Below are 55,701 nucleotides of genomic sequence, written 5' to 3' on the forward strand. Positions count from 1 at the left end.
GCCCTTGGCCTCTCGCACCCGAACGCTGCCGCGTCCACCGCAAGCCCGGCTCGCGAACATGACGACCACAAGATCGCCCCTCAAGGATGAGCCGGGATGCGCGACACATACGCCATTTCCGAATTTCGGTAAAGTGGAATATTTTTGCGGCGGCGGATTGACGGGGGCGACACAGAGGAGGTCCGGTAGCCCGGATGAGCGAAGCTATATCCGGGGTTTTCGCTAGCTAGCCGCACTAGCGGTCCCGGATGTCGCTTCGCTCATCCGGGCTACAGGCTGCGAGAGGCGCTCGCTACAGGCTCACCCCGTCGGGGTACCCTGCTTCCATTGGCCGCCGGCGATTTTCGCGGCGGCGATCACGGCTTGGGTCCGACTTTCGACGCCGAGCTTTTGCAGGATCGCCGAGACATGCGCCTTGATGGTGGCCTCGGAGACGCCGAGCTCATAGGCGATCTGCTTGTTGAGCAATCCCTCCGACAGCATCATCAGAACCCGGACCTGCTGCGGCGTCAGCGTCACCAGCCGGTCGCGCAGGCGCGTCATGTCGGGGTCGGCGACTGCCGACAGATCAGTGTCGGCGGGAACCCAGACGTCGCCCTCCATTACCTTGAGGATCGCGTCGCGCAAGGTGTCGACGCCGAAGCGCTTCGGGATGAACCCGGAGGCGCCGAAGTCGAGCGAGCGGCGGATGGTGGCGCTGTCGTCGGACGCCGAGACGATCACCACCGGAATAGCCGGATATTGCGCGCGCAGATAGATCAGGCCGGAAAAGCCGGAGATCCCGGGCATCGACAGGTCGAGCAGGATCAGGTCGACGTCGGAGGTCTGTTCCAAAAGCTTGGTCAGATCCTCGAACGATCCAGCCTCGTCGATCCTGGCCGAGCTCAGGACGCCCGTCACCGCCTGCCGCAACGCGTCGCGGAACAATGGGTGGTCATCGGCAATGATGAGATGGGTCGAGGGAGCGTTCATCGTTCTCTTGCTGGCAATCGCACCGGGCCAGTAAGCCGGCGCGGGGCCCTGGTCAATTCTTTCCCGACCAGCCGTGGCATGCAAGTGGACATTATCCCTTTGCGGCAACGGGGTTAATCCACAGGCCGGCACTATGTTGCCGGATGGAAGGCTCGCAGTGTCAGGCGAGCGTCAGTGTGAAAGGCCGAAAGTCGTATTGGGGCGGGTTTCACGCCAATGTTACCTTGGGGGCAAGGCTTGGGTTGATCCGGCATGACCGGACATCCAGGGCGCGAGGAAACGATTTTTCGGGGAGCGACTCAACATGTCGACAATGGCTGTGTCTCAAGCAGGCGCGGGAGGGATGACGAAGGACGAACGGTTCGTCATTCTCGCCTCCTCGCTCGGTACCGTCTTCGAGTGGTACGACTTCTATCTCTACGGTTCGCTGGCCGGCATCATCGGCGCGCAGTTCTTCTCGGCCTATCCGCCGGCAACCCGCGACATCTTCGCGCTGCTGGCCTTCGCGGCCGGCTTCCTGGTGCGCCCGTTCGGCGCGATCGTGTTCGGCCGTGTCGGCGACATCGTCGGCCGCAAATACACCTTCCTCGTCACCATCCTGATCATGGGTCTGTCGACTTTCATCGTCGGCCTGCTGCCCAACGCTGCCACCATCGGCATCGCGGCCCCGATCATCCTGATCGCGCTGCGTCTCGCCCAGGGCCTCGCGCTCGGCGGTGAATATGGCGGTGCGGCCACCTACGTCGCGGAGCATGCTCCGAACGGCAAGCGCGGTTACTACACCTCCTTCATCCAGACCACGGCGACGCTCGGCCTGTTCCTGTCGCTGCTGGTGATCCTGTTCACGCGCTCCGCGCTCGGCGAACCCGACTTCGCGGCATGGGGCTGGCGCATTCCGTTCCTGGTCTCCGTGCTGCTGCTCGGCGTTTCGGTCTGGATCCGGCTTCGCCTCAACGAATCCCCGATCTTCCAGAAGATGAAGGACGAGGGGAAGAGCTCGAAGGCCCCGCTGACGGAAGCCTTCGGCAACTGGCAGAACGGCAAGCTCGTGCTGCTGGCGCTGTTTGGCGGCGTGATGGGCCAAGGCGTGGTCTGGTACACTGGCCAATTCTACGCGCTGTTCTTCCTGCAATCGATCCTCAAGGTCGACGGCTACACCGCCAACCTGCTGATCGCCTGGTCGCTCCTGCTCGGGACCGGCTTCTTCATCGTGTTCGGCGTGCTCTCCGACAAGATCGGCCGCAAGCCGATCATCCTCGGCGGCTGCCTGATCGCGGCGCTGACCTTCTTCCCGATCTTCAAGATGATCACCACCAATGCCAACCCGGCGCTGGAAAAGGCGATCGAGTCGGTCAAGGTCGACGTGGTGGCAGATCCCGCAGGTTGCGGCGACTTGTTCAATCCGGTCGGCACCCGCGTCTTCACCTCGCCTTGCGACACGGCACGTGCCTACCTGTCGCAGTCGTCGGTCAAGTACTCGACCACGCCAGGTGCGGCAGGCTCCGGCGTGAAGGTGATGGTCAACGGCAAGGAAGTTCCCTACGCCAACGCCAAGGACGGCAATCCGGCAGTGCTCGCCGCCGTGCAGGGAGCCGGCTATCCGAAGGCCGGAGATGCGGGCATCGTGAAGATGGCGCATCCGTTCGACATCTTCCGTCCGCAGGTGGCCGCGGTCGTCGGATTGCTGTTCGTCCTGGTGCTCTTCGTCACCATGGTGTACGGCCCGATTGCCGCGATGCTGGTCGAACTGTTCCCGACCCGCATCCGCTACACCTCGATGTCGCTGCCCTACCACATCGGTAACGGCTGGTTCGGCGGCCTGCTGCCGGCGACCGCCTTCGCGATCGTGGCCTCGACGGGCGATATCTATGCGGGCCTCTGGTATCCGGTCATCTTCGCGTCGATTACCGTCGTGATCGGCTTGTTCTTCCTGCCGGAGACCAAGGACGTCGATATCAAGTCGACCTGATCGACGCAGATCGAGATCAACACCAACCGGCCGCGGTCTCCGCGGCCGGTTTTGTTTTGGCCTACTGATTGCTACCGAGGAATTGCAGCACCACCTCGCGCCGGTGCGGGCGGGCGCGATGCTCGATCAGATAGATCGCCTGCCAGGTGCCAAGCGCGAGCTTGCCGCTCAGGACCGGCACATGAAGCGAAGTCTGGGTCAGCATTGTCTTGACGTGCGCCGGCATGTCGTCCGGTCCCTCGGCATCATGCGTCCAGCCGGCGTTCTCGGGCGCGAGCCGGGACAGAGCCGTGGTGAGATCCACGAGCACGGAAGGGTCGGCGTTCTCCTGGATCGTCAGCGATGCGGAGGTGTGACGAACGAACAGCGTCAACGCGCCGTCTCGCGCGCCTGCCTCCGCCACGAACTTCGCAGCTTCAGCGGTGAGATCGGTGAAGCCGCGGCCGGGCGTCTGCACGGTCAGCAGCGACGATGCGATGGTGGTGGCTTGCACCGACGATGGCGCCGAGCGCGTGATGGATTTGGCTGATGTCATCATCACTCTCTCAATTCGGAAAGCTGCCATAGGTGGGCAAAGCGAAGCGTGCCCACCGACTCACGCAACGAAAACAAAAATGGTGGGCACGGCGCGTCGCGGCCTTGCCCACCCTACCGCATCTCGCCACGTGCTAAATCTTCCCCGACACGTCCTTCTGCACGCGGTTGGCCATGTCGATCAGCCGGCGCCAGGCCCTTTCCAGGAATGACATCACGCGATCGACGTCCTGGTCGCTCGGCAGCGGGATCTCGATCCTGCGCTCGCCCTCGGCGGCCTTTGGTGCTTGCGGCTCCGCCCTCTTGAGCGGATCCGTTTTCGGCAGCGCCTCGTCGATCTTGCCTGACACGGTCGGCCCCGCCGCAAGCCGTCCCTTCAGCGTCTCGACTTCGGCCTGGAGCCTGCCGATCTCGGCGTCGAGCGCGGTACGTTCATCGGGCACCGCGTAGCAGGCCCAGCCGGCGCCGCTGCGGGTGCAGGTCGACACCGTGCCGGTGCGGCTGTCGAGCCGCAGCACCCCCTCGGGGATGGGCGTCATGCTGTAGCGGCCGTTTTCGCTGTCGGGCGCGGATTGCGCGACGAGGCAGCCGCCGCTGATGGTCAACACCGCGGCGAACGCCGCCGCCGCCAGCCATGATGCTGTGGATGAATTCGCTGCTCTCATCGCGTTCTCCGCCACGACGCGCAGGTAGCACGTCCAAAGATGGCGCTCATAAAGGTGGCACGTCTCGCAATTCTACACCCCGGCGAGGCGATCCGCCGCCCAAAACGCGCCTTTGACATGAACGATCACGGCGCCCCCTTTGATCCCGGCAGCCGGGCGAAATGGCGACGGCATCCGCCGATCCAGCGGAGACCTGCTGCGGTGCGGCGTCACGCTGTGTGCAGCGCTGCCGCCCGCGCCGATATTGTAAGATAAATCAAATACATAACAGGAATGGACACAATCGTGACTTGGCTTGACTTGATTATGGGCCATCAGTATGGTCCGCGCGGCTTTTGAGGGTGGCGGGCGTAATTTCCATTCAACCGCGGCGTTTCGGGTCTTCGTTGCATGACACAGGGCACGGGACACGGCGAGAATGGAGATCGCGATAGATCGCCCGAGGAAGCTGCGCTTTCCGAACGGCTCGGAAATCTTGATCAGCGGTTGTCCGAATTTCGCGGCCGCCACGTCAAGACCGAGCAACCCGCAGGTGACGGTGAGGACAGAGCGGCCAGAGCCTCGGCGATGGCGCTTGGTTTTCGGTTATCCTCCGAGTTGGTCGCCGGGGTCGTTGTCGGAGCGGGGATTGGCTGGGGTTTCGACCGCTTGCTGTCGACGTCGCCTTTCGGATTCATCGTGTTCCTGCTGCTGGGCTTCGTCGCCGGCGTGGTGAATGTGGTGAGAACGGCAGGCGCGGGTCAAAACAGGCGCGGTGGTTCTTAGGCGGTCCACACCAGGAGAGGAATGATCGTGCCGGCTCGTGCCGGTACGGGCCGGGCCCGACCGGCAGACCGAGACCCGCCGGCATCGCCCGGCAGACCAAGAGATGCCGCGCTGATGAAAATCGATCCGATCCACCAGTTCAACATCGAGCCTCTCTTCACCCTGGGCCATATCGGCAACCACACGATCGCCTTCACCAACTCGTCGCTCTACATGCTGGTGGCGGTCGCGATCATCTCGATCCTGATGCTCGCCAGCGGCACGCAGCTGGTTCCCGGCCGGCTGCAGTCGGTCGCCGAGATCTCCTACGAGTTCGTCGCCTCCACCATCCGCTCGACCGCCGGCGCGGAAGGCATGAAGTTCTTCCCGCTGATCTTCTCGCTGTTCATGTTCATCTGCGTTTCGAACCTGGTCGGCATTATCCCCTACACCTTCACGATCTCGAGCCATCTGATCGTCACCGCGGCGCTCGCGCTGCTGGTCTTCTTCACGGTCCTGATCTACGGCATTGCCAAGAACGGCCTTAAATTCTTCTCGATCTTCGTGCCCCACGGGGTCCCCGGCTACATCCTGCCGCTGGTGATGTTCATCGAGATCCTGTCGTTCTTCCTGCGGCCGGTTTCCCACAGCGTCCGTCTGTTCGCCAACATGCTGGCCGGCCACATCGCGCTGAAGGTGTTCGCGGGCTTCGTCGCCATGCTCGGCTTCTCGCTCGGCGCCCTTGGCTGGGTCGGCGGCGTGCTGCCGCTGGCGCTCACGGTCGCGCTGTACGCTCTCGAGATTCTGGTCGCGTTCCTGCAAGCCTATGTGTTTGCGATCCTGACCTGCATCTACCTCAACGACGCCATTCATCCGGGACACTGAGCGGTCCGGGGAATTTCCACCCAAAACCCAATCTTTCTTCCAAGGAGTCTAAAATGGATCCGGCAGCAGCAAAACTTATCGGCGCGGGCATCGCATGCATCGGCATGGGCGGCGCGGGCGTCGGCGTCGGCGTGATCTTCGGCAACTACCTCGCCGCGGCCGTTCGCAACCCCTCGGCCGCTCAGGGCCAGTTCGGCAATCTGATCTTCGGCTTCGCCGTGACCGAAGCGCTCGGCATTTTCTCGCTGCTGATCGCGCTGCTGCTGCTGTTCGTTCCGCTCTGAGAACGATTTTTCGCGCCGCTTCAACCGAGGCGACGCGCATGACTGCAACAGGAGTACTCCATGGCTGAAAGTCATGGCGGGGCGAAAAGTCCGGCGGCGGGCGCCCACACCGGGTCCGAAGGCGGTCACGGTGGCGGTTTTCCGCCGTTCGAGAGCGGCACTTATGCTTCACAGCTGGTGTCGCTCGCGATCTTCTTCGTCGCGCTTTACGTGATCGTGTCCAAGCTCGCTCTGCCGCGCGTCGGCGGTGCGATCGAGGCGCGTCAGAACAAGATCGAGGGCGACCTCGCCGAAGCGCAGAAGCTGAAGGACCAGTCCGAAGCGGCGCTGAAGGCCTATGAAAACGAGCTTGCTTCGGCACGCTCGCGCGCGCAGGCCATCGGCAACGAATCCCGCGACAAGGCGAATGCGCAGGCGGACGCCGAGCGCAAGGCCTTGGAAGAGCAACTGGCGGCCAAGCTCGCCGAGGCAGAGAAGACCATCGCCTCGACCCGTGCGACCGCCATGAGCAACGTCCGCGGCATCGCGGCCGATGCGGCAGGCACCATCGTGCAGCAGCTCACGGGCGTGGTTCCGGACGCGGCATTGGTCAATGCCGCCGTTGATGCGTCCTTGAAGGGTTAATCGATATGTTCTTCGATCCTGAAACCTGGGTCGCCATCGCCTTCGTGATCCTGATGGTCGTGTTCGGCTATCTCGGGGTCTTCAAGAAGGCCATGACTGCGCTCGACCATCGCGCCGATCGCATCAAGGCCGAGCTCGACGACGCGACGCGCCTCAAGCAGGAAGCCGCCAAGGTGCTCGCCGACTACAAGGCGCGCACCGCCTCGGCCGAACGCGAGGCCGCCGACATCATCGCCAACGCGAAGAGCGAAGCCGAGCGCATCGCAACCGAGGCCAAGGCCAAGGTGGAAGATTTCGTCGCTCGCCGCACCAAGACCGCGGAGGGCAAGATCGCGCTCGCCGAGGCTCAGGCGGTGGCCGATGTTCGCGCCGCAGCGGCCGAAGCCGCCGTCCAGGCCGCCTCCACGATCCTGTCGAAGTCGGTCAGGGGCCAGGTCGCCGACGATCTGCTCGCCAAGGGCATCACCGAAGTCAGGCAGAAGCTGAACTGAGAGATCTTGCCTTCACCAATCAAAAAGCCGGCGCGATCAGCGCCGGCTTTTTTGTTTGTCGGGCACTGCATCGGCAAATCTGATGTCATCGCCCGCGAAGGCGGGCGATCCAGTATTCCAGAGACAGCCCTGATAGATCGAGAAGCCGCGGCGTACTGGATGCCCCGCCTTCGCGGGGCATGACGACTATCTTGACGTGGTTACTTCTTCTTCGCCCGCGCCTTCGGCTCGGGCGACAGCGCCTGCGGATCGAAGCCGACATAGAAGATGTAGCTATCGGCGTCCTTGGCCGAAGGCATCGGGTAGACCAGATCCTCGGCCACGAAGGTGAACGGCACGCTGCCGCCCTCCGACATTCCGACCGTGGTCCGGTAGGCCTTGGAAGCGATCACCTTCTCGCCGACGCCGCCCTGCACCACGGCGACGCGCAGCGGCACCTCGACGCTCGCAGGCGCGCCGGCGGGTCCGGCAATGACGCGGCCCTGGATGCCGATCCGGGCCGTGATATCGCCGCCATTGCGGGCGCATTCGCGCGCCATCTTGGTGATGGTGGCCTGGAAGCGGATCTCGTTGCCGACGGCCGGCTTCCCGGTGGCACCGACCGCGTAGGTGGAGGCTCCGGCACGCACCGTGACCTGCGGGCAATCAAGATCGTCATCAGCCGCCGGCTGGCCCGGCGCAGGCGCCGGCTTGGGTTGGGCCGGCTCGTCCGACTTGCCGCCGAACAGGCCCTTGAATCGATCGGTCAGCGACTGCGCCGCGACCGGCGAGATGGAGACGAGCGCAACTGACAACGCCAGCGCGACCGCCGCCCCCCGCCGCAACGCATTCCGCGATGACCGAAGCTCCTGCACCATCAACACCCATACTCCTGACGACATCCCGACCGATCACCGGCCGGGTTGCGCCGTTATATCGTCAAAACCGGCGAACCCAAGGCAGCAAACAAGGAGACTTTGGCCGCATCAATCAACGGGCTCAGCCGCGGAAATCCTCGTGCAGCAGGCCGAACAGCAAATGGTCCTGCCAGACCCCGTTGATGCAGAGATACCGGCGCGCCAGCCCCTCGCGGGAGAAACCGCACTTCTCCAGCACCCGGATCGAGGGCGCATTGGTCGGGATGCAAGCGGCCTCGACCCGGTGCAGATTGAGCTCCCCGAACAGCGTCGGCAGCAGCACCCGCAGCGCGGCCGTCATGTAGCCGCGCTGGGCGTGGGGCTTGCCGACCCAATAGCCGATGGTGCCGGCCTGGACGATGCCGCGGCGGACATTGGCGAGCGTGATGCCGCCGACCATGGCGCCGTCGAGCTCCCGGAAGATCAGAAAGGGATAGGACCGGTCCGCGGCGATGTCCTCGGAATAGCGGCGCAGGCGGCGGCGGAAACCGGAGCGGGTGAGATCATCCGACGGCCAGATCGGCTCCCAGGGGGTCAGGTAATCGCGGCTGGACTCGCGCAGATGGGCCCATTGCAGGAAGTCCGACATCTGAGGCGCGCGTAGCAACAGGCCGTTGCCGCGCGGCGCGAGAGCGGCGGGTCCACTGGATGGCAGGCGAAAGAGGGCCATGGTGATGCTTCCCGGGGCGGATCAACCCGTGCGCGGCTCCTAATGCAGCCGCGCCTTGGCGCGTGCCCGGGTCAATCCTTCCGCAAAAGACACCGCCGTGTCCAGACCCCTGCCACTGCCCAATGCGACAACCGCAGGGCGGCTGCGCGAAAGCAGCGCACGCGCCGCATCCCGGGTCGATTCGACGCTGACGGCGTCGATCCGGGCCACCAGCTCCTCGGCGGTCTGGGGCCGGCCATAGGCCAGCACATGCCGGGCGAGTTGCTCGGCGCGGGACGAGCAGCTCTCCAGCGCCATCAGCAGCCCCGCCTTCATTTGCGCCTTGGCCCGCGCGATCTCGACCTCGGTCAGGGTCTCGACCGAATCATTCATGATGTCGACCACGACCTCCATCATCTCGGGCGCATCGGCCGGATCGGTGCCGGTGTAGAGGCCGAAGAAGCCGGTGTCGGTATAGGGGGCATGGAACGAGTAGATTGAGTAACAGAGGCCGCGCTTCTCGCGCACCTCCTGGAACAGCCGCGACGACATCCCGCCGCCGAGGATGTTGGTAAAGACCTGGAGCGAGAACAGCGACAGATCGGTCTGCGGCACGCCCTCCAGGGCCAAGGTCAGATGCGCCTGCTCGAGCTCGCGATGCACCACCTTGGTGCCGCCCTTGCCGAATTGTGCGGGTTGCGGCTTGGGACCCGCTGTCCCCTCAAAACTGGCAAAGCGCTGCTCGACCTCGGCGACCACCTGCTTGTGATCGACCGCGCCGGCGGCCGCCACCACCATGTCAGGGCCGCGGTAGTGCGTCGACAGATAGTCGCGCAGCGAGTCGCGGCTGAAGGCACGCAAGGTCTTCGCAGTGCCGAGCAGCGAGCGGCCCATCGGCTGGTCGGGATAGCAGAGCTCGTTGAGATGCTCGAACACGACGTCGTCAGGCGTGTCCTGCGCCGCGCCGATCTCCTGCACGATGACGTTCTTCTCGCGCTCGAGTTCGTCGGGCTCGAAGGCGGGATTGGCCAGGATGTCGGCGAGCACGTCGAGTGCGAGCGGCACGTCGGCCTTCAGCACCCGCGCATAATAGGACGTGGTCTCGGTCGAGGTGCCGGCATTGAGGTCGCCGCCGACCGCCTCGATCTCCTCGACGATCTCGCGCGAGGAGCGCTTCGTCGTGCCCTTGAATGCCATATGTTCCAGAAGATGCGAGATGCCGTGCTCGTTGGGCTTCTCGTCGCGCCCGCCGACGCCGGCCCAGACGCCGAGCGCCGCGGTCTCGAGATGAGGCATCTTGTCGGTGACGACAGTGAGGCCGGACGCAAGCTTGGAAATCTCGACGCTCATCCGGCAACTCCCTGTTTCGCGGCGCGGCTGACCGACAGCACGAACCGCTCGACCTCGGTCTGGTCGTTCTTCATCACCTTCATGTGTTCGGATTTGGTCATCAGACCATCGAGCCAGGCCGGCAGTTGCGGCCGCTGGCCGCAGGCCGCTTCGACCGCATCGGGGAATTTGGCCGGATGGGCGGTGGACAGCACGATGCTGGGAACCGTCCTGTCCGTGGTGTCGCGGTCGGCGACCGCAAGCGCGACCGCGGTGTGGGGATCGACCAGCTCGCCGGCCTCGCGCCAGGCGGCGCGGATCGCGGCCGCGGTCTCGGTCTCGTCGGCCCGGCCTGCGTCGAACCCCTCGCGGATCGCGGCCAGCGTCGCATCGGGCAGCACGAAGCGTCCCGATTGCTTCAGTGAATCCATCAGACGGCGCACGCCGGCGGCATCGCGCCCGCCAGCCTCGAACAGCAGCCGCTCGAAATTCGAGGAGATCTGAATGTCCATCGACGGCGAAGCCGTCGCGTGGACCTCGCGCACCTCGTAGATCCCGGTCTTCAGCGTGCGCGCCAGGATGTCGTTGACGTTGGCGGCGATGCCCAGGGTCCGCACCGGAAGACCCATGCGCTTGGCGACATAGCCGGCGAAGATGTCGCCGAAATTGCCGGTCGGCACGACGAAGTCCACCGCGCGCGCGGGTGCACCGGCGGCAACGGCGGAGGTGAAATAGTAGACCACTTGGGCGACGATGCGCGCCCAATTGATGGAATTGACGCCGGACAGCGACGTCGCATCGCGGAAGCGATGGTTGTTGAACATCGCCTTCACGAGGGCCTGGCAATCGTCGAAATTGCCCTCGACGGCAAGCGCATGGACGTTGGCCGCGCCCGTCGTCGTCATCATTCGCCGCTGCACCTCGGAGATGCGGCCATGCGGGAACAGCACGATGAGATCGACATTTTCGAGTCCTGCGAACGCGTCGACCGCAGCACCGCCGGTGTCGCCCGAGGTCGCGACCACGATGGTGGTGCGCTGGCCGCGCTGGGCGAGCACGTGGTCCATCAGCCGCGAGATCAGCTGCATCGCCACGTCCTTAAAGGCGAGCGTCGGGCCGTGGAACAGCTCCAGCACGAACTGGTGCGGCGCCATCTGGCGCAGCGGCACCACCGCCGGATGGCGGAAGGTGGCGTAGGCCTCGTTCGCCATACGGCCGAGCTCGGCGTCCGAGATCTCGCCGGCGACGAAAGGGCGGATCACCTCGACCGCGACCTCCCAATAGGGACGCCCGAAAAAGCCGGCGATGGCGTCAGGCGAGAGTTGCGGCCAGGTGGCCGGCACATACAGGCCGCCGTCGCGAGCGAGCCCGGTCAGCATCACGTCGCAGAAGCCGAGTTCGGGGGCCTCGCCCCGGGTCGAGATATAACGAGTCAAACTGCCCTCCAAAGGCCGGCCGAGCCTGGACTCGGTCCGCAAGCCTTTGATTTTACGAAATTACTTGTTAACAGCCAGAGGCTTTGGGCCACCATAAAGTGTTTTGCGGCATCAGGAAACCGCTTCGCGCCTGGGGCCGTCCAAGGAAAAAGGCTGCCAACGAAAAGCGCTGCCAACGAAAAGGGCTGCGGCAATGCCGCAGCCCTCTCTTGGAAGGTCTGTCGTTGTGTGCAGACCGGTTTGGCGTCTTGGGGTCACCGACCCGCAAAAACTGTTCGCGCAAGCTTTCGTCGGCTGTCACGATATCGTCAAGGGACAAAACGGAATGTGTGAGAAAATGTTCCTGTTTTTCCCGACACGTTTCGGCGCGGGCAAACGTTCGCCAGCAGCTTGGCGTCACGCATTACCATTATATCCCGAACGACAGCACAGTTCGGGAACGAACGACGGCTGCGCTCATTGTGTCGGCGGATGGTGTCGGCGCTATCCATGCATTGCCCGGCTGAGCGCCGAGACCGGTCCGCCCGCCGAACCGGCAGCATCCTGGTGCAGCCGGTTCGGTGCCCTGAGGCGTCAGTTCATCCCGATTTCCACCGCGATCCGGATCAGGTCGGAATGGTTCTTGGCACCGAGCTTCTGCTTGAGCAGAGAGGTGGTGTTGGCGACGGTCTTGTAGGAGATGCCGAGCGCCTCGGCGACCTCGACGATCTTGTCGCCTCGCCCCAACAGGCGAAGAATCTCGAGCTCCCGCGGCGTCATCTGCGAGGCTGGATTGGCCTTGATCGCCGCGCCGGAAAACGTCACGGCTTCCGCGAGCTGCGGTGAGATGAAATTGTCGCCCGCAACCACCTTGCGCACCGCCTTGAGCAGGATCCGGGGATCGTCGCCCTTGGAGACGTAGCCCTGGGCCCCGAGCTCGACCGCCCGCACCACGAAGGCTGGATCATCGTTCATGCTGAACATGATGATCTTGGCGTCGGGATCGTCCTTGCGAATGCGCCGCATCAGTTCAAAGCCGGAGACGTCGGGCAGGCTGATGTCGATCACAGTGACGTCGGGCCGCCTGCTGACATAGGCGCGATGCCCGGATTTGGCGTCGGTCGCCTCGTCGATCCGGATCGAATGGTCGGAGGAGAACAGGGTGCGGCAACCGGACAACACCACGGGATGGTCGTCGACAATCAGGACGCGGGTCGCCGGCTTGGCAGTATCTTGCATTGTAACTCTCTAGTTTTTCGATTCATAAACCGACGGGAACAAATGGAAAGAGCAAAATCCCCTGATGCGCGTTAGAATTGACCTAATGTGGCAACGGCTGTCCTTCAGTACACAATTGTTTCTGCCGCTCGGCCTGCTGTTCATGGCGGCGCTGATCATGGGCGGCGTCCTGCTGCACGTCTTCACGACCGGTCAGCTCGCCGAGGAGAACCAGCCGGCCCAACGATCGACCAAAGCCGTGGCCGAGGCCCTCAACAACGCTCTGCGTTCATCCGACCATCCGCGAAGGACCCTGGATGACTTCGTGCGGATGCTGGACGAGTCCTCAGATATTCAATTCCTTCCTGCAGGAGCGGTTGCTCCTCCCTTTGCGTCGAGGGGCCTGCAAGGTTCGCATGGCCCACCAAAATGGTTCGTCAGTCTCCTTTCCATTCCGGACTTGCACATCGCATTTCCGGTATCCCTCAACGGCGAGCATTTCGGCGACATCGTGTTTGTGCCGGACCTGTCCGCAGCGCTGTTCGAGACCTGGGTGGGCTTCCTCGCCTTGGCCGGCTTCGTCGTCGCGCTGACCGGGCTGACAGGGGTCGTCGCCTATGTGTTTGCGGGATCAGCCCTGCGACCACTGCAGGATCTTGGCGCAGGCCTCACGCGGCTACGACGCGGCGACTACGCAACACCGATCTCGGTCGGGGGACCGCCGGAAATCCGGCAAAGCTGCGAGGAGGCCAATGCGCTGGCCGAAACGCTGGTGCAGTTGAGCCAGGACAATCGCGACCTGCTGCACCGCCTGGTCTCGCTGCAGGACGACGAGCGGCGCGATCTCGCGCGCGAACTGCACGACGAACTCGGTCCGCTGCTGTTCGGCATCCGCGTCGGCACCATCGCATTGGTCGATGCCTCGCCCCCGGCGGGAAATCTCAGCAGTTCGGCGCAGGAGGTGTTGCAATCGGTCGAGGCGCTCCAGCAGACCAACCGCCGCATCCTCGACCGGTTGCGACCGCTCTACATCGAGGAATTGGGTCTGGAGACCAGTGTGCAGACGCTGCTCCGAAATTTTCGCAAGCAGGCGCCGTCTATCGACCTGACGGACGCGGTCGATCCGAATCTCAACGCGATCGACGGGCCGCTGGCTCAAACCGTCTATCGCGTGATTCAGGAGGCGCTGACCAACGTGCTGCGTCATGCCGGCGCCAGCCATGCCCATGTGCAGGCGACCTTCGCCGGCGAGACGGTCGTCATCGAGATTTCCGACGACGGCGGCGGCTTTCCCGAAGGGAATCTGTTCGGCCGCGGCCTGACCGGCATGCATGAGCGCGTGCGCGCACTCAGCGGATCGCTGTCACTGCTGCGCGTGGACGACAGAACCTATGTGCGCTGCCGCCTTCCCGCCGAACCGGCACGCGAGGCGCCGGTCAGCGATTGAAGCGCTTTCGAGCGAAGTGGATACCGGTTCGCGTGAAGAAAACGCCAAAACAGAATCTGGTGTTCGGCTCTGATTAATCAGAACGGAAACTCTAGCACGCACAGCCAAGCTGCGCGTTCTGTCGCGCCGGCTCGCACAGCGTGGTGCGGATCTTGCCGTCGGGGCTGAAACAAAACGAGGCGCGAATGCGCAGCGCGCCGGCGACGGAATATTCGAGATCGACGCCGTGGGGTGCAGGATGGATTTCCTCCAACCCGAAACCGGCCGACGAGAAAGCGCTGAGCCGCGGCTGCCAATAGGCTTCGAGCTCGCTCCGGCCGCGATAGCGCTGCGTGCCGTTGCACGTGCATTCGACCTGGGCGTCATCCGCATAGAGGTCGAGGAGCGTCGCGAGGTCGCCCTTCCTGCAGGCATCCACCCAATCGACGACAATTCCCATCTGGTCGAAATCACTCACGCTGCAATCCTGTCTGCCGCGGAAAATTACTGGCGGCTTAGGACCACACTCGTGAATGTGCGCTGAATGGTAAACCCCGGGCGATACCGGGTTCCCTAAGTGGATCTACGGAGCTCAGCCCCGCCGCCGCCCTCTTGCCCACACGGCGAAGGCGATGAGCACGGCGCCTGCAAGGGTGAACCAGGTGATGGCGTATTGCAGGTGATCGTCCTTGAGATGGACGTCGAGCGGCCCCGGCCGCGGAATGCCATTCTCGGGCGCCGGCTGCTCGAGGTCGACATAGAACGGCGCAACCGCGCCCCAGCCCAGCGCGCTCGCGATCGCCACGTGATCGCGCACGAACCACAGCCGCTTGCCGCGGTTCTCCGCCGGGGTCAGCCAGCCCGGTGCCTCGGGGAAGCGCAGATAGCCGGTGAACGAGACCGCCTGCCCGGTGACGAGCTTCCTGACCGCGCGATCCTCGACGCTGCGATCCTGCATGGTGTTTTCGACGAAGCCCGCATCGATCACCACCGTCTCGCCGCTCGGCAGCCGCGCCGGCAGGAAGGCCCAGGTGCCGGGGCCCGACGCGTCCTTACGCACGGCGGATCCGGAGGAATAGACCATCGCATCGGGCAACGGCGCGTAGGTCGCGGTAAAGCTGACACGGCGGAATTCATCGCGCGCGGGACTTAGCGCGGCCCATCGTGCCGGCGGCGGCAGAGTGACCGGTGCCTCCGCGAGGCGCTCGGTCAGTGCGGCGATCAGCTCGTGCTTGGCGATGCGGCGCTGCAATTGCCAGACGCCGAGCGTGACGCAGACCGCGGTCAGGAAAAGCGTAAACAGCGCGAAGCCGGCCACGCGGGGCTTGCGCGCGGTCTCGTTCATTTCGCGCGGTCGACCAGCCGGCCCGGCGCCGCCTTATGGTGGAATTGCAGTGCGATCAGCAGCGACTTCATCGCGCGCAACGGCAGCAGGGTAGTCGCAAGGATCAGCGGCAGCCACAGCACCGCGTGCAGCCAGTACGGCGGCTGGTACTTGACCTCGATGACGAGCGCGCAGCCGACGACGATCGCGCCGGCCAGCATGATGATGAAGATCGCCGGACCGTCACCGGAATCGATGAAGGCGTAGTCGAGGCCGCAACGCTCGCAGCAAGGCGCAAGCGTCAGGAAGCCTGCATAGAGCTTGCCCTGGCCGCAGCGCGGGCATTTGCAGGCAAGCCCGCGCAGCGCGCTTTGCAGGACGGTGGCTTGCGGCTCGGACGTATCGGCGGCTTCGTTCATGGCAAAAGGTCTATCACAGTTTCTGCCGAAACCCCTGCGCGCAAAAAAGCAAAAGGGCGGCCCGGGGCCGCCCTTTCTCGATCCGAAGCCAGCCCGCTCAGTGCGCGCCGTGAGCCATGGTCTCGGCGCCGTGTCCCCAGACATAGATGCAGAGGAACAGGAACAGCCAGACCACGTCGACGAAATGCCAGTACCAGGCGGCGAACTCGAAACCGAGATGCTGGGTCGGCGTGAAGTGGCCGGCATAGGCGCGGAACAGGCACACCAGCAGGAAGATGGTGCCGACCAGCACATGGAAACCGTGGAAGCCGGTCGCCATGAAGAAGGTCGCGCCGTAGACGTTGCCGCCGAAGGAGAATGCCGCGTGGCTGTACTCATAGGCCTGCACGCAGGTGAAGAGCGCGCCGAGCACGACGGTGAGGATCAGGCCATATTTCAGGCCCTGGCGATCGTTCTCGAGCAGCGCATGGTGGGCCCAGGTCACCGTGGTGCCGGAGGTGAGCAGGATCAGCGTGTTCAGGAGCGGCAGATGCCAGGGATCGAAGGTCTCGATGCCGTGCGGCGGCCAGGTGCCCGGCACGGTGCAGGCGCCGGCCGCGGTCCCGAGACCACAGCCGAACACCGCATCGCGGGTAGCGTGGACGGCGTCGGCCGGGAATAGCGCCGCGTTGAAATAGGCCCAGAACCAGGCGACGAAGAACATCACCTCCGAGGCGATGAACAGGATCATGCCGTAGCGGTGATGCAGCTGCACGACGCGGGTGTGGTCGCCCTTGTACTGGGCTTCCCTGATCACGTCGCCCCACCAGCTCGCCATGGTGTAGAGCACACCGACGGTGCCGACACCGAAGATGATCGGCGCAGCCGAGAACATGTGGTGCATCCAGGTGATCGCGCCGACCGCCATGATGAAGGCGGAGATGGAGCCGACGACGGGCCATGGCGAGGGATCGACCAGATGGTAGTCGTGATGCTTGGTGTGCGCCGTTGCCATTTGCGGTCTCGCTCCTCAATCCCGTGCCTGTCAGGCACTTATCCCCTTATTCCAACCCCGGCGCGTGAGTCCGGAGATCAGAGATTTCCCTTGCGTTTGTCGTCTTCGCTGGCCGCGAGCGGCTTCACCACCGGATCCTTCACCGGATAGAACGTGTAGGACAGCGTGATCGTGTTGAGACCGTCGTTCTCGTGGTCGTCGGCAATCGACGGATCGACATAGAATACGACCGGCATCTCGCGCTTCTCGCCCGGCGCCATGGTCTGCTCGGTGAAGCAGAAGCAGTTGATCTTCTGGAAATAGGATCCGACCGTCAGCGGCGCGACATTGTAGGCGGCCTGGCCTGCGGTGGTCCGCGCGGCCTGGTTGGTCACCGTGTAGAAGACGGTCACGACCTGGCCGATATTGACCTCGATCTCGCTCTGCTCGGGCTCGAACTTCCAGGGCAGGCCGGGCGCGACGTTGGAATCGAAGCGCACCGCGATCTTGCGTGCGATCGGGCCGCTGGCCGGCGCCGAGGTCGCGACCTGGGTCGTGCCGTTGAAGCCGGTGGCGCGGCAGAACCAATTGTAGAACGGCACCGCCGCGTAGGAGGCGCCGACCATCAGCGCGACCACGCCGCCGCAGATCGAGGCGACCACCACGTCGCGGCCAAGCCCCCTGGCAGGCCTGCGCCCCTTGGTGGCCGTCCGGCTCTGATCCCGCGATATGGTCGGCTTCTGATCCATGTTTCCTACATCGGCCGGACGAGCACGGCCGGCCCCTTGACCATGGTCACGGCGAAGAACAGCACTACGAGCACGCCGAGCGCGAGTGCGATCGCGATCGAGCGCTGACGACGGCTCTTCTTCTGCGCCTCGGTGAGGACGATTCCGTCTATCTCGGGTTTGTCGGCCATCCCTGTGATCATGCGCCCCCTACCATCGGCGCAAGCGCCCGGAACACGACCTCGGCCAGCAAGGTCGCAAACAGCGCGAACAGATAAAGGATGGAGAACGCGAACAGCTTGCGGGTCGCCCGCAGCGATTGGCTGCGCTCGCGACGGACATAGACGTTGATGGCGAACCCCAGCATGCCGGCGCCGAGGATCAGCGAGACGATGCCGTAGATGGCGTCGAAGTAGCCGAGCGCCCAGGGCGCGGCCGCGACCGCGATCAGCACGATGGTGTAGAGCAGGATCTGAAGCCGGGTCGCGTCGGGGCCGGCGACGTTGGGCAGCATCGGAATGCCGGCGCGCGCGTAATCGTCGGAGCGGAACAGCGCCAGCGCCCAGAAGTGCGGCGGCGTCCAGAAGAAGATGATGGCGAACAGCAGTAGCGGCTCGACGTCGACCGTGCCTGTGACCGCGGCCCAGGCCACCACCGGCGGCAGTGCGCCGGCGGCACCGCCGATCACGATGTTCTGCGCGGTCCAGCGCTTCAGGCCGATTGTGTAGATCACGACGTAGAAGAAGATGGTGAAGGCGAGCAGCGCGCCCGCGATCCAGTTGACCAGGATGCCGAGCGTCATCACCGAGAAGAAGGCGAGCGTCATGCCGAAGGTCATCGCCTCGGGACGGGTGATGCGGCCGCGCGGAATCGGCCGGTTCGCCGTGCGCGACATCTTGGCATCGATGTCGCCTTCGAGCGCCATGTTGAGCGCGCCGGACGCGCCGGCGCCGACCGCGATGCAGAGCAGCGAGGTGATGGCCAGCACCGGGTGGAAATGCCCGGGCGCCATCGCCATTCCGACCAGCGCGGTGAAGATCACCAGCGACATCACCCGCGGCTTCAGGAGCGCGATGTAATCGCCAACCTCCGCTTCGGAGATGCGGGGATTGATGTCGATGGCGTTGTGGTCGAGGACGGACACTAGACTGACTCGCTTGGTTGTCGAGCCGCGGCGCCCGTCACGGGCGCCGCGAGCATTGGCTTACTGCACGCGGGGCAGCACTTCGAACTGGTGGAAGGGCGGCGGCGAGGGCAGCGTCCATTCCAGCGTGGTCGCACCTGCACCCCACGGATTGTCGCCAGCCGGCACCTTCTTCGCGAAGGCGTCGATCACGCAGTAGAGGAAGATCAGCACGCCGAAGCCGGAGATATAGGAGCCGACCGACGAGACCAGGTTCCAGCCCGCGAACGCGTCGGGATAATCGACATAGCGGCGAGGCATGCCCGACAGACCGAGGAAGTGCTGCGGGAAGAACACCAGGTTCACGCCGATGAAGGTGACCCAGAAGTGCGCCTTGGCGAGCCCTTCATTGTACATGTAGCCGGACATCTTCGGGAACCAGTAGTACCAGCCGGCGAAGATTCCGAACACCGCACCGAGCGACAGCACGTAGTGGAAGTGCGCGACCACGTAGTAGGTCTCCTGGAGCACGCGGTCGACGCCGGCATTCGCCAGCACCACGCCGGTGACGCCGCCGACGGTGAACAGGAAGATGAATCCCACCGCCCAGATCATCGGCGCGCGGAACTCGATCGAGCCGCCCCACATCGTGGCGATCCACGAGAAGATCTTCACGCCGGTCGGGACCGCGATGACCATCGTGGCGGCGACGAAATAGGCCTGCGTCGCCGAGGACATGCCGACCGTGTACATGTGGTGCGCCCACACCACGAAGCCGATGCCGCCGATCGCGACCATGGCGTAGGCCATGCCGAGATAGCCGAACACGGGCTTGCGCGAGAAGGTCGAGACGATCTGGCTGACCATGCCGAAGGCGGGCAGGATCAGGATGTACACTTCGGGGTGACCGAAGAACCAGAACAGATGCTGGAACAGCACGGGATCGCCGCCGCCTTCCGGATTGAAGAACGTCGTGCCGAAATTGCGGTCAGTGAGCAGCATCGTGATCGCACCGGCGAGCACCGGCAGCGACAACAGCAGCAGGAACACCGTCACCAGGATCGACCACACAAACAGCGGCATCTTGTGCAGGGTCATGCCCGGCGCGCGCATGTTGAAGATCGTGGTGATGAAATTGATGGCGCCCAGGATCGAGGAAGCGCCCGCCAGATGCAGCGACAGGATCGCGAAGTCCACCGCCGGGCCCGGATGGCCCGAGCTCGACAGCGGCGCGTACATGGTCCAGCCGGCGCCGACGCCGTTGGCGCCCGGCTCGCCCTCGACGAAGGTCGACATCAGCAACAGCGCGAACGAGGCCGGCAGCAGCCAGAACGAGATGTTGTTCATGCGCGGGAACGCCATGTCGGGCGCGCCGATCATGAGCGGCACGAACCAGTTGCCGAAGCCGCCAATCATCGCGGGCATGACCATGAAGAAGATCATGATCAGACCATGGGAGGTCACGAACACATTGTAGGTGTGCGTCTCGTGGAAGATCTGCACGCCCGGATACATCAGCTCGGCACGGATCGCGATCGACATCGCGGCGCCGATGACGCCGGCGATGACCGCGAAGATCAGGTACATCGTGCCGATGTCCTTGTGGTTGGTCGAATAGACGTAGCGCCGCCATCCGGTCGGATGGGCGTGCTCGTCATGTCCGTGGTCTTGCGCGTGATCGCCGTGTGCCGCTGCGCTCGTTGCCATTTTCTAATCCTGCCTTGCGTCCCGATCGGACCTCTGGAGGTCCCGCCTTATGTCGCTTTCAGTTTCCTCGAACCCTGCGCCCGGCGCTCACTGCGTCGGGCCGGCCGTGGAGGCGTAGGTGCTGGTGCCGCCGCTCGCATATTTCTTCTTCGCGGTCTCGACCCAGGAGGCGAACTCCTGGTCGCTCACCACACGGATCGCGATCGGCATGAAGGCGTGGTCCTTGCCGCACAATTCCGAGCACTGGCCGTAGAACATGCCGGTCTTGGTGGCCTTGAACCAGGTTTCGTTGAGCCGGCCCGGAATGGCGTCGATCTTGACGCCGAAGGCCGGCAGCGCAAAGGCATGAATCACGTCGGCCCCGGTCACCTGAACCCGAACCACCTTGTTGACGGGCACCACCATCTCATTGTCGACGCCCAGCAGACGGGGCTGCTTGTCCTGGGCCATCAGCGAGTCGAACTCGAACTTGCCGTTATCAGGATAGGCGTAGGACCAGTACCACTGCTTGCCGGTCGCCTTGATGGTCAGATCCGCCTTCGGCACGTCGAGCTCGAGGAACAGGAGGCGGAACGACGGCACCGAAATGCCGACCAGGATCAACACCGGCACGAGCGTCCACGCCACCTCGATCAGCGTGTTGTGCGTGGTCCGCGACGGCACCGGATTGGCTCTCGCGTTGAACTTCACGACAACGATCACGAGCAGCGCCAGAACGAACAGCGTGATCAGCGTGATCAGCACGAACAGGAAATTATGGAACCAGACGATGTTGTCCATCACCGGGGACCCGGACTGCTGAAGCGTCCACTCCCACGCAGCCGGCTGCCCCAGCTCGGCAAATGCCGCACCGCCCGTCGCCAGCGTCAGACCCGCCACGGCCAATCCCAGCAAGTGCCGGCCCACCGGGCCCATCGACATCTTCATGCCGTTCGCGCTCCCCTAACGAAATCACCCCAAGTGCATTCCCCTATTTTCGGGAAACGCTTTATTCGATCCCCCCGTCTGACAAACCGCCGCGCAAGAATACCTCTAAGAGGAATTGGGGCCAGATCGCTAGAACGCCGAAATCAAGCCTCTCAAACCATAATTCTTGATCTATCGCAATGCAGTCTTGAGCCTCGTCTGTCAGCCATCACCCGCAAGATATTTCCTAGTAACATCAGACAAAAATACCATTTCCCGGGATGCTGCCGCTTGACAGCGGAATTGCCCGCGGTAGGCACTTGGCGCACAGCCGCACAGGAACCTGATTCGTGCGGGCGATTGCGGCCGGGGCGGCGTGGAATTTGCTTGCGAATCGCCTTCAAGACGCCGTCATTCCCGTATCAGTCCGCCTGACGCGAGCGACCCAGGCGAGCAGAGGGACCGACCCGATGGGGTTTTCGAGATCCATGGCAAGGCGGGCTAAAAGCCAGGCTGGCAGCCTCACGATGCTGGCCGCTCTGCTGGCGGCGGTCGTCGTCCTGGCGCTTCCGGGCCTCGCCCATGCGCAGGGCGCGGTGCGCTCCGTCCATGGCGACTGGCAGATCCGCTGCGACACCCCGCCGGGCGCCCAGTCCGAGCAATGCGCCCTGATCCAGAGCGTGGTGGCCGAAGACCGCTCCAACGCCGGCCTGACCGTGATCGTTCTCAAGACCGCCGACCAGAAGAGCCGCCTGATGCGGGTGGTCGCCCCCCTCGGCGTTCTCCTGCCCTCCGGCCTCGGCCTCAAGCTCGACAACCAGGACGTAGGCCGTGCCGGCTTTGTCCGCTGCCTGCCCAATGGCTGCGTCGCCGAGGTCGTCATGGACGACAAGCTGCTCGGCCAGCTCCGCACTGCCAAGACCGCGACCTTCATCATCTTCGAGACCCCGGAAGAAGGCATCGGCTTCCCGCTCAGCCTGAACGGGCTCGGCGAGGGCTATGACAAGCTGCCGTAGTGCGAAGGGCGGTTAGGCCCGCGAATCCTATTGTTTCCGTAATGTGAGACTTGGCGCCCTCGCGGAAGTGCCGGGAAACCATTATCTTGCCTCACATCCCCCGATAATGGACGGACGCATGACCAACCCTGCCACAACCTCCCTGCTCGACCGCGCCAATCTCGACCGCGATCAGGTTCGCAACGAGCTCGCGCGCGGGCTTGCCGGTGCCGACGACGGCGAATTGTTCCTGGAATACAGCCAGACCGAAGCGCTGATGTTCGACAATGGCCGGCTGAAGCAGGCGACCTACGATACCTCGCAGGGTTTTGGCCTGCGCGCCGTCAAGGACGACGCCGTCGGCTACGCGCATTCCTCCGACGTGTCGCTGCCGGCGCTGATTCGCGCTGCGGACGCGGTCGCGGCCGTGCGCGGCGGTTATTCCGGCAGCTTCGCCGCGCCTCCTGCGCATACCAACGTGCGGCTTTATAGTGACGACAATCCGCTCGATGCCCCCGGCTTCGAGACCAAGGTCAAACTGCTCGCCGAGATCGACGCTTATCTGCGCGACAAGGATCCGCGGGTGCGGCAGGTCAGCGTCAGCCTGGGCGCGACCTGGCAGGTGGTCGAGATCCTGCGGCCCGACGGCGAGAGCTATCGCGACATCCGCCCGCTCGTGCGCGTCAACGTCTCCGTCGTCGCCGGTCAGGGCGACCGCCAGGAGAGCGGCAGCAAGGGCTATGGCGGCCGCGCCGGCTACGCCGAATTCATCGAAAGCAAGAACTGGCGCGACGCCGCCGACGGCGCGTTGCGTGAGGCTCTGGTCAACCTGGAATCGATTCCCGCCCCCGCCGGCGAGATGGACGTCGTGCTCGGGGCCGGCTGGCCCGGCGTGATGCTGCATGAGGCGGTTGGCCATGGCCTCGAAGGTGACTTCAACCGCAAGAAGACGTCCGCGTTTGCCGGCCTGATGGGCCAGCAGGTCGCGGCCAAGGGCGTGACCGTGGTCGACGACGGCACGATTGCCTCGCGCCGCGGCTCGCTGTCGATCGACGATGAGGGAACGCCGACCAACCGCACCGTGCTGATCGAGGACGGCGTCCTGGTCGGCTACATGCAGGACCGTCAGAACGCCCGCCTGATGAACATGAAGCCGACCGGCAACGGCCGCCGCCAGGGCTATGCCCACGTGCCGATGCCGCGCATGACCAACACCTACATGCTGGCGGGCGACCGCGATCCGGCCGAGATCCTCGCGTCGGTGAAGAACGGCGTCTTCGCCGCGAATTTCGGCGGCGGCCAGGTGGATATCACCTCGGGCAAATACGTGTTTCAGTGCACCGAGGCTTACAAGATCGAGAACGGCAAGATCGGTGCGCCCCTGAAGGGCGCCATGCTGATCGGCAACGGGCCGACCGACCTGCATCGCATCCGCATGATCGGCAACGACCTCGCGCTCGATACCGGCATCGGCACCTGCGGCAAGAACGGTCAGGGCGTGCCGGTCGGCGTCGGCCAGCCGTCGCTGTTGATGGAACGCATTACGGTGGGTGGAACAGGCGGATGAGCGTCGAGAAGATAACTGTCACCACCAAGCGGAAGAGCAGCGGCTGGGGCGGCCAGCTGGTGCAGCTCGCCGGCATCGTCGCGGCGGTGTTCATCGCCAAGGGTGCGCTGGCCGAGCCGTTCTACGTGCCGTCGGGCTCGATGGAGCCGACGCTGTTGATCGGCGACGCCTTGATCGCCTCGAAATTCCCCTACGGCTACGGCACCTCGTCGCTGCCGATCCAGATCAACCTGCCCGAGAGCGGCCGCGTCTTCGCGGAAACGCCGAAGCAGGGCGACGTCGTGGTCTTCCGCTGGCCCGGCGACCGCTCGCAGGCCTGGGTCAAGCGCGTCGTGGGCCTGCCCGGCGACCGCATCCAGCTGCGCCAGGGCCAGCTCTTCGTCAACGATCGCCCCGCCGAGTTGAAGCCGGACGGCGTTGGTGCCGCCGAGGACGACAATGGCGGCAGCGAACCCGCCTATCGCTATGTCGAGACGCTGCCGAACGGCGTCTCGCATCTGATCTTCAAGATGCGTGACAACGGTCCGCTCGACAACACGCAGGAAGTGACGGTGCCGGCAGGCCATCTCTTCGTGCTCGGCGACAACCGCGACAATTCCGCCGACAGCCGCGTGCCCTTGCGCTCCGGCGGCGTCGGCATGTTGCCGATCGACAATCTGGTCGGCCGCGCAGACGCCGTGCTCGGATCCTGGGATCTCGGTATCCGGGGCCAGCCGGTGTGGACCTGGCTGTCCGGATTTCGCATGGCGCGGTTTTTCACCGCCGTGCATTGAACCGATCTCATGACCTTCGACGACGTCAGAAAATTCGCACTGACGTGGCCGGAGGTCGAGGACGGTACCTCCTACGGCACGCCCGCACTAAAGGTGCGCAAGAAGATGCTGGCGCGTCTGAAGGAAGATGGCGACAGCCTGGTGATGCCGGACGTCCCGGTCGACGAGCGCGCGATGCTGGTCGAGAGCCAGCCAAAAATCTTCTACTTCACCGATCACTACGCCGATTATCCGATAGTGCTGATCCGCCTGTCCAAGGCAAAGCGCGCGATCGTGGAGTCGCTGCTGCGGCGGCGTTGGCGCGCGCTGGCTTCGAAGGCGGCGCGAGCGGATTATGATGCACGCGTGAGCGCGTGACGACTGTCATGGATGAGGCCCGCTTCCTCGCGCTGGCGCTAAAGAACCCGATTAACGTCGCGATTCTCGATGAGCTCCACCAGCTCGCGCTGCCCGATGCGTGGCTGGTCTCGGGATGTCTCGTGCAATCGGTTTGGAACGTGCTCACCGGCCGTGCGATCGATTACGGCATTGCCGATTACGACGTCTTCTACTTCGACCCTGACACCTCCTGGGACGCGGAGGACGTCGTGATCCGCAAGCTGCAAGCGCGCCTCGATCATCTCGGCGTCAAGATCGAGACCCGCAACCAGGCGCGCGTGCATCTGTGGTACCCGGCCAAGCACGGCCTGCCCTATCCGCCGCTGTCGTGCTCGACTGACGGTATCGACCGTTTCCTCACACAGAACACGCAAGTGGGCGTGCGGCGCTCGGACGACGGTTTCCACGTTTATGCGCCGCACGGCTTCGATGACGTGGCGGGCTTGATTGCACGCCCCAATCCAAGCCCGAATTTCTCCGCAGCGAATTACGCGGTAAAGGCCGCGAGATGGAGGGCGTTGTGGCCCGAGCTTACGGTGATTGCGCCGGAATGATCCGAGCTATCTCACCACGCCCGACGTGAATCCCGCCTTCCGCCGCGGCGGCTTGATCTCCTTTTTCAGGAAACAGCGCGCTTCGCGTCCCGTGTAGCCCGGGCGGGCATAGGTGAAGGCGCGGCATTTGTTGTCGGCGGTGCAGACGGCCTTGCAGGCTTCTTCGCCTTCGCCGTCCTTCATCTCGAAATTGCGCAAATCGCCGCCGGGGCGGTCGATGGAGGTCTCCACGCCTTCGACACGCGGCTCGATCACACCGGCGCCGCGCACGCCGGAGATGCAGCAGCTTCCCGGCACGCGCGCAGGCACCGTGTTCTTCAGCCAGCACACCGCCGAGCCGCCTTCGATGTCAGGATAGTTGAAGCTCCACGAGCGGCAACGGCGGTCGCGCTCGCACAGCAGCGCGCAATCCTCGGGATCGCCCGACGTGACCGGAGAGCTGAAATAATCTCCGCCTGGCCGGTCGAACGCCGTCTGGGCGCGCGCAGGCCAGCTCGCAAACACGAGCGAAAGCAACGCGGCGCAGGCTACGACGCCTGCCAGGACGCTTGCCATGACGGCCAGGCGGCCCTTCCCCATCGGAACAGCTTTCGAGTTATTGACGACGCTCGGGTTTTTCAGCTGGCCATTTGATCGCCGCAAACCTGTACGGGCGATGAACGGCCCGAGTCCGATCGTTTTGCCTTGGGTCTAGAACGCGTATTCCGCGTAGGCCGGTTCCACCGAGCGGTTCCAGGGACCGTTGAACTTGTCGAGCATCTCCTCAGCCGGCGTGCGGCCGGAATCGATAATGCGATCGAGCGGCTCCAGATGCCTGGTCTCGTCGCGGCCAAGCTGGTCGATCCGGCCGCGCCGGCGCAAGCCGGCATGCGCCAGAACGAGGCACTCCTTGGCGATCTCGAACAGATAGCGGTCCTTGATTCGCGACTTGAACCCGAAGCGTGGCACGTCGTCGCGCAGCGCCTGACGCTCATGCGCGGTCCAGTGCTTCACGAGGTCCCAGGCGGCATCCAGCGACACATCGTCGTAGAGCAACCCGGCCCAGAACGCCGATAGCGCCGGCAGACGGCCCCACGGGCCACCGTCGGAGCCGCGCATCTCGAGATAGCGCTTGAGCCGCACCTCCGGGAAAATCGTCGAAAGATGGTTGGCCCAGTCCGACAGCGTCGGGCGTTCCCCGGGCAAATTGTTGTTGCGGCCATCGAAGAAGGCGCGGAACGAGGAGCCCGAGACGTCGATGTAGTCCTCGTCGCGCTTGACGAAATACATGGGCACGTCGAGCGCGTAGTCGACATAGCGCTCGAAGCCCATGCCGTCCTCGAATGCCCACGGCATCATGCCGGCGCGCGCGTTGTCGGTGTCGCGCCAGATCTCGGACCGGAAGGAGAGAAAGCCGTTTGGCTTGCCCTCGGTAAACGGCGAATTGGCGAACAAGGCGGTTGCGGCCGGCTGGAGCGCGAGCGAGACACGCAGCTTCTTGACCATGTCCGCTTCGGAGGAGAAGTCGAGATTGGTCTGTACCGTGCAGGTCCGGTACATCATGTCGAGGCCGTACTGGCCGACCTTCGGCATGTAATTGGTCATGATCTTGTAGCGGCCCTTGGGCATCACCGGGATGTCGGCGCGCGACCAGGACGGCGTCATGCCGAGGCCGAGGAAGCCGATGCCGAGCGGCGTTGCGATCTCGCGCACCTGCGCCAGATGCGCCATCAGCTCACTCTGGGTCTGGTGCACGTTCTCGACGGGGGCACCCGAGAGTTCGAACTGCCCGCCAGGCTCGAGCGAGATCGCGCCGCCGCCAGTGACGTCGTAGAGGCCGATGATGTTGCCCTTCTCCATGATCGGCTCCCAGCCGAGCAGGAGTTTCATGCCTTCGAGCAGCGCGCCGATACCGCGCGCGCCCTCGTAGGGCACCGGACGGTGGCCTTCGAGCGTGAACGGCGTCTTCTCGTGCTCGGTGCCCATGCGGAATTCGGACGGGTCCTTGCAACCAGCCTCGAACCACGCGACGAGTTCGTCGCGCGATTGCAGCGGCGTCATATCGATCTGGTCTCGCGCCATATCAGACTCTAATCAAAAGCGCTTCGATCGAACGCGCGTGGGTGACAGGGATGGTCCGCGCAGCCACCGGCTGCACGGACGAGCTGGTTTGCCGCGCGATCATCGCAACGGCGTGGTTTCGTTGACGTGGGCAGGCGGCAGTTTCATCTCGCCGCACGAGCAGCCCAGACGGTCGAGCAGACCGCTGAGCTTCACGGCATCCGCATCGGATAGCTTCGAACCGACATATTTCTCGATCGCGGCCGAATAGGCGCCCCACATCCGCTTCTGCAATTCGCGGCCGGCTTCCGTGATCTCCACGAACTGGCCGCGCTTGTCGATCTTGCATTCACGCCGCGAGGCGAGGCCTTCGTCGACCAGGCGGTCGATCAGCCGCGATGTCGAATATTGCGGGATCAGCATCTGCCGTTCGAGTTCGACCGGCCGGAGCTCGCCCGAGGGCGCCCGTGACAGTTCGAGCAGCGCGTCATACCATGCGAGCGGCGGGAAGCCGGCCTTCTTCAGGTCCTGCTCGACGCAATTGAGCACACGGCTCTGCACCCGCATCAAGCGGATCCAGGCGGAAGTCGCCTCGGTCGATGGTTTGCGTTTCATGGTCCCGCTCAAGCTCGTCGCCCGTCTCTTACCCTATTCGATGCACCTGCATCAATCTTGACTATTTCAAGCAGATGCATGTAGTCGTTCTTTCGCCTGAACCAAGCAACAAGAGGAGGAAATTCCATGAAATTGTACTATTCGCCCGGTGCGTGCTCGCTGTCCCCCCATATCGCGCTCCTGGAAGCCGGCCTGCCCTATGAACTGGTCAAGGTCGATATTCGGGCCAAGAAGCTCGAAAACGGTGAGGATTATCTGAAGCTGAACCCCAAGGGCCAGGTCCCTGCGCTGGGCCTCGATAGCGGAGAGATCGTGACCGAAGGCCCGGTGATTGTCCAGATGATCGCCGATCAGGCCTCAGCCAAGGCGCTGGCGCCGGCCCACGGCAGCGCCGAGCGCTACAAGCTGCTCGAATGGCTGAACTTCCTCACCTCGGAGGTCCACAAGAGCTTCGGCCCGATGTTCGCGCCGACGCTGAACGACGAGGCCAAGGCCTTCTTCAAGGACCGCGTCATGGGCAAGCTGAAATACATCGACAGCCAGCTCGCCGGCCGCGACTACCTCATGGGCAAGCAGTTCACGGTGGCCGACGGTTATCTCTTCACGATGCTGACCTGGGGCGACCGGATGAAGTTCGACCTCTCGGCGATGCCGAACCTTGCCGCGTACAAGACCCGCGTCGCGGCGCGGCCGCAGGTGCAGGAAGCGATGAAGAAGGAAGGGCTGATCCAGGCTGCCTGAGGCACACATGCGAAAGGCCGGATCGAGAATCCGGCCTTTCGTATTTTTCATCCCGGCTACGGTTCAGAGAATCACGCCGCCGCCTTCTTTGGCGCGAAGCGGCCGTAGAAGGTCTCGCCCTTCGCCGCCATCTCTTCGAGCAATTTCGGCGGGGTGAAGCGCGATCCGTATTTCGCCTCCAGCTTGTGGCAGAGTTCGACGAACTTCTTGGGACCCATGAAGTCGATGTAGGACAGCGTGCCACCGGTGAACGGCGCAAAGCCGAAGCCGAGGATCGAGCCGACATCCGCTTCGCGCGGATCGGTGATGACGTGGTCCTCAACGGTGCGCGCGGCCTCCACCGCCTGCACTACCAGGAAGCGCTGCTTCAACTCCTCGACGTCGAGGGTATCTGGGTCGAGCTGCTTGGGCTGCAGCGCGGACAAGCCGGGCCACAGGCTCTTCTGTCCCTTGCCCTTCTCGGGGTAGTCGTAGAAGCCCTTGCTGTTCTTGCGGCCCAGACGGCCCTGCTTCTCGACCATTTCCACCATCAGCTTCTTCTGATCGGGATTGATGGCGTTGGGGCCGAGATCGGCTTCCGTCGCCTTCATGATCTTGAGCCCGAGGTCGAGCGCGACCTCGTCCGACAGCGAGAGCGGGCCGACCGGCATGCCGGCCATCTTGGCGCAGTTCTCGATCATCGCCGGCGGCACGCCCTCGAGGAACATCTCGTTGCCCTCGGCGACGTAGCGGCCGACGCAGCGATTGGCGAAGAAGCCTCTGGAGTCGTTGACGACGATCGGCGTCTTGCCGATCTGCCGGACGTAGTCGAGCGCGGTCGCGATCGCGAGATCGCCGGTGTTCTTGCCCTGGATGATCTCGACCAGCATCATCTTCTCGACCGGCGAGAAGAAGTGGATGCCGACGAACCTGCCTTGGTCCTTGAAGGATTCCGCCAGCGAGGTGATCGGAAGCGTCGAGGTGTTGGACGCGAAGATCACGTCCGGCTTCATGTGCTCCTGCGCCTTGGCAAAGGTATCAGCCTTGACCTTGCGGTCCTCGAACACGGCCTCGATGACGAGATCGACGTCCTTGAGCGCGGAATAGTCCGCGGTCGCCGTGATGCGCGCGAGCAGCGCTTCTGCGTCGCCGGGCTTGGCGCGGCCCTTCTTGATCTGCTCCTCGATCACCTTTTGCGCATGCGCCTTGCCCTTGTCGGCGCTCTCCTGGTCGCGATCGATCAGGACGACGTCGAGACCGGCACGGGCTGAGACATAGCCGACGCTCGCGCCCATGAAGCCGGCGCCGATCACGGCGATCTTCTTCACCTTGGTCGGCGGCACATCCTTCGGACGGCGCGCGCCCTTGTTGAGCTCCTGCATCGACAGGAACAGGCTGCGGATCATCGCAGCCGCTTCCTTCGAGCGCAGCACCGAGGTGAAGTAGCGCGACTCGACACGGAGCGCGGCGTCGATCGGCAGCTGCAGGCCCTCGTAGACGCAGCTCATGATCGCGCGTGCGGCCGGATAATTGTCGTAGGTCTCGCGGCGATAGATCGCGTTGCCGGCCGGGAACATCATCATGCCGGCCTTGGAGAACACCGGACCGCCCGGCAGCTTGAAGCCCTTCTCGTCCCAGGGCGCAACAGCCTTGCCGCCGCCCTTGATCCAGTCCTTTGCCGCCTTGACGAGGTCGGCGGCGGGAACGATGGCGTGGATCAGATTCAGCGCCTTGGCTTTCTCGATCGTGACCGGATCGCCCTTGAGCAGGATCGTCATCGCGTCCTGCGGCGGCACCAGGCGCGGCACGCGCTGCGTGCCGCCGGCGCCCGGGAACAGGCCGACCTTGACCTCGGGCAGACCGAGGCGGGTCTTGGGATTCTCCGCCGCCACGCGATAGTGGCAGCACAGCGTAATCTCGAAACCGCCGCCGAGCGCGAGGCCGTTGATCGCCGCCGCCCACGGCTTGCCGGAGGTTTCGATCGAGCGCAGCACCTGCGAGAAGCGCCGGCTCTGCTCGAACAGCATCTGGTTCGCGGCCGTCTCGCCCTGCTCCCCAAACACTTTTGCGTAGGCCTGATTCATGCCCTCGAGCATGGAAAGATCGGCACCCGCGCAGAACGCCTCCTTGGCGGAGGTGATGACGACCCCCTTCACCACGGCGTCGGCCGTGGTCGCCTTGACGATCGCGTCGAGCTCGCTGGTCGATGTCTCGTCGAGCACGTTCATCGAACGGCCCGGGATGTCCCAGGTCACGAGCGCGATGCCGTCGGAATCGGTCTCAACCTTGAAGTTCTTGTAAGCCATGCTGGTTGCTCCCTGCCCTTAGACGCGTTCGATGATGGTCGCGGTGCCCATGCCGCCGCCGATGCACAGCGTCACCAGTGCGGTCGCCTTGTTGGTGCGCTCGAGCTCGTCGAGCACCGTCCCGAGGATCATGGCACCGGTCGCGCCGAGCGGATGGCCGAGCGCGATCGCACCGCCATTGACGTTGATCTTGGCGTTGTCGATGTCGAAGGCCTGGATGTAGCGCAGCACAACCGAGGCGAAGGCCTCGTTGAGCTCGAACAGGTCGATGTCCGACTTCTTCATGCCCGAGCGCGCGAACAGCTTTTCGGTGACATCAACCGGACCGGTCAGCATCATCGCGGGCTCCGAGCCGATATTGGCGAATGCGCGGATCCTTGCACGCGGCTTCAGTCCGTACTTGCCGCCGGCTTCCTTGCTGCCGAGCAAAACGGCGCCGGCACCATCGACAATGCCCGACGAATTGCCGGCGTGGTGCACGTAATTGACGCGTTCGATTTCCGGATGCGACTGCACCGCGACGCCATCGAAGCCGCCCATCTGCGCCATCATCGTGAACGCCGGCTGCAGCTGCGCCAGCGACTGCATCGTCGTCGAAGGACGCATATGCTCGTCCTTGGCGAGGATGGTGAGGCCGTTGATGTCCTTCACCGGGACGACCGACTTGTCAAAGCGGCCTTCTTCCCAGGACTTCGCCGCACGCTGCTGGCTCTGCACCGCATAGGCGTCGACGTCGTCACGCGAGAAGCCGTATTTGGTCGCGATCAGATCGGCCGAGACACCCTGCGGCATGAAATAGGCCGGCACTGCCATCGAGGGGTCCATCGGCCAGGCGCCGCCGGAAGCGCCGATGCCGACGCGGCTCATCGATTCGGCGCCGCCGCCGATCACGAGCTCGTGCTGGCCGCTCATCACCTGGGCTGCGGCAAAATTCACGGCATCGAGGCCGGAGGCGCAGAAGCGGCTGATCTGGACGCCCGGCACCGCTTCGCCGAGGCCCGCCTTCAGCGCGGCAAAGCGCGCGATGTCGGAGCCGGCTTCGCCGACCGGATCGACCACGCCGAGAATGACGTCATCGACGGAATCTTCGGGGAGGTTGTTGCGGTCCTTCAGCGCCTTGAGCGGCACGGTCGCGAGCGCGAGCGCGGTGACTTCGTGCAGCGCGCCGTCCGCCTTGCCGCGGCCGCGCGGGGTGCGGACGTGGTCGTAGATGAATGCCTCAGGCATGACGCCCTCCTGATGTGATGATCTTGTGGTCGTGATCCGGTCGCAGCGAAAGCGGCTTCAGAACGCTTCCGCCGGCAGTTCCATGATGGTGGCGCAGCCGGCCTGGATGCGCGCGAGATTGGCGGCGGTCTCCGGCAGCATCCGCTCCATGAAAAAACGGCCGGTGACGAGCTTGGTCGAGAGATAGGGCGTCGCACCGCTCTCGGCAATCTTGGCTTGCGTCACCCTCGCCATCTTCGCCCACATATAGCCGAGCGCGACGAAGCCGAAGAGATTGAGGTAATCGGTTGCGGCGGCACCGGCATTGTCGGGCTTGGCCATCGCGTTCTGCATCAGCCAGGTGGTGGCCTGCTGGAGATGGCCGAGCGAGGCCGAGAGCGGAGTGATGTAGGGCTTCATCGCCTCGTCGCCGCCGTTCTCCTTGGCGAAGGCCATGACCTCGCCGAAGAACGCCATGATGGCGCGGCCGCCGTCGCGCGGCAGCTTGCGGCCGACGAGGTCGAGCGCCTGGATGCCGTTGGCGCCTTCGTAGATCATGGCGATGCGGGCATCGCGCACGAACTGCTCCATGCCCTGCTCGGCGATATAGCCGTGGCCGCCATACATCTGCTGCGCCTGCACCGCGTTGGCGAAGCCGTAATCGGTGAGAAAGCCCTTCAGCACCGGCGTCATCAGGCCCATGTGATCATCGGCGGCCTGGCGGTCCTTGGGATCCTCGGAGCGATGGGCGACGTCGCTCTTCAGCGCGGTCCACATCACGAAGGCGCGCGCGGCCTCGTTGAAGGCGCGGATCGACAGCAGCGTGCGGCGCACGTCGGGATGGACGATGATCGGATCGGCCGGCTTGTCCGGCGCCTTGGCACCGGTGAGCGAACGGCCCTGGATGCGATCCCGCGCATAGGCGACCGCGTTCTGATAGGCCACTTCCGACTGCGCGAGACCCTGCACGGCGACGCCGAGGCGGGCCTCGTTCATCATCACGAACATGCCCTGCATGCCCTTGTTCTCTTCGCCGATCAGCCAGCCGGTGGCGTTGTCGTAGTTCATCACGCAGGTGGAATTGCCGTGAATGCCCATCTTGTGCTCGATCGAGCCGCAGACCACGCCGTTGCGTGCGCCGACCGAACCATCGGCATTGACCAGGAATTTCGGCACCACGAACAGCGACACGCCCTTGATGCCGGCGGGCGCGCCCTCAATGCGGGCAAGCACGAGGTGGATGATGTTGGGCGCGAGGTCATGCTCGCCGGCCGAGATGAAGATCTTGGTGCCCGTGATCTTGAAGCTGCCGTCGGCCTGCCGCACCGCCTTGGTGCGGAGCATGCCGAGATCGGTGCCGCAATGCGGCTCGGTCAGGTTCATGGTGCCGGTCCACTCGCCCGCCACCATCTTCGGCACGTAGGTCTGCTTCTGCTCCGGCGTGCCGTGGACGATCAGCGCCGCGGTCGCGCCCATGGTGAGGCCGCCATACATCGAGAACGCCATGTTGGCGGAGATCTGGAATTCGTTGACCGCCTGGCTCAGCGTCACCGGCAGACCCTGGCCGCCGAACTCGGTTGGTGCCGACAGGCCGAGCCAGCCGCCCTCGGCGACCTGCTTGAACGCCTCCTTGAATCCCGTCGGCGTGGTGACGCTACCGTCATCGGCGCGCTTGCAGCCTTCGAGATCGCCCACGCGATTGAGCGGCTGCAGCACTTCTTCGGCGAGCTTGGCAGCTTCGCCGAGAATGGCTTCGCGCACGTCGCTCGACGCGTCGGAGAAGCCGGCCAGATTGTCGTAGCGGTCGATCTGGAAGACGTCGTTGAGCAGGAAGTTCACGTCTTCGACGGGGGCTTTGTAGATCGGCATGGTGGTCTCCCGGCAGGCCTTGAAGTGACGGTATTGGCTTAGGATTGAGTGGCGGCAAGCTGTTCCGCCATCAGGCGATGCAGCATGTTGATCGCCTTCAGCGGCCGCACCATCACCTTGAAATGCGTGATGCGCCCCTCGCCGTCGAAGCTGATGATGTCGACGCCGTTGATCTCGATGCCGTCGATCATGGTCTTGAATTCGAGCACGGCGCCGCTCTCACTCTTCCATTCACCGACATAGCTGAAGCCGGGACCGCCAAGCACCTTCTCAGCGCTGGCCAGATATTTGAAGGTGATGTCGCGGCCGCGCTGCGGCGCGTGCACGACAGGGCTTTCGAAGACGGCGTCGGGATGGAGCAGGTCCCAGAGCGCTGCCCGGTCATGCGACTTCATGTAGCCGTACCAGGACTCGAGGCCGGTCATTCAGGTGCCTCCCTAAAAGGCTCGGGCAAAAAACGCGAAAACAACCCCATGCACAGTAGCGCGAAGGTTGACTCCATTGGGGTTTTCGGGGCGGTTTTTGCCCTCGTTATCGGGTCGCCTCATATGCACATTGACGCATATGCGCCGATGCGCATAAAGTCAAGCCAATTGGTTAAGATCGACAACAGGAGGACCGGGTCATGGCTTTGGGCGACGCAATCCTCGCTTGCCTGACGGAACGTCCGATGACGGGCTACGAGCTCGCCAAGACATTCGATTCCTCGATCGGCTTCTTCTGGAAGGCCGACCACCAGCAGATCTACCGCGAGCTCTCCAAGCTGCGCGACCGCGGCTACATCCAGGGCCGCGAGGTCGTGCAAACCGGCAAACCCAATAAACTGATCTATACGCTGACTCCGGAGGGCCGAACAGCGCTGCGGCACTGGGCCGCGCGGCCAAGCACGCCCCCTTCCATCAAGGACGATCTCCTGGTGCGGTTGCATGCGCTCGACAGCATCGGCCTCGAGCCCATGCGCACCGACCTGATGGCCCGGCTCGAGCACCACCGCGATCGCCACGAGAACTACGAGCGCATCCTGAAGAAGCGCTTCCCGGAAGGGGCGGCGTCCGGCGTGCTCGACCTCGGTAACCTGCTGCTGCTTCAGCTCGGCGCCCGGCACGAGCAGATGGTGGCCGATTTCTGCGAAGAGGCGCTCGAGGCCCTGTCGGCGATGAGCGCAAGCGGCACCGTGGTGCCGCTGGAGGATGGCAAGCGCGAGGGCAAGGGCTGAGGGGCTGGCCAGACGCCATGACGTGCCGTTGCGTATTATTCCGCTGTCATCGCCCGCCTTGTGCGCAATTGCGCACGGGGGCGGGCGATCCAGTATTCCAGAGGCTGCGCGGCTGGAATCGAGAGGCTGCGGGTACTGGATGCCCCGCTTTCGCGGGGCATGACAGCGGTGGGTGTCGCACCCCGCCGCCCAACTTTAAGACACCGTCAACGGGTTCCTTAACCCGTTATTTACCGTAACAGACAAAAGTCGGTTTTCGAGGCAGACGACCCGCGCCAAATCCGATTGTCTTTGCAACCGGCACGCGAGGGAAGACTGGAGGCGCCGGATGGGGCGCCGGAGTCGGAACCGGACAGAGTCATGAATTCGCGCGTATCGTGGAGTGTTGACGGCATCGATCCATCCGTCCGGGAGCGGGCCGAAGCTGCTGCGCGTCGCGCCGGCATGTCACTCAACGATTGGCTGAACTCCACGCTCGGCGAGACCGCCCCGCCAAACTTTCGCGGACTTTACGACCAGCGTCCGCAAGCCCAGAACGTCCCGAGCCAGGTACCGACTCAAGTACCGAGCCAGGAAAGCCGCGAAGTTGCCGACATCCACCAGCGGCTCGACGCCATCACCCAGCAGATCGAGCGGATTTCAAAGCCCGCGCCGCGGCAAGATTCTTCGCGACAAGATACTCCGCGACAAGACGTTTCGCGCGAGCAGGGCGTTGCGCGCCAGCTCAACGACGCGATCTCGCGGCTCGATGCAAGGCTGTCGCAAATCTCAAAGCCGCAGCAGGCTCCGGCACCACGACAGGCCCCCGTTGAAACGCGCCAGCGCCAGGCCGATGCGGTCGAGCGCGCGGCAGCACAGGTCTATCGCAACTCACCGCCCCTGAGCCCCGCTTCGTTCGACGTCGCGGTGGCCGAGATCACCGCACGGCAGAGCGAGCTCGACGGCTTTACGCCCAGGCAGATGCCGCCGCGCGCCGCGCCGCCGATCGCGCCCGCGGCAGCTCCTTACGCGCCCCCGATGGCGCCGCCCGCGCCTGCCTATGCTCCGCCGCCACCCCAGCCGGGGCCGGATTTCTCTGCGCTTGAGCGCCATCTGCTCAAGATCACGAGCCAGATCGAATCGCTGCAGCGCCCTGACAATACCGAGCAGGCGATCAACACGTTCCGCAGCGAGCTTGCGGAGATCCGCAACGCCATCACCGAGGCGATGCCGCGCCGCGCGATCGAATCGATCGAGAACGAGATCCGCTCGCTGCATCGGCGCATCGACGAGACCCGCTCCAACGGCACCGACGGTCAGGTCCTGTCCGGCATCGAGCACGCGCTGTCCGAGATCAAGCAGGTGCTCCGCACGCTGACGCCGGCCGAGCAGCTCACCGGCTATGACGAGGCGATCCGCAATCTCGGCGCCAAGCTCGATCTGATCCTGCGCGCCAATGACGATCCGTCGACGGTCCGCCAGCTCGAAGGCGCGATCTCGGCGCTGCGTGGCATCGTCTCCAACGTTGCCTCCAACGAAGCGCTGGCACGGCTCTCGGACGACGTGCAGCTGCTGTCGTCCAAGGTCGACCAGGTCACCCGTGCGTCCGGCCAAGGCGACAGTTTTGCGGTGCTGGAACAGCGCATCGCGGCGCTCACCGCCGCTCTGGAAACGCGCGAGCGCCCTCAACCATCCGAGAGCAGCGAGCAGCTCGAAAGCGCGATCCGCGCCCTGTCTGACCGTTTCGATCGCATGCAGGTCGGCAACGACTCGGCTTCGACCTTCGCTCATCTTGAACAGCGGGTCTCGTATCTGCTGGAGCGGCTCGAGGCCGCCTCCGATCCGCGCAACGGCAATTTCAGCCGCGTCGAGGACGGGCTGCACGACATCCTGCGCCACCTGGAGCGGCAGCAGGCGACCTATTCCGCGCTGGCCGAGAGCCGCAACTCCGCGCCGCCCGCCGATTCCGGCATGGTCGATCTCGTCAAGCGCGAGCTCTCCGACATCCGCTTCAGCCAGGCCGAGACCAACCGGACCACCCAGGATTCGCTGGAGGCCGTCCACAACGCCCTTGGCCACGTCGTCGATCGTCTCTCGATGATCGAGGGCGATCTTCGCAATGTGCGCACCGCGCCGCCCGCCCCTGCGGCGCAGCCGATGCCGATGCCGATGGCCGCTCCCATGGCGCCCGCGCCGATGGCGCACGAGCCGCGGCCGCAGCAACAGCAGCACCCGAAATACGATCCGAAGCCCGAGCTGCCCAATCCAGCCGCCGCGCAGGCGGCGCACGCCGCCTTCGCCGCCGCGCCGCGCGAATTCCAAGCCGCCGCGCCGGCGGCGCCGCCGCCGATGCCGATGGCACCGCCGGTTCCGCCACGCGCGATCAGCGAAATCCTGGAGCCGCATACCGCGCCCACGCGCGCCGCGCTTGCGCCCGAACTGCCGCCGGATCATCCGCTCGAGCCGGGCACAAGGCCGGGTGCACGCATCGCCACGCCGTCCGAGCGCATCGCTGCGTCCGAAAGCGCAATCAGCGAAATCCCGGCCGCGCCCAAGGAGCCGGTGTCGTCGTCGAGCTTCATCGCTGCCGCGCGCCGCGCAGCGCAAGCCGCCGCCGCGCAGCCACCCGAGAAAACCGGCCGGGCCGCCAAGGCGTCTGCCGGTCGCGCCAAGGACAAGGGCCAGGAAGGCGGGTCGACCATCACCTCGAAGATCCGCTCGCTGCTGGTCGGCGCGAGCGTGGTCGTGATCGTGCTCGGCACCTTCAAGATGGCGATGAACCTGCTCGATGGCAGCAGCTCGTCGCCAGCGCCGCAGGCGATGGAGAATACGTCGAGCGAGCCCGCGCCGCGAGCCCTGCCGTCCATTGAGAACAAGCCCGCCGCGCCAGAGCAGGTCACGCCCTCGATGACCTCGCCGACGCCGATCGGAAAGCAGTCGCAGAACAATGCCGCGCCGGGGTCCGTGACGAGCCCGAGCGGCACCGCTTCGGTCGAAATCCCGCAAACCGCGGCGCCAACCCCGCCTGCGGCGTCGAGCGACGTCACCGGCGCGCTGTCGGGCACGAGCCGCGCGAAACTCGCGATGATCCAGGTGCCGCCGACCGAAAAGCTGCCTGACGGCATCGGTGGCCCCGGCTTGCGCACCGCCGCGATGAAGGGCGATGCGACCGCGGCCTACGAGATCGGCGTGCGCTTTGCCGAGGGCAAGGGCGTGGCCGCGAATTACGACGAAGCCGCCAAATGGTACGACCGTGCGGCGCAGGCCGGCGTCGTGCCCGCAACCTTCCGCCTCGGGACACTCTACGAAAAGGGTCTTGGCGTGAAGAAGGACGCCGACATCGCCCGCCGCTACTACACGCAGGCGGCCGAGCGCGGCAACGCCAAGGCGATGCACAATCTCGCGGTGCTCGACGCCGATGGCGGCGGACGCGGAGCCAATTACAAGAGCGCGGCACTGTGGTTCCGGAAGGCCGCCGACCGCGGCGTCGCCGACAGCCAGTTCAACCTCGGCATCCTCTATGCCCGCGGCATCGGGGTCGAGCAGAACCTCGCCGAGTCCTATAAATGGTTCACGCTCGCCGCCGCCCAGGGCGATGCGGACGCGGCCGGCAAGCGCGACGACGTCGCCAAGCGGCTCGACCCGCAATCGCTCGCCGCCGCCAAGCTCGCGATCCAGACCTTCAGCGCCGAACCGCAGCCCGACGACGCCGTCAATGTTGCGGCCCCGAACGGCGGCTGGGACAGCGCCCCGCAGGCCAACGCGAAGCCTGCGCCGAAGCCGGTTGCCGCCAAGCGCGCGGCCTCGGCTGTGCATTAATCGGTTTAGTACGCTTTCTCCTCTTGTCGTCGCCCGGCTTGACCGGGCGACCCAGTATTCCAGAGGCGTCGGTTGGATACGGAGAAGCTGCGCCATAGTGGATGCCCCGGTCAAGCCGGGGCATGACGGCGGAGAAGGTGGCGGAATGCTCGGTTCGCTGCGAGCCGTGATCTGATCTCTCTTAGCCCATTCACCACGCCTGAAATTCCTGGTCCCGCCGGCCACCGAATTCCGCTATTGAAGGGCGCGGCAATCGTTCTGCCCTCCTGCGAGCATTCCGCGCAATCGATCCGTCTCGCGGGAAGCGTGGTCTCTCGATGCAGCTCTATCTCCCGATCGCCGATCTTCCGGTCAATGTCTTCCTCGTGCTAGCGATGGGCGCGGCGGTCGGCTTCGTCTCCGGCATGTTCGGGATCGGCGGCGGCTTCCTGATGACGCCGCTTCTGATCTTCATCGGCATCACGCCGGCGGTCGCGGTCGCCTCCGTCGCGAGCCACATCGCCGCCTCGTCCTTTTCCGGCGCGCTCGCCTATTGGCGGCGACGCGCGATCGACCCGGCGCTGGCAAGCGTGCTGTTATGCGGCGGCGTGACCGGGACGGCGCTGGGCGTGTGGACCTTCACGCAGCTGCGTGCGCTCGGCCAGCTCGATCTGATGATCGCACTGTCCTACGTCGTGCTGCTCACCACCGTCGGCAGCCTGATGTTCTCCGAAGGCCTGCGCGCCCTAATGCGGACCCGGCGCGGCGCGGTGCCGCCACGACGCACCCACAACTGGATCCATGGCCTGCCGCTGAAGATGCGGTTCAAGCGTTCCAAGATATACCTCTCGGTCATTCCGGTCGTGATCATCGGCGTCCTGATCGGCTTCATCGGCGCCATCATGGGCATCGGCGGCGGCTTCATCCTGGTGCCGATCATGATCTATCTGCTGCGGGTGCCGACCTCGACGGTGATCGGCACCTCGATGGTCCTGACGCTGGTCACGATGCTGTTTGCGACCCTGCTGCATGCGGTGACCAATCACCTCGTCGACGCGGTGCTGGCGCTGATCCTGATGGTCGGCGGTGTCACCGGCGCGCAGTTCGGCGCACGCGCCGGTCAGAAGATCCGCGGCGAGCAGCTGCGGCTGCTGCTCGGCCTCTTGATCCTCTCGGTCGGCGTTCGCTTCGCCATCGAGCTGGTGATCCGGCCCGAAGACCTCTTCACCATCCGCGAGCTGGGGGTGAACGGATGATGCGCACAGCTCTCGCGGTCCTGCTCGTTCTGCTGCTCGGCTCCGTCGCACGCGCCGAGCGGCTGATCGTGTCGGTCTCCAACCATCGCGTCACGGTGACGCCGAATTATTCCGGCGAGGAGCTGGTGCTGTTCGGCTCGGTCGAGAAGGACGCCTCCACGCCCGCCGATCGCAAGAGCTACGATCTCGTCGTCACCGTGATGGGCCCGCGCGCCGAGATGGTGACGCGGCGCAAGGAGCGCACCTTCGGGATCTGGATCAACACCGACTACCGCCAGTTCCTGGAGGTGCCGAGCTATCTCGCGCTATTTGCCAACCGCTCCTTCGATGTCATCACCTCGCCCGAGATCGCGCGGCGTCAGCAGATCGGGCTTAACAACGTGCTGCTGACCCAGCGTGTCAGCGGCGACTATGCCGATGTGGTGCCTAACGACGTGTTCCGCTCCGCCTTCATCCGCCTGCGCACCCAGCGCGGTCTCTACCGCGAGGATCCGAGCGCGGTGACATTCCTGACGCCGACGCTGTTCCGCACCGGCATTCCGCTGCCGGCGGAGGTGCCGATCGGCACTTACGAGGTGGAGATCAAGCTGTTTGCCGACGGCGCGTTCATCGGCAAGACCGAGACCGCGTTCGAGATCGTCAAGGTCGGCTTCGAGCAGTTCGTCGCCACCACCGCGCGGCAGAACGGCCTGATCTACGGCCTCGTCACCGCCGCGATGGCGCTGATGACGGGATGGATGGCTTCGATCGTGTTTCGCAAGGATTGAGGAGACTACGCTCTCTCCTCTCGTCGTCGCCCGGCTCGACCGGGCGACCCAGTATTCCAGAGGCCTGCGTTAGGCGACTCGCTCTCACAATTACCGCCGCGGCGTACTGGATGCCCCGGTCAAGCCGGGGCATGACAGTCGGGGCTACGGCGCCTGCACCACCGTCGGCACGCCGGGCTCGAGCAATCGCAGCCGCGTCCCGAAGCCGAGCACGTCGAAGGTCTTGCGTAGATCCTCGCTGTTCTGGCGGAAATGCGCCCAACCCTCCGTATGAACCGGCACGATCATCGCATCGGGGAAGGCGCGCGCGGTCTCGATGGTGTCGTTGGTGTCCATGGTCAGATGGAACGGCCCGCGCGTTTGCGCGGCGCCGGCGAAAGGCATCACCACGCCGCATTTGAAACGGCGCGCGACCTCGGCGACGCCGTCGAACCAGGTGGTGTCGCCGCTGATGTAGACCGATGTGGTGTCGGTCCGGCTCGACGACACCACGAAGCCGATGACGTCGCCTGACAGCGGCTCGATGCCGGCCGGCCCGTGACGCGCCGGGGTCGCAGTAATCGTCAGCGAGTTGCCGTCACGATCTTTCAGATGCGCCGTGCCCCACGGCGCCAAACCTTCGACATGCCCGCCGAGGCGCTGCGCGCCGGCCTCGGTGGTCAGCACGCGCTTCACATGTTTGAGAAAGTCGCGGCCGGAATTGTCGAGATTGTCCGAATGCTGGTCGTGGCTGAGCAGCACGGCATCGATCGGGCCGATCGCATCGGCCTTGAGCGCAGGGCCGATCGTCTTCTCCAGCTTCACATGCGGCAGCTGATAGGCGGTGTGCGCGTCATCGAAGGTCGGATCGGTGAGCAAACGGAAGCCATCGATCTCGATCAGCGCAGTGGGACCGCCGATCAGGGTGATGGAAATGGGCATGATGGACTCCTCTTACGAGACGGATTTGGCGGGCCGCGTCACCAGGTAGATGCCGAGTGCGACCGGGATGATTCCGAGCAGATCGCGCGCCTCGACATGTTCGCCGAGCACGAGATACGCAAACAGCATGCCGAGCGGCGGCATCAGGAAATGATAGGCACTGGCAGCCGTCGCGCCACACACTTTCAAGAAATGAAACCAGAGCCAGTACGCCAGGATCGAGCCGCCGAGCACGAGGAAGGCGAAGGCGCCGATCAGGCCCGGCGTGAAGTCGATGGCATGAACGTCGGCGAAGGTGAGCGCCACCGGCGTCAGCACGATGCCGGCGGCAAGATTCTGCACGCCATTGCCGACCCACAGCGAGCCCTTCGGCGCGAGCAGCTTGAACAAAATGGTGCCGGCAACGAGAGAGGCGAGCGAGGCCAGCGTGAACACGATGCCGTGCAGCGAGTCGGTGCCGACCGCCAGGCGGTGCCAGACGATCAAGGTCACGCCGATGATTCCGAGCAGGAGGCCGCTCGCCTTGCGCCAGGTCATGCCTTCGCCGAGCAGAAGCGCGGCGAGGCCCGCCGTGAACACCGGATTGGCCGACACGATCAGGCCGCCGAGGCCGGCGGAGACCGATTGCAGTCCGGTGTAGCCGAGGCCGAGATAGAGCGCGTTGTTGGCGACGCCGAGCACGGCGAAGATCGCGGCATCGCGCCAGGACAGCGACCAGTCGTCGCCGCGGACCAGCGTGGCACCGAGGATCAAGATGCCGGCGAGCGAGAAGCGCGCGGCGAGCAGGATCAGCGGCGGGCAATGGGTCACGCCGATCTTGCCGGCGACGAAGGCGTAGCTCCAGAGCAGGCAGAACAGGCCGATGGCCAGCGGCAGCGTGTTGAAGCGGCTGCGCGGAACGGCAAGCGAAGGGGCGAGCGACATGAGGGGCATTCTCCTGAGCCCTCGATCTAGGGAGCCGGCTTGTCATTTGGAAATTAAATGATTAACTTCCAGCCAGTGGATCTTCGAATGGAGGCAGCCATGCTCGATCTGGAGCTCCTGCGCAGCTTCGTGTCGGTGGTCGATGCCGGCGGCTTCACCCGCGCCGGCGAGCGCGTCCATCGCACCCAATCGACCGTCAGCCAGCAGATCAAGCGGCTGGAGGAGGATGTCGGCCAGGTCCTGCTGCATCGCGACGGCAAGGACGTGCGCCCCACCGAAGCCGGCGAGCGGCTGCTGTCCTATGCGCGGCGGTTGTTGTCGCTTGCGGAAGAGGCGCGCGACGTGCTGCGCCAGCCCGACGGCGAAGGCGCAATCCGGCTCGGCATCCCCGAGGACTTTGCGGCGTATCGGCTGGCGAAACTGCTCGGCGCGTTCTCGCGCTCGCATCCGGGCCTGCGGCTCGATGTGCGCGCCGACCAGAGCAAGAATCTCGCCCGCGACCTCGATCGCGGCGAGCTCGATCTGGCGCTGTTCAAGCGCGCGGCCGGAGAGAAAGGCGCGATTGCGGTGTGGCCGGAGCAGGTGCACTGGGTGACCAGCAAGAGCCATCCGATCCACGCCGATGTCGCCTCCGTGCCGCTGATCGGCTTTCCGCTCGGCTGCCTCTACCGCGCCGGCGCCATCCATGCGCTGGAAAGCGCGGGCCGCATTTGGCACATGTCCTATACGTCATCGAGCCTGGCCGGCATCCAGGCCGCGGTCGCGGCCGGCATGGGCTTGAGCATCCTGTCGGAGATGGCGATCCAGTCCGACCACCGCGTGCTGAGCGCGAAGGACGGCTTTGCGCCGATCAACCGGACCGAAGTGGCGCTGATGGCCGCGCCGGGCGCAAGTCCCGCGACGTTGCGGCTGGCAGATCGGCTGGCGGAGTTCTGCGACGACGTGCAGGCGAAAGCGGCTTAGCTGCACCGTGACGCGGCGATCGCGTGGACGCGGCGGTCGCCGAGCAGGTGCGCGACAAAACCGTTCATTGGAAAGATCTTTGCAAACGCCACATCGCGGATGCTGAGGCCGCCGGCGTAGGCGCCGAAGGCGGGCATCACGGCACGCTCGCCGTCACAGGCGAAACAGCGGCGCTCCATCGAGCGGCCGCGCGCGGAGACACGCGCCTTGGGATGAAGATGGCCGGCGATCTCGCCGCTCGCGCCCGTCGGCTCGTGGCGGAAGGTGATCGGACCGATCGCAACTTCGTCGGCGACGGTGCCGCCGAGATCACGCGGCAGCGCCGGATCGTGATTGCCTGAGATCCAGATCCAGTCGCGGCCAGCCTGCAAGGCGGCGACCGCGTCGCGATCCTCCGCCGACAGCCGTCCATGCGCCGTGCGATCGTGAAAACTGTCGCCGAGCGCGATGACGATTCGGGGATCATGGCGGGAGATGACAGCAGCGAGACGACTGAGCGTCGCGATGGTGTCGTAAGGCGGCAGCAGCACGCCGCGCATGGCGAAGCTGGAACCTTTTTCCAGATGCAGGTCGGAGACGACGAGCAGGCGCTGCTCTTCCCAGAATAGCGCGCCGGAGAGATCGGCCGCGAAGGTCACGCTGCTGATGCTGACATTCGAAACGCGCATGTCCTCGATATCCCCTGAAACCAGCGCGCCTGCCCCCACGTCAAAACCTGCTGTTATCCCATCGCCTCTTTGACGAGCTCGTCGGCGGCCTCCGCCAGGAGCTCGTCTCCAGCTTCGCCATAGACTGACTCGCGGCCGATTTCCAGCATCACGGGGACGGCGAGCGGGGAGACGTGGTCGAGTTCCCGATGCGTGATGCGGCCCCGGATGCGGGTGAGCATGTCGCTGAGGCGTCGCAGATCGAGCAGGCCAGTGGCGGCATCGGCACGGGCGGCGCGCAACAGCACGTGATCGGCCTGGTGCTTGCGCAGGACGTCGTAAACGAGATCGGTCGAGAACAGCACCTGACGGCGGCTCTTCTCCTCACCGGTGTGCCGCCGCGCAATCAGGCCGGAGATGATCGCGCAATTGCGGAACGTGCGCTTCATCAGCGCGGATTCGGCAAGCCACGCTTCGAGGTCGTCGCCGAGCATGTCGGGATCGAACAGCGCGTCGAGGTCGATCCTGCCGTCCCGGATCATGGAGGACATGTCGCCGAGCGCCCAGACCGCGATCGCATATTCATTGGCGACGAAACCGAGCGGCCGGGCGCGGGCGCGCTCCAGCCGGCGCGTCAAGAGCATGCCGAGCGTCTGATGCGCGAGACGGCCTTCGAAGGGATAGCAGACGACGTAATGCTTGTTGGCGCGGGGAAAACTCTCGACCAGCAGCTCGCGCACCGCCGGCACGCGCGAGACGTCCTTTTGCAGCGACAGCCAGTCGCGCACCTGCTCCGGCAAGGCGCCCCACGCGCGCCCGTCATCGAGCAGGCGGCGAACCCGTTCGGCAAGATAGGTCGAGAGCGGAAACTTGCCGCCCATATAGGACGGCACCTTCGGGTCCTTGTCGTTGGCGCGCGAGACATAGACCTGGTCTTCGACCAGGGTTTCGTAGCGCACCACCTCTCCTGAGAACACGAAGGTGTCGCCCGGGCTGAGACCCTCGATGAAGGCTTCCTCGATCTCGCCGAGCAGCCTGCCGCCGCGCGCGATCACGCCGGTCGACCCGCCTGCTTTTCCTTGACCTCCGCCGCGCGAGCGCACCAGCCGCACCTTGAGCATGTCGTCCTCGACGATGGTGCCGACATTCATCCGGTAGCTCTGCCGCACCCTGGGATTGGCGACGCGCCAGCGTCCCTCCTTGTCCTGCTTGATCCGCGCGAAACGCTCATAGGTCTTCAGCGCGTAGCCGCCGGAGGCGACGAAATCGACCACGTCGTCGAAGTCCTGCCGCGTGAGATCGGCGTAGGGCGCGGCGGTGCGGACCTCACCGTAAAGCTCGTCGGAGAAAAACGGCTCGCCGCAGGCGCAGCCGAGCACGTGCTGGGCCAGCACATCGAGCGCACCCAGGCGCAGCGGCGGCGTGTCCTGCGCATTCTCCGCGATGGCGTCGATCGCGACGCGGCACTCCAGCACCTCGAATCGGTTCGCGGGCACCAGCACCGCGCGCGAAGCTTCGTCGAGCCGGTGGTTGGCGCGGCCGATGCGCTGCATCAGGCGCGAGGAGCCCTTGGGCGCGCCGATATTGACGACGAGATCGACGTCGCCCCAGTCGACGCCGAGATCGAGCGAGGAGGTACAGACCACGCCGCGCAGTTTGCCCGCCGACATCGCGTCTTCGACCTTGCGGCGCTGGGCGACGTCGAGCGAGCCGTGATGCAGCGCGATGGCAAGATTGTCGTCGTTCATGCTCCAGAGATTCTGGAACAGCATCTCGGCCTGGCTGCGGGTGTTGACGAAAACCAGCGTGGTCTTGTTCGCCTTGATCAGCTCGTAGATCTCGGGAAGTGCGTGGCGCGCACTGTGGCCGGCCCAGGGCAGGCGTTCGCGCGTGTCCATCATCTCGACCAGCGGCGGTGCGGCGCCGCCGGCAAGGACGATGTCGGCCGCCGCTTCCTTGCCGCCGGGCTGCGGCACCAGGAAGCGCGCCAGCGATTCAGGCTCGGCCACGGTCGCCGACAGGCCAATCGCCCGCATCTGCGGCGCCAACCGCCACAGCCGCGCGAGTCCAAGCGACAGCAGATCGCCGCGCTTGGACGTCACCAGCGCGTGCAGCTCGTCGAGCACGATGCGCTTCAAGGAGGAAAACAGGAACGGCGCGTCGTCGGAGGACAGCAGCAGCGCAAGCTGCTCCGGCGTCGTCAGCAAAATGTCCGGCGGATAGCGCCGTTGCCGCTGCCGCCGCGACGTCGGCGTGTCGCCGGTACGGGTCTCGATCTTGATCGGCAGCGCCATCTCGGCGACGGGGCGCTCGAGGTTGCGCGCGATATCGACCGCGAGCGCCTTGAGCGGCGAGATGTAGAGCGTGTGCAGGCCGCCGGTGCGTTGCAGACTGCGGCCGGTGGAGATCACCGATTTCGCCGAAGCTTTGGGCGCGGAGCTCAGCTCGACCAGCGTCGGCAAGAATCCCGCCAGCGTCTTGCCGGCGCCGGTGGGCGCGATCAGCAATGCGGATCGGTCCTCGTGCGCCTTCTCCAGCAGCGCCAATTGATGCGCGCGCGGCGACCAGCCGCGGGCCGCGAACCACGCCTTGAAGCGGTCGGGCAGCAGCGCGGCAGGTTCGACCGGGATTTTGCGGATGCGGGGCGGCACGGCATCACAGGTAAGCCGTGGGGACGGGTTCGTCGAGGGGGTGAACGACGAGGGCGATACTGCCGTTCCCTCTCCCCTTGTGGGAGAGGGTGGATCGCCGCGAAGCGGCGAGACGCGTGAGGGGTATCTCTCCGCGAAAGAGCATCGTTCGAGTACGCGGAGAAAGCCCCCTCATCCGGCGCTTCGCGCCATCTTCTCCCACAAGGGGAGAAGAAAGCGCCCCTACTCCGACATCGGCTTGTCGGAGATGTCCCAGTCCTTGCCGGTGAAGGTGGAGATGAAGAGCGTCTTCATCGGCGTGTAATCGTCAGGCGTGTAGTCGTAAGTGACGCCGTCGAGGAAATAAGGCGAGTGGAAGCCTTTGAGGTTGGAAGCCTGCTTCAGCACGTTGGCGCGGGTGAGCTCGTCGCCGCAGCGGCGCAGGATCTCGCCCATGGTGACGGCCTGGCCGTAGCCGGCGAAGGCGATGGTGTTGTCTTGATCGATCGCCGGCGTGTACTTCTTGCGCAGCTCCTCGAACGCCATGACGTCGGGGTCCTTCTCCCATTTGGGCAGGCCGACTTCCTTGTTGTAGCGGATGGCGACGATGCCGGCGGCGTTCTCGAGGCCCGCGGCATTGAGGATGGAGCGGCCGGTCGAGCCGGCCGACAGCAGCTGCAGCGGCTTCCAGCCGAGCTCGGCTACTTTCCGGATCGACTGCGACGAGGCCTTGCCGGTGGAGATGTTGTAGAAGACGTCCGCACCCGACTTCGAGAGGTTGATGAGCTGGGAATCGACCGTCGGATCGGTCAGATCGTAGGTCTGCTCCATGATCACCTTGGCGGTGCCGCCGGCGTCTTCCAGAACCTTCTTGAAGGGGCCGAGGAAGTCGCGGCCGAAATCGTCGTTCTGGTACAGGATGCCGACCTTCGCGTTCGGCTTCACGCTGACGACGTGCCGCGCCAGGATCCGCGCCTCGGTCGGATAGAGCGGCAAGCCAGCCATCGTCCATTTGAACTCTTTCGGGTTATTCCACTTCGACGCGCCGGTGTTGAGCAGCAACTGCGGCACGCCCTTCGAGTTGAGGTATTTGTGCACGGCGGTCTGCGGCGCGGTGCCGAGCGAGCCGTAGAGCGCGAGCACCTCCTCCTGCTCGACCAGGCGCCGCGTCGCCTCGACGCATTTCGGCGCGCTGTAGACATCATCCATGGTGAGGAATTTGACCTTGCGTCCGTTGATGCCGCCCTTTTCGTTCAGCATCTGGAAATAGGCCTCGCCGACGCGCCCGAGCACGCCGTAGAGCGAGCCGGGGCCGGAATGCGGCACGGTCTGCCCGATCTTGATCTCGGTGTCGCTGGCGCCGGAATCGTATTTCTTCTCCGCGGCCCAGACATAGGGCGCGGGCAAGGTGGAGGCCGCGATGGTCGCGAGCGCGGCGGCGCTGAAATCGCGCCGCGATGGATTCCTGGTCATTGTTTGTTTCTCCCTGGTGCGCGCATTGTGCTGGCATCGCCGCACGGCTCGCAAGTGGGAAGTCGCGGCTTTGCGACGCAATGACGCTTAAAGCGCCGCTTATAGCGCCTAAACTCAAGTTTTCTCGGCGACCACGACGAGGCCGCCCACCGGTTCGTTGTTCTCGGTGCGTGGCGAGGCCTGCTCCAATGTGAGGAGCTTGAGGCCGGCCTTCGCCATCGCATCGCGCACATATTCCGCCGAATGGGCATAGCGCAGGCCTTCGCCGAGAACGATGCCGCTGCCGTCATGGGTCTCCAGCGTGAACGCAAGCACGCCGCCGGGCGCGAGCACGCGCCTGGCTTCGCCGAGCACCGGTGCGAGATCGGGGAGATAGACGAACGCATCGGCAGCGACGACGAGGTTTGCGCTCGCCTCGCTCCTGCTGCGCAGGCCTTCGATCATGTCGGCGACTTCGAGCTCGGCATAGAGGCCGGTGGCTCGCGCCTCCTTGACCATGCCGGGCGACAGATCGATGCCGATGAACTGGTCGACCTGTTTGGCGAAGGCGGCGGCCGCGAGCCCCGTACCGCAGCCGAGATCGATGGCGCGCTTGAACAGGGCGGGCTTCTTCGCGGCGACGCGGGCAGCCACCACCGCCTTGAAGATCAGCGACGGCGCGCGATAGCCGAGATCGTTGATCAGCACGTGCTCGAAGCGCGGGGCGTATTGATCGAACAAGGCCTGCACATAGGCCTTGGGCATCTCGGACAATTGCGCATCGCCGAGGCGTATCAGATGCAGATGAGCGCCATGCTGATCGCTCGGGTCGGACTCGCGCGATTTGCGAAAGGCCGCAATGGCCTTGTCGCGCTCGCCGAGTTGCGCGCGGATTTCGCCGAGCGTGAACCAGGCCGAGGTGAAATTCGGCGCAATCTCGATGGTCTGCTCCAGCAGGTCGGCGGCGGCCGCCAGATCGCCCTTGAGCTGGAGGTCGCGCGCGAACTCGAAGCGGCGGTCAGCCATGAGATCGCCGGAGGTCAGGAACAAGCGCAGGGGCATTGTGGGAACCAGGGAACGAAGCGGTGATGACTCGAAGATGCGGGGTCGCGACCTATATAACAGGCATGCGTCCGCAAGACATCCTGCTGCCAGTTGCCGCCGGCCTATGCTGTAAGCCGGGCGGCTTCCATATCGACCCCGTCCGGCCGGTCGAGCGGGCCGTGATCACCCACGGCCATTCCGACCATGCCCGCGCCGGCCACGGCGCGGTGCTGGCGACGCAGGAAACGCTGGACATGATGCGGCTGCGCTATGGCGAGAATTTTGCCGGCTCCACCCAAGCAATCCACTATGGCGAGGAGATCCGGCTCGGCGACGTCAGCGCGAAGTTTCACCCGGCCGGCCATGTGCTCGGTTCGGCGCAGGTCGCGGTCACCTGCAAGGACACCTGCATCGTCGCCTCCGGCGACTACAAGGATGCGCCCGACCCGACCTGCACGCCGTTCGAGCTCGTACGCTGCGACGTCTTCATCACCGAGGCAACGTTCGGCCTGCCGGTGTTTCGCCATGGCGATGCGGCCGACGAGGTCAAGAAGCTGCTGGCGTCGGTGGCGCTATTTCCGGAGCGCGCGCATCTCGTCGGCGCCTATTCGCTTGGCAAGGCGCAGCGCGTGATCGCTCTGCTGCGCCAAGCGGGTTACGACGCGCCGATCTATCTGCATGGCGCGATGGAGAAGATCACGCATTACTATCAGAGCCGCGGAATCGAGCTCGGCGAGTTGCGGCCGGCGAAGGGCGTCAAGAAGGCGGCGCTCGCCGGCACCATCACGCTGGCGCCGCCCTCTGCAACATCCGATCTCTGGACCCGCCGGTTTCCCGATCCCGTCACGGCATTCGCCTCTGGCTGGATGCGGGTGCGCGCCCGCGCGCGGCAACGCGGCATCGAGCTGCCGCTGGTGATCTCGGATCACGCCGATTGGGACGGCCTCACCGCCACGATCGCCGCGACCGGTGCCGGCGAGATCTGGGTTACCCATGGCCAGGAAGACGCGCTGGTGCATTGGTGCCAAAGCAAGGGTTTGCGGTCGCGGCCGCTCGATCTCGTCGGCTATGGCGACGAGGAGGAGACCGAGACGCCGCTCGCTGACGAGGCCGAAGCATGAACCGCTTCGCCGAACTTCTCGACCGCCTCGCCTACGAACCCGGCCGCAACAACAAGCTGCGGCTGATCACGAGTTATTTTCGCGAGGTCGCCGATCCCGATCGCGGCTACGCGCTGGCCGCGCTGACCGGTGCGCTGAGTTTCAAGCACGCAAAACCTTCTCTGCTGCGCGATCTTATCGCCCAGCGAACTGACCCGGTCTTGTTCGGCCTATCCTGGGACTATGTAGGCGATCTCTCCGAGACAATCGCGCTGATGTGGCCGAAGGCCGTGGGTGTCCACAACAACCCACCTCCCCCAACCCTCACCGAGGTGGTCACCACCCTGCGCACCCTCGGCAAGACCGAGCTGCCGAAGCAGCTCGAGCGCTGGCTCGACGAATTGGATGAGACCGGCCGCTGGGCGCTGTTGAAGCTCGTCACCGGCGCGTTGCGCATCGGCATCTCCGCGCGCCTGGCAAAGACCGCGGCCGCCGCGCTCGGCGACAAGGACCCGCATGAGGTCGAGCTGATCTGGCCCGGTCTCGCGCCGCCTTATCTCGACCTGTTCGCCTGGCTGGAAGGCCGCGGCGACAAGCCAGTCAATCGCGATCCCGCGCCGTTCCGTCCTGTCATGCTGGCGCATGCGATCGAGGACACCGATTTCGCTGCACTCGATCCCGCCGACTACATCGCCGAATGGAAATGGGACGGCATCCGCGTGCAGGCGGTGGCCGGCCGCGACGAGCACGGCCACATCACCGCTCGGCTCTATTCGCGCACCGGCGAGGACATCACCGGGAGCTTTCCGGACCTCGTGCCGTCGCTGCGGCTGCCCGGCGCCATCGACGGCGAGCTTCTGATCCTGCGCGAAGGGCGCGTGCAAAGTTTCAATTTTCTGCAGCAGCGGCTCAACCGCAAGGTCGTGTCTCCGAAGCTGATCAAGGAATTTCCGATTCATCTGCGCGCCTACGATCTGCTCGGCGACGACGAGAACGATTTGCGCGAGCTGCCTTTCGCGGAGCGGCGCGAACGGCTGGAGACCTTCATCGGTAAGCTCGACGATCCCCGCATCGATCTGTCGCCCACCGTCGCCTTCGCAAGCTGGGAGGCGCTGACCGCAGCACGCGCCGATCCCGCCAGCGCTGGTGCGGGCGAGGACGCGGACGCCGTCGAAGGCGTGATGCTGAAGCGGCGCGACGCACCCTATCTGCCGGGGCGGCCGAAGGGACAATGGTGGAAATGGAAGCGCGATCCGCACATCATCGACGCCGTGCTGATGTATGCGCAGCGCGGCCACGGCAAGCGCTCGTCCTACTATTCCGACTACACCTTCGGCGTTTGGACCGCAGGGCCGGGCAGTGACGAACTGGTGCCGGTCGGAAAAGCCTATTTCGGCTTCACGGACGAGGAGCTGCTCCAGATCGACCGCTTCGTGCGTCGCAATACCACCGAAAAATTCGGCCCCGTCCGCCACGTCGTGCACGAGCCAGACAAGGGGCTGGTGCTGGAGGTCGCCTTCGAGGGGCTGCAGCGCTCACCACGGCACAAATCCGGCGTCGCGATGCGCTTTCCCCGCATCAGCCGGCTGCGCTGGGACAAGCCGCCGCGGGAGGCCGACCGGCTGGAAACGCTGGAAAAGATGCTGAAAGCGGAGGCGGCCGAGGTTGAGGCTTAAGAAGCCCCGGGCGTGTGCTTGCCCGAATTAAAATCCCGTAAGCCGATTGACGCCCCCTCACAGGTTCCCCATGTCCCCGCCTTGCCCTATGATAGGTCGAATCCCCTGAGGAGTTTGAGATGGCCCACGACGTCAGAGATTTGCCGGCCGGCCGCAGTGACGGCCTGCACCGCTTTCTCGGCGGCTCGCCGCTGGCGGTCGCGTTTCGCCTGGTGCTGCTCTCGATCCTCGTCGGCGTCGTGCTGGCGGCGATCGGCTTCGACCCCTGGAATATCATCTTAAGCATTCGTCTTCTGTTCCAGCGTTTGTGGGATCTCGGCTTCGATACCGTGAACTGGCTGTGGCGCTACTTCCTGCTCGGCGCTGTCATCGTGATTCCGATCTGGCTGCTGATGCGCGTTTTCGGCGCGCCACGCAGGTAAAGGATTTGGAGCTGGCGGCCGATGCAATTGCGCTTTGTCGGCTGCGGCGACGCCTTCGGATCCGGCGGCAGGCTCAATACCTGCTTCCACGTCTCGGGGCGCGAAGCCAACTTCCTGATCGATTGCGGCGCGTCGGCTTTGCCGGCACTGAAGCGGCTGGAGATCGACCGCAATGAGATCGATCTCATCCTGATCACGCATTTCCACGGCGACCATTTTGCCGGGCTGCCGTTTGTCCTGCTCGACGCACAATTCTCGCGGCGGACGCGGCCGCTCACGATCGCCGGCCCCAAAGGCATCGAGACGCGGCTGCGTGAGGTGATGGAGGCTCTGTTCGAGCACTCCTCGAAGACGAAACAGCGCTTCGAGCTGTCCGTCGTCGAGCTCGCGCCCGAGCAGAGCCAAAGCTTCGGCGCGGTGACGGTGACGCCCTATCCCGTCGTGCACGGCGAATCCGGTGGACCGTTCCTCGCTTATCGCGTCGAAGCCGAGGGTCGCACGCTGGCCTACAGCGCCGATACCGAATGGACGGAGACGCTCATTCCGCTGGCGCATGGCGCCGACCTTTTCATCGCCGAAGCCTATATGTACGAGAAGGTGGTCAAGAATCACCTCAGCCTGACGACCTTGGAACAGCACCTTCCCGAAATCGGCGCAAAACGCCTCGTGCTCACCCATATGAGCGAAGACGTGCTGTCGCGCCTCGACGACATCGCCCATCTCGCCGCCGAAGACGGCATGGTGCTCGTGTTCTGACATGCACGCACCCGTTCACTTGAAGATCGGTTCCCGTCAGGTCTTCGCCATCGCAGGCCCGGCGATGGTCGCCAACCTCACCACGCCACTGATCGGCGTGGTCTCGACCACCGCGATCGGACGGCTGGACGACGCCGCGCTGCTCGGCGGCGTCGCCATCGCGTCCGTCATCTTCGATTGCCTGTTCTGGCTGTTCGGTTTCCTGCGCATGAGCACGCTCGCCTTCACGGCGCAGGCGCTCGGCGCCGGCGAGACGCGCGAGCTGACCGCGATCCTGGTGCGCGGCTTCATCGTCGCCGGCTTGATCGGCGTAGCACTGATCGCGCTGCAACTGCCGCTGGCCACCGTGCTGTTCGACCTGATGGGCGGCAGCGAAGGCGTCACGCGCGCGGCGAAAACCTACTTCGTGATCCGGATCTGGTCGGCGCCGCTGGCGCTCGTCAATTATGTTATCCTGGGCTGGCTGGTCGGCCAGGCTCGCGCCAACCCGGCGCTCGCGCTCCAAATCGTCATCAATCTCGTCAACGCGGCGGCGACGATCCTGCTGGTGCTGGTCTACGACACCGGGATCGCAGGTGCTGCGATCGCAGCGCTGCTGTCTGAAGCGGCCGGATTCGGCCTCGGCATGATCGTCTGCCGCCGCTATGCGGACGGTGGGTTCGCGGTGCCGTACGCAGAGCTGTTCGACCGGGCCAAGCTGATGCGGCTGCTGGCCGTGAATTCCGACATCCTGATCCGTACCGCGGCGCTGATCGCCGTGTTCTTGTTCTTCACCGCCAAGGGCGCGCGGGCCGGCGACGTCACGCTGGCCGCGAATTCCGTGCTCAACAATTTTCTGCTGGTCAGCGCCTTCTTTCTCGATGGTCTAGCGAACGCAGCCCAGCAGCTTTGCGGCCGTACGCTCGGCGCACGCGACGCCAGGGGATTTGCTGATTCGACCCGGCTGGTGCTGCTATGGGGGCTCGGCTTCGCGCTGGTCGTGTCCGCGCTATTCGCGGTATTCGGGCCGAACTTAATCGATTTCATGACGGCGAGCGAAAGCGTCCGTCGCGGCGCGCGGGAATTCCTGCCGTTCGTCGTGCTCGCGCCGATTCCCGGCGTGTTCGCCTTCGGCTTCGACGGCATCTATATCGGCGCGACCTGGGCGCGTGAGATGCGCAATCTGATGCTGGCCTCGCTCGCGATCTTCCTCGCCACATGTTGGGCGCTGCAATCGTTCGGCAATGCCGGGCTGTGGAGCGCGCTGATCGCCTCCTACGTCTCGCGCGGCGGCTTGCAGGCCGCGCGCTATCCGGCGCTGTACAGGAAGACGTTTTCGAGGTCGTAGCTCTCGTGTCCCGGACACGCTGCAGGGTGAAACGCTGCTGCGCGGAGCCGGGACCCAGAATGCCGCGAGCGTGGGCCCCGGTTCAGCAGTGCATCACTAACGTGCTGCGCTGCGCTCGGGGCACGAGACCGCCTACATCCCCGGCCAGTCTTCCGCCGTCAGCGTGGCGGCGTCGGAGCCGACGATCTCGGAGAGAGAATCCCGCCCCGTCCGCAATAGGGTCGAGGCGAGGTCACGCTTGATCTCGTCGACGATGCCGAGGCCCTTGTAGACCAGCGACGAATAGAGCTGGATCAGGCTCGCGCCGGCGCGGATCTTCGTCAGCGCGGCGCCGCCCGAGTCCACCCCCCCGACACCGATCAGGGGGAATGCGCCCTCGACGCGCACATAGGTCTCCGCGACCATCCGCGTCGACAGCCGGAACAGCGGCCGGCCGGACAGGCCGCCCTGCTCCTTGGCGCGCATCTCCTCGCGCAGCGTACTCGGCCGCGCGATCGTGGTGTTCGATACGATCATGCC

The 55,701-nt window shown here is 64.9% G+C and carries 54 protein-coding genes (1 of these 54 only partly in view); 23 read left to right on the top strand and 31 right to left on the bottom strand.

The window, feature by feature from the left end; all coding sequences use genetic code 11:
- Positions 1-300 precede the first annotated feature (300 nt).
- Positions 301-972 carry a response regulator transcription factor gene (locus IVB36_RS28750; RefSeq protein ID WP_018459987.1) on the bottom strand — a complete coding sequence of 224 codons (672 nt, stop codon included), beginning with the start codon at positions 970-972 and terminating at the stop codon, positions 301-303.
- Between the two features lie 343 nt (positions 973-1,315).
- Here IVB36_RS28750 and IVB36_RS28755 point away from each other — a divergent pair, with 343 nt between their 5' ends.
- On the top strand, positions 1,316-2,941 hold the full coding sequence (locus IVB36_RS28755) for an MFS transporter (RefSeq protein WP_018459988.1): 1,626 nt from the start codon (positions 1,316-1,318) through the stop codon (positions 2,939-2,941).
- Positions 2,942-3,002: 61 nt separating this feature from the next.
- On the opposite strand, the gene IVB36_RS28760 is transcribed toward IVB36_RS28755, so the two are convergent.
- Both IVB36_RS28760 and IVB36_RS28765 read right to left on the bottom strand, forming a co-directional pair.
- Positions 3,003-3,476, bottom strand: a complete 474-nt coding sequence (locus IVB36_RS28760) for a secondary thiamine-phosphate synthase enzyme YjbQ (RefSeq protein ID WP_026233919.1) — start codon at positions 3,474-3,476, stop codon at positions 3,003-3,005.
- Positions 3,477-3,609: 133 nt separating this feature from the next.
- Positions 3,610-4,140 (bottom strand): hypothetical protein, encoded by a 531-nt coding sequence (locus IVB36_RS28765; RefSeq protein WP_247393980.1) that lies wholly within the window; start codon positions 4,138-4,140, stop codon positions 3,610-3,612.
- A 390-nt stretch (positions 4,141-4,530) separates the two neighbouring features.
- On the opposite strand from IVB36_RS28765, the gene IVB36_RS28770 reads away from it, so the two are divergent.
- The 5 genes from IVB36_RS28770 to IVB36_RS28790 all read left to right on the top strand — a co-directional run bounded on the left by IVB36_RS28770 (position 4,531) and on the right by IVB36_RS28790 (position 7,168).
- Complete coding sequence (locus IVB36_RS28770) at positions 4,531-4,905, top strand: AtpZ/AtpI family protein (protein WP_018459992.1); 375 nt, start codon at positions 4,531-4,533, stop codon at positions 4,903-4,905.
- 114 nt (positions 4,906-5,019) lie between these two features.
- Complete coding sequence (locus tag IVB36_RS28775; RefSeq protein WP_018459993.1) at positions 5,020-5,769, top strand: F0F1 ATP synthase subunit A; 750 nt, start codon at positions 5,020-5,022, stop codon at positions 5,767-5,769.
- A gap of 53 nt (positions 5,770-5,822) precedes the next feature.
- Positions 5,823-6,053, top strand: a complete 231-nt coding sequence (locus tag IVB36_RS28780; protein ID WP_007599451.1) for a F0F1 ATP synthase subunit C — start codon at positions 5,823-5,825, stop codon at positions 6,051-6,053.
- A gap of 60 nt (positions 6,054-6,113) precedes the next feature.
- On the top strand, positions 6,114-6,677 hold the full coding sequence (locus IVB36_RS28785) for a F0F1 ATP synthase subunit B' (protein WP_018459994.1): 564 nt from the start codon (positions 6,114-6,116) through the stop codon (positions 6,675-6,677).
- Between the two features lie 5 nt (positions 6,678-6,682).
- A complete protein-coding gene (locus IVB36_RS28790; protein WP_018459995.1) occupies positions 6,683-7,168 on the top strand; it encodes a F0F1 ATP synthase subunit B in 486 nt (161 codons plus the stop codon).
- A gap of 200 nt (positions 7,169-7,368) precedes the next feature.
- Here the strand turns inward: IVB36_RS28790 and IVB36_RS28795 are convergent, their stop codons facing one another.
- From IVB36_RS28795 to IVB36_RS28815, 5 genes are all read right to left on the bottom strand, one after another.
- Positions 7,369-8,025, bottom strand: coding sequence for a hypothetical protein (locus IVB36_RS28795; RefSeq protein WP_018459996.1), 657 nt, complete (start codon positions 8,023-8,025; stop codon positions 7,369-7,371).
- 121 nt (positions 8,026-8,146) lie between these two features.
- Positions 8,147-8,734: a GNAT family protein gene (locus IVB36_RS28800; RefSeq protein WP_007599447.1), complete on the bottom strand. Its 588-nt coding sequence runs from the start codon at positions 8,732-8,734 to the stop codon at positions 8,147-8,149.
- Positions 8,735-8,773: 39 nt separating this feature from the next.
- Positions 8,774-10,063 carry a pitrilysin family protein gene (locus tag IVB36_RS28805; RefSeq protein ID WP_007599446.1) on the bottom strand — a complete coding sequence of 430 codons (1,290 nt, stop codon included), beginning with the start codon at positions 10,061-10,063 and terminating at the stop codon, positions 8,774-8,776.
- A complete protein-coding gene (thrC, locus tag IVB36_RS28810) occupies positions 10,060-11,478 on the bottom strand; it encodes a threonine synthase (protein ID WP_018459997.1) in 1,419 nt (472 codons plus the stop codon). Before thrC ends, IVB36_RS28805 begins: the two co-directional genes overlap by 4 nt.
- Positions 11,479-12,051: 573 nt before the next feature.
- A complete protein-coding gene (locus tag IVB36_RS28815; protein ID WP_018459998.1) occupies positions 12,052-12,696 on the bottom strand; it encodes a response regulator transcription factor in 645 nt (214 codons plus the stop codon).
- Positions 12,697-12,781: 85 nt separating this feature from the next.
- On the opposite strand from IVB36_RS28815, the gene IVB36_RS28820 reads away from it, so the two are divergent.
- Complete coding sequence (locus IVB36_RS28820; RefSeq protein ID WP_018459999.1) at positions 12,782-14,122, top strand: histidine kinase; 1,341 nt, start codon at positions 12,782-12,784, stop codon at positions 14,120-14,122.
- Positions 14,123-14,213: 91 nt separating this feature from the next.
- On the opposite strand, the gene IVB36_RS28825 is transcribed toward IVB36_RS28820, so the two are convergent.
- The 9 genes from IVB36_RS28825 to coxB form a co-directional block, all read right to left on the bottom strand.
- On the bottom strand, positions 14,214-14,579 hold the full coding sequence (locus IVB36_RS28825; protein WP_026233921.1) for a nuclear transport factor 2 family protein: 366 nt from the start codon (positions 14,577-14,579) through the stop codon (positions 14,214-14,216).
- Between the two features lie 114 nt (positions 14,580-14,693).
- Positions 14,694-15,446 carry an SURF1 family protein gene (locus IVB36_RS28830; protein WP_018460001.1) on the bottom strand — a complete coding sequence of 251 codons (753 nt, stop codon included), beginning with the start codon at positions 15,444-15,446 and terminating at the stop codon, positions 14,694-14,696.
- Positions 15,443-15,844: a DUF983 domain-containing protein gene (locus IVB36_RS28835; protein ID WP_018460002.1), complete on the bottom strand. Its 402-nt coding sequence runs from the start codon at positions 15,842-15,844 to the stop codon at positions 15,443-15,445. The genes IVB36_RS28830 and IVB36_RS28835 overlap by 4 nt, the downstream gene beginning before the upstream one ends.
- Before the next feature lie 97 nt (positions 15,845-15,941).
- Positions 15,942-16,838 (bottom strand): cytochrome c oxidase subunit 3, encoded by an 897-nt coding sequence (locus IVB36_RS28840; RefSeq protein ID WP_018460003.1) that lies wholly within the window; start codon positions 16,836-16,838, stop codon positions 15,942-15,944.
- A 77-nt stretch (positions 16,839-16,915) separates the two neighbouring features.
- Positions 16,916-17,566 (bottom strand): cytochrome c oxidase assembly protein, encoded by a 651-nt coding sequence (locus tag IVB36_RS28845; RefSeq protein WP_018460004.1) that lies wholly within the window; start codon positions 17,564-17,566, stop codon positions 16,916-16,918.
- A 5-nt stretch (positions 17,567-17,571) separates the two neighbouring features.
- Positions 17,572-17,748: a hypothetical protein gene (locus tag IVB36_RS28850; RefSeq protein WP_026233922.1), complete on the bottom strand. Its 177-nt coding sequence runs from the start codon at positions 17,746-17,748 to the stop codon at positions 17,572-17,574.
- Entirely contained in the window at positions 17,745-18,689 is a 945-nt protein-coding gene (locus IVB36_RS28855) for a heme o synthase (protein ID WP_018460006.1), read from the bottom strand. The genes IVB36_RS28850 and IVB36_RS28855 overlap by 4 nt, the downstream gene beginning before the upstream one ends.
- Positions 18,690-18,749: 60 nt before the next feature.
- Positions 18,750-20,375 (bottom strand): cytochrome c oxidase subunit I, encoded by a 1,626-nt coding sequence (ctaD, locus tag IVB36_RS28860; RefSeq protein WP_007605061.1) that lies wholly within the window; start codon positions 20,373-20,375, stop codon positions 18,750-18,752.
- Positions 20,376-20,462: 87 nt separating this feature from the next.
- Positions 20,463-21,302 carry a cytochrome c oxidase subunit II gene (gene coxB / locus IVB36_RS28865; RefSeq protein WP_018460007.1) on the bottom strand — a complete coding sequence of 280 codons (840 nt, stop codon included), beginning with the start codon at positions 21,300-21,302 and terminating at the stop codon, positions 20,463-20,465.
- A gap of 449 nt (positions 21,303-21,751) precedes the next feature.
- Here coxB and IVB36_RS28870 point away from each other — a divergent pair, with 449 nt between their 5' ends.
- The 5 genes from IVB36_RS28870 (at position 21,752) to IVB36_RS28890 (ending at position 25,548) form a co-directional block, all read left to right on the top strand.
- On the top strand, positions 21,752-22,297 hold the full coding sequence (locus IVB36_RS28870; protein ID WP_026233923.1) for an invasion associated locus B family protein: 546 nt from the start codon (positions 21,752-21,754) through the stop codon (positions 22,295-22,297).
- 118 nt (positions 22,298-22,415) lie between these two features.
- Entirely contained in the window at positions 22,416-23,843 is a 1,428-nt protein-coding gene (gene tldD, locus IVB36_RS28875; RefSeq protein ID WP_026233924.1) for a metalloprotease TldD, read from the top strand.
- On the top strand, positions 23,840-24,616 hold the full coding sequence (gene lepB, locus IVB36_RS28880) for a signal peptidase I (RefSeq protein WP_018460010.1): 777 nt from the start codon (positions 23,840-23,842) through the stop codon (positions 24,614-24,616). The genes tldD and lepB overlap by 4 nt, the downstream gene beginning before the upstream one ends.
- Before the next feature lie 9 nt (positions 24,617-24,625).
- Entirely contained in the window at positions 24,626-24,973 is a 348-nt protein-coding gene (locus IVB36_RS28885; RefSeq protein ID WP_018460011.1) for an MmcQ/YjbR family DNA-binding protein, read from the top strand.
- 8 nt (positions 24,974-24,981) lie between these two features.
- Complete coding sequence (locus IVB36_RS28890) at positions 24,982-25,548, top strand: nucleotidyltransferase family protein (RefSeq protein ID WP_018460012.1); 567 nt, start codon at positions 24,982-24,984, stop codon at positions 25,546-25,548.
- A gap of 6 nt (positions 25,549-25,554) precedes the next feature.
- Here IVB36_RS28890 and IVB36_RS28895 read toward each other — a convergent pair whose 3' ends face one another.
- From IVB36_RS28895 to IVB36_RS28905, 3 genes are all read right to left on the bottom strand, one after another.
- Positions 25,555-26,127, bottom strand: coding sequence for a PAN domain-containing protein (locus tag IVB36_RS28895; protein WP_018460013.1), 573 nt, complete (start codon positions 26,125-26,127; stop codon positions 25,555-25,557).
- Positions 26,128-26,238: 111 nt separating this feature from the next.
- On the bottom strand, positions 26,239-27,609 hold the full coding sequence (locus tag IVB36_RS28900) for a glutamate--cysteine ligase (protein ID WP_018460014.1): 1,371 nt from the start codon (positions 27,607-27,609) through the stop codon (positions 26,239-26,241).
- Between the two features lie 99 nt (positions 27,610-27,708).
- A complete protein-coding gene (locus IVB36_RS28905) occupies positions 27,709-28,203 on the bottom strand; it encodes a MarR family winged helix-turn-helix transcriptional regulator (protein ID WP_007599417.1) in 495 nt (164 codons plus the stop codon).
- 126 nt (positions 28,204-28,329) lie between these two features.
- Between IVB36_RS28905 and gstA the strand changes: the two genes are divergently transcribed.
- Complete coding sequence (gstA, locus tag IVB36_RS28910) at positions 28,330-28,944, top strand: glutathione transferase GstA (protein WP_018460015.1); 615 nt, start codon at positions 28,330-28,332, stop codon at positions 28,942-28,944.
- Positions 28,945-29,015: 71 nt separating this feature from the next.
- Here gstA and IVB36_RS28915 read toward each other — a convergent pair whose 3' ends face one another.
- The 4 genes from IVB36_RS28915 to IVB36_RS28930 are packed head-to-tail and all read right to left on the bottom strand — an operon-like array spanning position 29,016 to position 34,729.
- Positions 29,016-31,229 carry an FAD-dependent oxidoreductase gene (locus IVB36_RS28915; RefSeq protein ID WP_085351979.1) on the bottom strand — a complete coding sequence of 738 codons (2,214 nt, stop codon included), beginning with the start codon at positions 31,227-31,229 and terminating at the stop codon, positions 29,016-29,018.
- A gap of 18 nt (positions 31,230-31,247) precedes the next feature.
- Positions 31,248-32,456 (bottom strand): acetyl-CoA C-acetyltransferase, encoded by a 1,209-nt coding sequence (locus IVB36_RS28920; protein ID WP_018460017.1) that lies wholly within the window; start codon positions 32,454-32,456, stop codon positions 31,248-31,250.
- Between the two features lie 57 nt (positions 32,457-32,513).
- Positions 32,514-34,304, bottom strand: a complete 1,791-nt coding sequence (locus tag IVB36_RS28925) for an acyl-CoA dehydrogenase C-terminal domain-containing protein (RefSeq protein ID WP_247393982.1) — start codon at positions 34,302-34,304, stop codon at positions 32,514-32,516.
- Positions 34,305-34,342: 38 nt separating this feature from the next.
- On the bottom strand, positions 34,343-34,729 hold the full coding sequence (locus IVB36_RS28930; protein WP_018460019.1) for a nuclear transport factor 2 family protein: 387 nt from the start codon (positions 34,727-34,729) through the stop codon (positions 34,343-34,345).
- Between the two features lie 200 nt (positions 34,730-34,929).
- Between IVB36_RS28930 and IVB36_RS28935 the strand changes: the two genes are divergently transcribed.
- From IVB36_RS28935 to IVB36_RS28950, 4 genes are all read left to right on the top strand, one after another.
- Positions 34,930-35,520: a PadR family transcriptional regulator gene (locus IVB36_RS28935; RefSeq protein ID WP_018460020.1), complete on the top strand. Its 591-nt coding sequence runs from the start codon at positions 34,930-34,932 to the stop codon at positions 35,518-35,520.
- A gap of 360 nt (positions 35,521-35,880) precedes the next feature.
- A complete protein-coding gene (locus tag IVB36_RS28940) occupies positions 35,881-39,318 on the top strand; it encodes a tetratricopeptide repeat protein (RefSeq protein WP_247364182.1) in 3,438 nt (1,145 codons plus the stop codon).
- Positions 39,319-39,635: 317 nt separating this feature from the next.
- Positions 39,636-40,553: a sulfite exporter TauE/SafE family protein gene (locus IVB36_RS28945; RefSeq protein WP_018460022.1), complete on the top strand. Its 918-nt coding sequence runs from the start codon at positions 39,636-39,638 to the stop codon at positions 40,551-40,553.
- Positions 40,550-41,320: a TIGR02186 family protein gene (locus tag IVB36_RS28950; RefSeq protein ID WP_018460023.1), complete on the top strand. Its 771-nt coding sequence runs from the start codon at positions 40,550-40,552 to the stop codon at positions 41,318-41,320. Before IVB36_RS28945 ends, IVB36_RS28950 begins: the two co-directional genes overlap by 4 nt.
- A gap of 144 nt (positions 41,321-41,464) precedes the next feature.
- On the opposite strand, the gene IVB36_RS28955 is transcribed toward IVB36_RS28950, so the two are convergent.
- A complete protein-coding gene (locus IVB36_RS28955) occupies positions 41,465-42,241 on the bottom strand; it encodes an MBL fold metallo-hydrolase (RefSeq protein WP_018460024.1) in 777 nt (258 codons plus the stop codon).
- A 12-nt stretch (positions 42,242-42,253) separates the two neighbouring features.
- Complete coding sequence (locus IVB36_RS28960) at positions 42,254-43,165, bottom strand: DMT family transporter (protein ID WP_018460025.1); 912 nt, start codon at positions 43,163-43,165, stop codon at positions 42,254-42,256.
- A gap of 99 nt (positions 43,166-43,264) precedes the next feature.
- Here IVB36_RS28960 and IVB36_RS28965 point away from each other — a divergent pair, with 99 nt between their 5' ends.
- Positions 43,265-44,128 carry a LysR family transcriptional regulator gene (locus IVB36_RS28965; protein ID WP_026233925.1) on the top strand — a complete coding sequence of 288 codons (864 nt, stop codon included), beginning with the start codon at positions 43,265-43,267 and terminating at the stop codon, positions 44,126-44,128.
- Here the strand turns inward: IVB36_RS28965 and pdeM are convergent.
- The 4 genes from pdeM to IVB36_RS28985 form a co-directional block, all read right to left on the bottom strand.
- Positions 44,125-44,796: a ligase-associated DNA damage response endonuclease PdeM gene (gene pdeM / locus IVB36_RS28970; RefSeq protein WP_018460027.1), complete on the bottom strand. Its 672-nt coding sequence runs from the start codon at positions 44,794-44,796 to the stop codon at positions 44,125-44,127. The two genes, IVB36_RS28965 and pdeM, sit on opposite strands and share 4 nt — an antisense overlap.
- A gap of 53 nt (positions 44,797-44,849) precedes the next feature.
- On the bottom strand, positions 44,850-47,426 hold the full coding sequence (locus tag IVB36_RS28975) for a ligase-associated DNA damage response DEXH box helicase (RefSeq protein ID WP_247393469.1): 2,577 nt from the start codon (positions 47,424-47,426) through the stop codon (positions 44,850-44,852).
- Positions 47,427-47,648: 222 nt separating this feature from the next.
- Complete coding sequence (locus tag IVB36_RS28980) at positions 47,649-48,878, bottom strand: ABC transporter substrate-binding protein (RefSeq protein WP_247393467.1); 1,230 nt, start codon at positions 48,876-48,878, stop codon at positions 47,649-47,651.
- Positions 48,879-48,992: 114 nt separating this feature from the next.
- Positions 48,993-49,919 carry a methyltransferase domain-containing protein gene (locus IVB36_RS28985; RefSeq protein WP_018460030.1) on the bottom strand — a complete coding sequence of 309 codons (927 nt, stop codon included), beginning with the start codon at positions 49,917-49,919 and terminating at the stop codon, positions 48,993-48,995.
- 65 nt (positions 49,920-49,984) lie between these two features.
- On the opposite strand from IVB36_RS28985, the gene IVB36_RS28990 reads away from it, so the two are divergent.
- From IVB36_RS28990 to IVB36_RS29010, 5 genes are all read left to right on the top strand, one after another.
- Positions 49,985-51,022, top strand: coding sequence for a ligase-associated DNA damage response exonuclease (locus tag IVB36_RS28990; RefSeq protein ID WP_018460031.1), 1,038 nt, complete (start codon positions 49,985-49,987; stop codon positions 51,020-51,022).
- Positions 51,019-52,677: an ATP-dependent DNA ligase gene (locus IVB36_RS28995; RefSeq protein ID WP_018460032.1), complete on the top strand. Its 1,659-nt coding sequence runs from the start codon at positions 51,019-51,021 to the stop codon at positions 52,675-52,677. The genes IVB36_RS28990 and IVB36_RS28995 overlap by 4 nt, the downstream gene beginning before the upstream one ends.
- A 119-nt stretch (positions 52,678-52,796) precedes the next feature.
- Entirely contained in the window at positions 52,797-53,099 is a 303-nt protein-coding gene (locus IVB36_RS29000) for a DUF6460 domain-containing protein (protein ID WP_018460033.1), read from the top strand.
- A gap of 21 nt (positions 53,100-53,120) precedes the next feature.
- On the top strand, positions 53,121-53,855 hold the full coding sequence (locus IVB36_RS29005; RefSeq protein WP_018460034.1) for an MBL fold metallo-hydrolase: 735 nt from the start codon (positions 53,121-53,123) through the stop codon (positions 53,853-53,855).
- Position 53,856: 1 nt separating this feature from the next.
- Entirely contained in the window at positions 53,857-55,182 is a 1,326-nt protein-coding gene (locus tag IVB36_RS29010) for an MATE family efflux transporter (protein WP_026233928.1), read from the top strand.
- A gap of 132 nt (positions 55,183-55,314) precedes the next feature.
- Here the strand turns inward: IVB36_RS29010 and IVB36_RS29015 are convergent, their stop codons facing one another.
- On the bottom strand, positions 55,315-55,701 hold the 3' end of the coding sequence (locus tag IVB36_RS29015) for a quinone-dependent dihydroorotate dehydrogenase (protein ID WP_018460036.1). 711 nt of this gene lie beyond the right edge of the window; only the last 387 of its 1,098 coding nucleotides appear in the window; its start codon lies off the right edge, out of view; it ends in the stop codon at positions 55,315-55,317.

This window comes from Bradyrhizobium sp. 35, from assembly GCF_023073215.1.
Taxonomy (GTDB): domain Bacteria; phylum Pseudomonadota; class Alphaproteobacteria; order Rhizobiales; family Xanthobacteraceae; genus Bradyrhizobium; species Bradyrhizobium canariense_D.

Excerpts from the sequence above, each read along its gene's own strand:
- IVB36_RS28750 (WP_018459987.1), bottom strand. The coding sequence starts at position 972 with ATGAACGCTCCCTCGACCCATCTCATCATTGCCGATGACCACCCATTG.
- IVB36_RS28755 (WP_018459988.1), top strand. The coding sequence starts at position 1,316 with ATGACGAAGGACGAACGGTTCGTCATTCTCGCCTCCTCGCTCGGTACC.
- IVB36_RS28760 (WP_026233919.1), bottom strand. The coding sequence starts at position 3,476 with ATGACATCAGCCAAATCCATCACGCGCTCGGCGCCATCGTCGGTGCAA.
- IVB36_RS28765 (WP_247393980.1), bottom strand. The coding sequence starts at position 4,140 with ATGAGAGCAGCGAATTCATCCACAGCATCATGGCTGGCGGCGGCGGCG.
- IVB36_RS28770 (WP_018459992.1), top strand. The coding sequence starts at position 4,531 with ATGACACAGGGCACGGGACACGGCGAGAATGGAGATCGCGATAGATCG.
- IVB36_RS28775 (WP_018459993.1), top strand. The coding sequence starts at position 5,020 with ATGAAAATCGATCCGATCCACCAGTTCAACATCGAGCCTCTCTTCACC.
- IVB36_RS28780 (WP_007599451.1), top strand. The coding sequence starts at position 5,823 with ATGGATCCGGCAGCAGCAAAACTTATCGGCGCGGGCATCGCATGCATC.
- IVB36_RS28785 (WP_018459994.1), top strand. The coding sequence starts at position 6,114 with ATGGCTGAAAGTCATGGCGGGGCGAAAAGTCCGGCGGCGGGCGCCCAC.
- IVB36_RS28790 (WP_018459995.1), top strand. The coding sequence starts at position 6,683 with ATGTTCTTCGATCCTGAAACCTGGGTCGCCATCGCCTTCGTGATCCTG.
- IVB36_RS28795 (WP_018459996.1), bottom strand. The coding sequence starts at position 8,025 with ATGGTGCAGGAGCTTCGGTCATCGCGGAATGCGTTGCGGCGGGGGGCG.
- IVB36_RS28800 (WP_007599447.1), bottom strand. The coding sequence starts at position 8,734 with ATGGCCCTCTTTCGCCTGCCATCCAGTGGACCCGCCGCTCTCGCGCCG.
- IVB36_RS28805 (WP_007599446.1), bottom strand. The coding sequence starts at position 10,063 with ATGAGCGTCGAGATTTCCAAGCTTGCGTCCGGCCTCACTGTCGTCACC.
- IVB36_RS28815 (WP_018459998.1), bottom strand. The coding sequence starts at position 12,696 with ATGCAAGATACTGCCAAGCCGGCGACCCGCGTCCTGATTGTCGACGAC.
- IVB36_RS28820 (WP_018459999.1), top strand. The coding sequence starts at position 12,782 with ATGTGGCAACGGCTGTCCTTCAGTACACAATTGTTTCTGCCGCTCGGC.
- IVB36_RS28830 (WP_018460001.1), bottom strand. The coding sequence starts at position 15,446 with ATGAACGAGACCGCGCGCAAGCCCCGCGTGGCCGGCTTCGCGCTGTTT.
- IVB36_RS28835 (WP_018460002.1), bottom strand. The coding sequence starts at position 15,844 with ATGAACGAAGCCGCCGATACGTCCGAGCCGCAAGCCACCGTCCTGCAA.
- IVB36_RS28840 (WP_018460003.1), bottom strand. The coding sequence starts at position 16,838 with ATGGCAACGGCGCACACCAAGCATCACGACTACCATCTGGTCGATCCC.
- IVB36_RS28845 (WP_018460004.1), bottom strand. The coding sequence starts at position 17,566 with ATGGATCAGAAGCCGACCATATCGCGGGATCAGAGCCGGACGGCCACC.
- IVB36_RS28850 (WP_026233922.1), bottom strand. The coding sequence starts at position 17,748 with ATGATCACAGGGATGGCCGACAAACCCGAGATAGACGGAATCGTCCTC.
- ctaD (WP_007605061.1), bottom strand. The coding sequence starts at position 20,375 with ATGGCAACGAGCGCAGCGGCACACGGCGATCACGCGCAAGACCACGGA.
- coxB (WP_018460007.1), bottom strand. The coding sequence starts at position 21,302 with ATGAAGATGTCGATGGGCCCGGTGGGCCGGCACTTGCTGGGATTGGCC.
- IVB36_RS28870 (WP_026233923.1), top strand. The coding sequence starts at position 21,752 with ATGGGGTTTTCGAGATCCATGGCAAGGCGGGCTAAAAGCCAGGCTGGC.
- tldD (WP_026233924.1), top strand. The coding sequence starts at position 22,416 with ATGACCAACCCTGCCACAACCTCCCTGCTCGACCGCGCCAATCTCGAC.
- lepB (WP_018460010.1), top strand. The coding sequence starts at position 23,840 with ATGAGCGTCGAGAAGATAACTGTCACCACCAAGCGGAAGAGCAGCGGC.
- IVB36_RS28885 (WP_018460011.1), top strand. The coding sequence starts at position 24,626 with ATGACCTTCGACGACGTCAGAAAATTCGCACTGACGTGGCCGGAGGTC.
- IVB36_RS28890 (WP_018460012.1), top strand. The coding sequence starts at position 24,982 with ATGGATGAGGCCCGCTTCCTCGCGCTGGCGCTAAAGAACCCGATTAAC.
- IVB36_RS28895 (WP_018460013.1), bottom strand. The coding sequence starts at position 26,127 with ATGGGGAAGGGCCGCCTGGCCGTCATGGCAAGCGTCCTGGCAGGCGTC.
- IVB36_RS28900 (WP_018460014.1), bottom strand. The coding sequence starts at position 27,609 with ATGGCGCGAGACCAGATCGATATGACGCCGCTGCAATCGCGCGACGAA.
- IVB36_RS28905 (WP_007599417.1), bottom strand. The coding sequence starts at position 28,203 with ATGAAACGCAAACCATCGACCGAGGCGACTTCCGCCTGGATCCGCTTG.
- gstA (WP_018460015.1), top strand. The coding sequence starts at position 28,330 with ATGAAATTGTACTATTCGCCCGGTGCGTGCTCGCTGTCCCCCCATATC.
- IVB36_RS28915 (WP_085351979.1), bottom strand. The coding sequence starts at position 31,229 with ATGGCTTACAAGAACTTCAAGGTTGAGACCGATTCCGACGGCATCGCG.
- IVB36_RS28920 (WP_018460017.1), bottom strand. The coding sequence starts at position 32,456 with ATGCCTGAGGCATTCATCTACGACCACGTCCGCACCCCGCGCGGCCGC.
- IVB36_RS28925 (WP_247393982.1), bottom strand. The coding sequence starts at position 34,304 with ATGCCGATCTACAAAGCCCCCGTCGAAGACGTGAACTTCCTGCTCAAC.
- IVB36_RS28930 (WP_018460019.1), bottom strand. The coding sequence starts at position 34,729 with ATGACCGGCCTCGAGTCCTGGTACGGCTACATGAAGTCGCATGACCGG.
- IVB36_RS28935 (WP_018460020.1), top strand. The coding sequence starts at position 34,930 with ATGGCTTTGGGCGACGCAATCCTCGCTTGCCTGACGGAACGTCCGATG.
- IVB36_RS28940 (WP_247364182.1), top strand. The coding sequence starts at position 35,881 with ATGAATTCGCGCGTATCGTGGAGTGTTGACGGCATCGATCCATCCGTC.
- IVB36_RS28945 (WP_018460022.1), top strand. The coding sequence starts at position 39,636 with ATGCAGCTCTATCTCCCGATCGCCGATCTTCCGGTCAATGTCTTCCTC.
- IVB36_RS28950 (WP_018460023.1), top strand. The coding sequence starts at position 40,550 with ATGATGCGCACAGCTCTCGCGGTCCTGCTCGTTCTGCTGCTCGGCTCC.
- IVB36_RS28955 (WP_018460024.1), bottom strand. The coding sequence starts at position 42,241 with ATGCCCATTTCCATCACCCTGATCGGCGGTCCCACTGCGCTGATCGAG.
- IVB36_RS28960 (WP_018460025.1), bottom strand. The coding sequence starts at position 43,165 with ATGTCGCTCGCCCCTTCGCTTGCCGTTCCGCGCAGCCGCTTCAACACG.
- IVB36_RS28965 (WP_026233925.1), top strand. The coding sequence starts at position 43,265 with ATGCTCGATCTGGAGCTCCTGCGCAGCTTCGTGTCGGTGGTCGATGCC.
- pdeM (WP_018460027.1), bottom strand. The coding sequence starts at position 44,796 with ATGCGCGTTTCGAATGTCAGCATCAGCAGCGTGACCTTCGCGGCCGAT.
- IVB36_RS28980 (WP_247393467.1), bottom strand. The coding sequence starts at position 48,878 with ATGACCAGGAATCCATCGCGGCGCGATTTCAGCGCCGCCGCGCTCGCG.
- IVB36_RS28985 (WP_018460030.1), bottom strand. The coding sequence starts at position 49,919 with ATGCCCCTGCGCTTGTTCCTGACCTCCGGCGATCTCATGGCTGACCGC.
- IVB36_RS28990 (WP_018460031.1), top strand. The coding sequence starts at position 49,985 with ATGCGTCCGCAAGACATCCTGCTGCCAGTTGCCGCCGGCCTATGCTGT.
- IVB36_RS28995 (WP_018460032.1), top strand. The coding sequence starts at position 51,019 with ATGAACCGCTTCGCCGAACTTCTCGACCGCCTCGCCTACGAACCCGGC.
- IVB36_RS29000 (WP_018460033.1), top strand. The coding sequence starts at position 52,797 with ATGGCCCACGACGTCAGAGATTTGCCGGCCGGCCGCAGTGACGGCCTG.
- IVB36_RS29005 (WP_018460034.1), top strand. The coding sequence starts at position 53,121 with ATGCAATTGCGCTTTGTCGGCTGCGGCGACGCCTTCGGATCCGGCGGC.
- IVB36_RS29010 (WP_026233928.1), top strand. The coding sequence starts at position 53,857 with ATGCACGCACCCGTTCACTTGAAGATCGGTTCCCGTCAGGTCTTCGCC.